This is a genomic window from Mesorhizobium sp. LjNodule214, assembly GCF_964252735.1.
In the GTDB taxonomy this organism is placed as follows: Bacteria; Pseudomonadota; Alphaproteobacteria; order Rhizobiales; family Rhizobiaceae; genus Mesorhizobium.
Genome location: NZ_CAXUPE020000004.1, coordinates 1 through 57,149 on the forward strand (window position 1 = coordinate 1; position 57,149 = coordinate 57,149).

50 protein-coding genes and 9 pseudogenes are annotated in these 57,149 nt (G+C 59.1%); 41 read left to right on the forward strand and 18 right to left on the reverse strand.

All coding sequences use genetic code 11. From position 1 onward, the window contains the following. The first annotated feature begins 130 nt into the window (after nt 1-130). Nucleotides 131-2,776 carry a Ulp1 family isopeptidase gene (locus tag ACSQ3Z_RS31735; RefSeq protein WP_436175198.1) on the forward strand — a complete coding sequence of 882 codons (2,646 nt, stop codon included), beginning with the start codon at nt 131-133 and terminating at the stop codon, nt 2,774-2,776. Between the two features lie 121 nt (nt 2,777-2,897). Beyond that, nucleotides 2,898-3,354, forward strand: a pseudogene (locus ACSQ3Z_RS31740) (IS66 family transposase); the annotation flags it as partial. Between the two features lie 89 nt (nt 3,355-3,443). Here the strand turns inward: ACSQ3Z_RS31740 and ACSQ3Z_RS31745 are convergent. Continuing rightward, complete coding sequence (locus tag ACSQ3Z_RS31745) at nt 3,444-4,169, reverse strand: response regulator (protein ID WP_436175199.1); 726 nt, start codon at nt 4,167-4,169, stop codon at nt 3,444-3,446. Nucleotides 4,170-5,473: 1,304 nt separating this feature from the next. On the opposite strand from ACSQ3Z_RS31745, the gene ACSQ3Z_RS31750 reads away from it, so the two are divergent. Genes ACSQ3Z_RS31750 through virB11 form a run of 11 tightly spaced genes read left to right on the forward strand, consistent with a single transcriptional unit; the run spans nt 5,474 to nt 14,898 of the window. After that, nucleotides 5,474-6,256: a type IV secretion system lytic transglycosylase VirB1 gene (locus tag ACSQ3Z_RS31750; RefSeq protein ID WP_436175200.1), complete on the forward strand. Its 783-nt coding sequence runs from the start codon at nt 5,474-5,476 to the stop codon at nt 6,254-6,256. Between the two features lie 14 nt (nt 6,257-6,270). Beyond that, a complete protein-coding gene (gene virB2 / locus ACSQ3Z_RS31755) occupies nt 6,271-6,636 on the forward strand; it encodes a pilin major subunit VirB2 (RefSeq protein WP_032925931.1) in 366 nt (121 codons plus the stop codon). After that, nucleotides 6,636-6,962, forward strand: coding sequence for a type IV secretion system protein VirB3 (locus tag ACSQ3Z_RS31760; protein WP_006329140.1), 327 nt, complete (start codon nt 6,636-6,638; stop codon nt 6,960-6,962). Before virB2 ends, ACSQ3Z_RS31760 begins: the two co-directional genes overlap by 1 nt. Continuing rightward, nucleotides 6,962-9,331, forward strand: coding sequence for a VirB4 family type IV secretion/conjugal transfer ATPase (locus ACSQ3Z_RS31765; protein WP_027033430.1), 2,370 nt, complete (start codon nt 6,962-6,964; stop codon nt 9,329-9,331). The genes ACSQ3Z_RS31760 and ACSQ3Z_RS31765 overlap by 1 nt, the downstream gene beginning before the upstream one ends. A gap of 13 nt (nt 9,332-9,344) precedes the next feature. Beyond that, entirely contained in the window at nt 9,345-10,019 is a 675-nt protein-coding gene (locus ACSQ3Z_RS31770) for a type IV secretion system protein VirB5 (protein WP_436175201.1), read from the forward strand. A 58-nt stretch (nt 10,020-10,077) separates the two neighbouring features. Further along, nucleotides 10,078-10,965 (forward strand): type IV secretion system protein, encoded by an 888-nt coding sequence (locus ACSQ3Z_RS31775; protein WP_436175202.1) that lies wholly within the window; start codon nt 10,078-10,080, stop codon nt 10,963-10,965. A gap of 26 nt (nt 10,966-10,991) precedes the next feature. Continuing rightward, entirely contained in the window at nt 10,992-11,150 is a 159-nt protein-coding gene (locus ACSQ3Z_RS31780) for a type IV secretion system lipoprotein VirB7 (RefSeq protein WP_080680416.1), read from the forward strand. Next, nucleotides 11,147-11,860, forward strand: coding sequence for a type IV secretion system protein VirB8 (locus ACSQ3Z_RS31785; RefSeq protein WP_027033433.1), 714 nt, complete (start codon nt 11,147-11,149; stop codon nt 11,858-11,860). The genes ACSQ3Z_RS31780 and ACSQ3Z_RS31785 overlap by 4 nt, the downstream gene beginning before the upstream one ends. Then, a complete protein-coding gene (locus ACSQ3Z_RS31790) occupies nt 11,857-12,738 on the forward strand; it encodes a TrbG/VirB9 family P-type conjugative transfer protein (protein WP_436175203.1) in 882 nt (293 codons plus the stop codon). Before ACSQ3Z_RS31785 ends, ACSQ3Z_RS31790 begins: the two co-directional genes overlap by 4 nt. Further along, a complete protein-coding gene (gene virB10, locus ACSQ3Z_RS31795) occupies nt 12,735-13,874 on the forward strand; it encodes a type IV secretion system protein VirB10 (RefSeq protein WP_136621949.1) in 1,140 nt (379 codons plus the stop codon). Before ACSQ3Z_RS31790 ends, virB10 begins: the two co-directional genes overlap by 4 nt. Further along, nucleotides 13,858-14,898 carry a P-type DNA transfer ATPase VirB11 gene (virB11, locus tag ACSQ3Z_RS31800; RefSeq protein WP_069091240.1) on the forward strand — a complete coding sequence of 347 codons (1,041 nt, stop codon included), beginning with the start codon at nt 13,858-13,860 and terminating at the stop codon, nt 14,896-14,898. Before virB10 ends, virB11 begins: the two co-directional genes overlap by 17 nt. 122 nt (nt 14,899-15,020) lie before the next feature. Here virB11 and ACSQ3Z_RS31805 read toward each other — a convergent pair whose 3' ends face one another. The 7 genes and pseudogenes from ACSQ3Z_RS31805 to ACSQ3Z_RS31835 form a co-directional block, all read right to left on the reverse strand. Beyond that, nucleotides 15,021-17,537, reverse strand: coding sequence for an ATP-binding protein (locus ACSQ3Z_RS31805; RefSeq protein ID WP_436175204.1), 2,517 nt, complete (start codon nt 17,535-17,537; stop codon nt 15,021-15,023). Between the two features lie 984 nt (nt 17,538-18,521). Beyond that, nucleotides 18,522-19,123 (reverse strand): annotated as a pseudogene (locus ACSQ3Z_RS31810) (ISKra4 family transposase); the annotation flags it as partial. A gap of 14 nt (nt 19,124-19,137) precedes the next feature. Then, nucleotides 19,138-19,265 (reverse strand): annotated as a pseudogene (locus ACSQ3Z_RS31815) (IS630 family transposase); the annotation flags it as partial. 111 nt (nt 19,266-19,376) lie between these two features. Further along, entirely contained in the window at nt 19,377-20,264 is an 888-nt protein-coding gene (locus ACSQ3Z_RS31820) for a dihydrodipicolinate synthase family protein (protein WP_436175433.1), read from the reverse strand. 18 nt (nt 20,265-20,282) lie between these two features. Further along, a complete protein-coding gene (locus tag ACSQ3Z_RS31825) occupies nt 20,283-20,921 on the reverse strand; it encodes a LysE family translocator (RefSeq protein ID WP_436175205.1) in 639 nt (212 codons plus the stop codon). Nucleotides 20,922-21,005: 84 nt separating this feature from the next. Continuing rightward, entirely contained in the window at nt 21,006-21,695 is a 690-nt protein-coding gene (locus tag ACSQ3Z_RS31830) for a B3/B4 domain-containing protein (protein ID WP_436175206.1), read from the reverse strand. 399 nt (nt 21,696-22,094) lie between these two features. Then, on the reverse strand, nt 22,095-22,847 hold the full coding sequence (locus tag ACSQ3Z_RS31835; protein ID WP_436175207.1) for a carbonic anhydrase: 753 nt from the start codon (nt 22,845-22,847) through the stop codon (nt 22,095-22,097). 542 nt (nt 22,848-23,389) lie between these two features. Between ACSQ3Z_RS31835 and ACSQ3Z_RS31840 the strand changes: the two genes are divergently transcribed. Further along, nucleotides 23,390-24,037 (forward strand): acyl-homoserine-lactone synthase, encoded by a 648-nt coding sequence (locus ACSQ3Z_RS31840; protein WP_436175434.1) that lies wholly within the window; start codon nt 23,390-23,392, stop codon nt 24,035-24,037. A gap of 454 nt (nt 24,038-24,491) precedes the next feature. Continuing rightward, nucleotides 24,492-26,315 carry a glutamine--fructose-6-phosphate transaminase (isomerizing) gene (glmS, locus tag ACSQ3Z_RS31845; protein ID WP_436175208.1) on the forward strand — a complete coding sequence of 608 codons (1,824 nt, stop codon included), beginning with the start codon at nt 24,492-24,494 and terminating at the stop codon, nt 26,313-26,315. A gap of 395 nt (nt 26,316-26,710) precedes the next feature. Here the strand turns inward: glmS and ACSQ3Z_RS31850 are convergent, their stop codons facing one another. Both ACSQ3Z_RS31850 and ACSQ3Z_RS31855 read right to left on the reverse strand, forming a co-directional pair. Then, nucleotides 26,711-26,974: a hypothetical protein gene (locus tag ACSQ3Z_RS31850; RefSeq protein ID WP_436175209.1), complete on the reverse strand. Its 264-nt coding sequence runs from the start codon at nt 26,972-26,974 to the stop codon at nt 26,711-26,713. Between the two features lie 323 nt (nt 26,975-27,297). Next, nucleotides 27,298-28,461: a porin gene (locus ACSQ3Z_RS31855; protein ID WP_436175210.1), complete on the reverse strand. Its 1,164-nt coding sequence runs from the start codon at nt 28,459-28,461 to the stop codon at nt 27,298-27,300. Between the two features lie 1,346 nt (nt 28,462-29,807). Here ACSQ3Z_RS31855 and hemN (ACSQ3Z_RS31860) point away from each other — a divergent pair. Next, nucleotides 29,808-31,133 (forward strand): oxygen-independent coproporphyrinogen III oxidase, encoded by a 1,326-nt coding sequence (gene hemN / locus ACSQ3Z_RS31860; protein WP_436175211.1) that lies wholly within the window; start codon nt 29,808-29,810, stop codon nt 31,131-31,133. A gap of 1 nt (nt 31,134) precedes the next feature. On the opposite strand, the gene ACSQ3Z_RS31865 is transcribed toward hemN (ACSQ3Z_RS31860), so the two are convergent. Continuing rightward, nucleotides 31,135-31,425 (reverse strand): ZinT/AdcA family metal-binding protein, encoded by a 291-nt coding sequence (locus tag ACSQ3Z_RS31865; RefSeq protein WP_436175212.1) that lies wholly within the window; start codon nt 31,423-31,425, stop codon nt 31,135-31,137. Nucleotides 31,426-31,727: 302 nt separating this feature from the next. Between ACSQ3Z_RS31865 and ACSQ3Z_RS31870 the strand changes: the two genes are divergently transcribed. The 8 genes and pseudogenes from ACSQ3Z_RS31870 (at nt 31,728) to ACSQ3Z_RS31905 (ending at nt 36,143) form a co-directional block, all read left to right on the forward strand. Beyond that, nucleotides 31,728-32,126 (forward strand): hypothetical protein, encoded by a 399-nt coding sequence (locus tag ACSQ3Z_RS31870; protein WP_436175213.1) that lies wholly within the window; start codon nt 31,728-31,730, stop codon nt 32,124-32,126. After that, complete coding sequence (locus tag ACSQ3Z_RS31875) at nt 32,117-32,506, forward strand: hypothetical protein (RefSeq protein ID WP_436175214.1); 390 nt, start codon at nt 32,117-32,119, stop codon at nt 32,504-32,506. The genes ACSQ3Z_RS31870 and ACSQ3Z_RS31875 overlap by 10 nt, the downstream gene beginning before the upstream one ends. 486 nt (nt 32,507-32,992) lie before the next feature. Then, nucleotides 32,993-33,163, forward strand: a complete 171-nt coding sequence (locus ACSQ3Z_RS31880) for a hypothetical protein (protein WP_436175215.1) — start codon at nt 32,993-32,995, stop codon at nt 33,161-33,163. Further along, nucleotides 33,164-33,662, forward strand: a pseudogene (locus tag ACSQ3Z_RS31885) (VirB8/TrbF family protein). An 8-nt stretch (nt 33,663-33,670) separates the two neighbouring features. Beyond that, nucleotides 33,671-34,680, forward strand: a pseudogene (trbG, locus tag ACSQ3Z_RS31890) (P-type conjugative transfer protein TrbG). An 11-nt stretch (nt 34,681-34,691) separates the two neighbouring features. After that, entirely contained in the window at nt 34,692-35,483 is a 792-nt protein-coding gene (locus ACSQ3Z_RS31895; protein ID WP_436175457.1) for a hypothetical protein, read from the forward strand. Then, nucleotides 35,368-35,861 (forward strand): annotated as a pseudogene (locus tag ACSQ3Z_RS31900) (TrbI/VirB10 family protein). The gene ACSQ3Z_RS31895 and the pseudogene ACSQ3Z_RS31900 overlap by 116 nt, the downstream one beginning before the upstream one ends. A 12-nt stretch (nt 35,862-35,873) precedes the next feature. After that, a complete protein-coding gene (locus ACSQ3Z_RS31905; RefSeq protein WP_436175216.1) occupies nt 35,874-36,143 on the forward strand; it encodes a DUF2274 domain-containing protein in 270 nt (89 codons plus the stop codon). 537 nt (nt 36,144-36,680) lie between these two features. Here the strand turns inward: ACSQ3Z_RS31905 and hemN (ACSQ3Z_RS31910) are convergent. Then, complete coding sequence (gene hemN / locus ACSQ3Z_RS31910) at nt 36,681-38,030, reverse strand: oxygen-independent coproporphyrinogen III oxidase (protein WP_436175217.1); 1,350 nt, start codon at nt 38,028-38,030, stop codon at nt 36,681-36,683. A gap of 157 nt (nt 38,031-38,187) precedes the next feature. Here hemN (ACSQ3Z_RS31910) and ACSQ3Z_RS31915 point away from each other — a divergent pair, with 157 nt between their 5' ends. Then, on the forward strand, nt 38,188-38,943 hold the full coding sequence (locus ACSQ3Z_RS31915; protein WP_136622685.1) for a Crp/Fnr family transcriptional regulator: 756 nt from the start codon (nt 38,188-38,190) through the stop codon (nt 38,941-38,943). A 3-nt stretch (nt 38,944-38,946) separates the two neighbouring features. Here ACSQ3Z_RS31915 and ACSQ3Z_RS31920 read toward each other — a convergent pair whose 3' ends face one another. After that, nucleotides 38,947-39,465, reverse strand: coding sequence for a hemerythrin domain-containing protein (locus tag ACSQ3Z_RS31920; RefSeq protein ID WP_006329234.1), 519 nt, complete (start codon nt 39,463-39,465; stop codon nt 38,947-38,949). 150 nt (nt 39,466-39,615) lie between these two features. Here ACSQ3Z_RS31920 and ccoN point away from each other — a divergent pair, with 150 nt between their 5' ends. The 13 genes and pseudogenes from ccoN (at nt 39,616) to ACSQ3Z_RS31985 (ending at nt 49,556) form a co-directional block, all read left to right on the forward strand. Further along, a complete protein-coding gene (gene ccoN, locus ACSQ3Z_RS31925; RefSeq protein ID WP_199201320.1) occupies nt 39,616-41,226 on the forward strand; it encodes a cytochrome-c oxidase, cbb3-type subunit I in 1,611 nt (536 codons plus the stop codon). A gap of 11 nt (nt 41,227-41,237) precedes the next feature. Further along, nucleotides 41,238-41,969: a cytochrome-c oxidase, cbb3-type subunit II gene (gene ccoO, locus ACSQ3Z_RS31930; protein WP_027033461.1), complete on the forward strand. Its 732-nt coding sequence runs from the start codon at nt 41,238-41,240 to the stop codon at nt 41,967-41,969. 10 nt (nt 41,970-41,979) lie between these two features. Then, complete coding sequence (locus tag ACSQ3Z_RS31935; RefSeq protein WP_027033462.1) at nt 41,980-42,129, forward strand: CcoQ/FixQ family Cbb3-type cytochrome c oxidase assembly chaperone; 150 nt, start codon at nt 41,980-41,982, stop codon at nt 42,127-42,129. A 2-nt stretch (nt 42,130-42,131) separates the two neighbouring features. After that, nucleotides 42,132-42,995 carry a cytochrome-c oxidase, cbb3-type subunit III gene (gene ccoP, locus ACSQ3Z_RS31940; protein ID WP_019856557.1) on the forward strand — a complete coding sequence of 288 codons (864 nt, stop codon included), beginning with the start codon at nt 42,132-42,134 and terminating at the stop codon, nt 42,993-42,995. A gap of 203 nt (nt 42,996-43,198) precedes the next feature. Further along, nucleotides 43,199-44,764, forward strand: coding sequence for a cytochrome c oxidase accessory protein CcoG (gene ccoG / locus ACSQ3Z_RS31945; RefSeq protein WP_436175218.1), 1,566 nt, complete (start codon nt 43,199-43,201; stop codon nt 44,762-44,764). After that, nucleotides 44,761-45,258: a FixH family protein gene (locus ACSQ3Z_RS31950; RefSeq protein ID WP_069091264.1), complete on the forward strand. Its 498-nt coding sequence runs from the start codon at nt 44,761-44,763 to the stop codon at nt 45,256-45,258. The genes ccoG and ACSQ3Z_RS31950 overlap by 4 nt, the downstream gene beginning before the upstream one ends. Further along, complete coding sequence (locus ACSQ3Z_RS31955; protein ID WP_436175219.1) at nt 45,255-47,555, forward strand: cation-translocating P-type ATPase; 2,301 nt, start codon at nt 45,255-45,257, stop codon at nt 47,553-47,555. The genes ACSQ3Z_RS31950 and ACSQ3Z_RS31955 overlap by 4 nt, the downstream gene beginning before the upstream one ends. Beyond that, nucleotides 47,552-47,707: a cbb3-type cytochrome oxidase assembly protein CcoS gene (ccoS, locus tag ACSQ3Z_RS31960; protein ID WP_136622694.1), complete on the forward strand. Its 156-nt coding sequence runs from the start codon at nt 47,552-47,554 to the stop codon at nt 47,705-47,707. Before ACSQ3Z_RS31955 ends, ccoS begins: the two co-directional genes overlap by 4 nt. 20 nt (nt 47,708-47,727) lie before the next feature. After that, nucleotides 47,728-47,992: pseudogene (locus ACSQ3Z_RS31965) on the forward strand (alpha-hydroxy-acid oxidizing protein); the annotation flags it as partial. Between the two features lie 291 nt (nt 47,993-48,283). Continuing rightward, nucleotides 48,284-48,496 (forward strand): hypothetical protein, encoded by a 213-nt coding sequence (locus ACSQ3Z_RS31970; protein ID WP_199201601.1) that lies wholly within the window; start codon nt 48,284-48,286, stop codon nt 48,494-48,496. Continuing rightward, nucleotides 48,457-48,639, forward strand: a pseudogene (locus tag ACSQ3Z_RS31975) (fumarylacetoacetate hydrolase family protein); the annotation flags it as partial. The gene ACSQ3Z_RS31970 and the pseudogene ACSQ3Z_RS31975, both read left to right, overlap by 40 nt. Nucleotides 48,640-48,643: 4 nt before the next feature. Next, nucleotides 48,644-49,243, forward strand: a pseudogene (locus ACSQ3Z_RS31980) (MBL fold metallo-hydrolase); the annotation flags it as partial. Between the two features lie 43 nt (nt 49,244-49,286). After that, the gene (locus ACSQ3Z_RS31985; RefSeq protein WP_244748507.1) at nt 49,287-49,556 is read left to right on the forward strand and encodes a type IV toxin-antitoxin system AbiEi family antitoxin domain-containing protein; all 270 of its coding nucleotides are present in this window, start codon (nt 49,287-49,289) and stop codon (nt 49,554-49,556) included. A 297-nt stretch (nt 49,557-49,853) separates the two neighbouring features. Here the strand turns inward: ACSQ3Z_RS31985 and ACSQ3Z_RS31990 are convergent, their stop codons facing one another. Both ACSQ3Z_RS31990 and ACSQ3Z_RS31995 read right to left on the reverse strand, forming a co-directional pair. Next, nucleotides 49,854-51,041: a Fic family protein gene (locus ACSQ3Z_RS31990; protein ID WP_006329252.1), complete on the reverse strand. Its 1,188-nt coding sequence runs from the start codon at nt 51,039-51,041 to the stop codon at nt 49,854-49,856. 1,064 nt (nt 51,042-52,105) lie between these two features. Continuing rightward, the gene (locus ACSQ3Z_RS31995) at nt 52,106-52,324 is read right to left on the reverse strand and encodes a hypothetical protein (protein WP_244748511.1); all 219 of its coding nucleotides are present in this window, start codon (nt 52,322-52,324) and stop codon (nt 52,106-52,108) included. 451 nt (nt 52,325-52,775) lie between these two features. Between ACSQ3Z_RS31995 and ACSQ3Z_RS32000 the strand changes: the two genes are divergently transcribed. Beyond that, the gene (locus ACSQ3Z_RS32000) at nt 52,776-53,231 is read left to right on the forward strand and encodes an Lrp/AsnC family transcriptional regulator (protein ID WP_199201326.1); all 456 of its coding nucleotides are present in this window, start codon (nt 52,776-52,778) and stop codon (nt 53,229-53,231) included. 226 nt (nt 53,232-53,457) lie between these two features. After that, the gene (locus ACSQ3Z_RS32005; RefSeq protein WP_436175220.1) at nt 53,458-54,417 is read left to right on the forward strand and encodes an aminotransferase class IV; all 960 of its coding nucleotides are present in this window, start codon (nt 53,458-53,460) and stop codon (nt 54,415-54,417) included. Between the two features lie 599 nt (nt 54,418-55,016). Here ACSQ3Z_RS32005 and ACSQ3Z_RS32010 read toward each other — a convergent pair. Together ACSQ3Z_RS32010 and ACSQ3Z_RS32015 are read right to left on the reverse strand one after the other, a co-directional pair. Further along, the gene (locus ACSQ3Z_RS32010; RefSeq protein WP_111542650.1) at nt 55,017-55,475 is read right to left on the reverse strand and encodes a hypothetical protein; all 459 of its coding nucleotides are present in this window, start codon (nt 55,473-55,475) and stop codon (nt 55,017-55,019) included. A 56-nt stretch (nt 55,476-55,531) separates the two neighbouring features. Beyond that, nucleotides 55,532-56,134, reverse strand: coding sequence for a hypothetical protein (locus ACSQ3Z_RS32015; RefSeq protein WP_436175221.1), 603 nt, complete (start codon nt 56,132-56,134; stop codon nt 55,532-55,534). Between the two features lie 96 nt (nt 56,135-56,230). Here ACSQ3Z_RS32015 and ACSQ3Z_RS32020 point away from each other — a divergent pair, with 96 nt between their 5' ends. Beyond that, a complete protein-coding gene (locus tag ACSQ3Z_RS32020; protein ID WP_436175222.1) occupies nt 56,231-56,758 on the forward strand; it encodes a helix-turn-helix domain-containing protein in 528 nt (175 codons plus the stop codon). Between the two features lie 90 nt (nt 56,759-56,848). Here ACSQ3Z_RS32020 and ACSQ3Z_RS32025 read toward each other — a convergent pair whose 3' ends face one another. Beyond that, entirely contained in the window at nt 56,849-57,112 is a 264-nt protein-coding gene (locus tag ACSQ3Z_RS32025; protein ID WP_348628983.1) for an ATP-binding protein, read from the reverse strand. Between the last annotated feature and the right edge of the window lie 37 nt (nt 57,113-57,149).

The window sequence follows — 57,149 nt, forward strand, 5'->3', positions numbered from 1 at the left end:
CTCATTCGCCGTCCCCAAAGGCTTCTCCCATGGGACTCAACGCGTCCCAGACGCGATGCTCTCTTTCTTGGACCGCCCTGGCCCCTTGCCGGATGCTGGCCAAGCGCGGCAAGCGGGTTTTGAGCAGCACGTGGCCGAGCCGCGCCGAGCCGAACCTGTCGCGAGTGGCGCCCGTGCCACCGGCTATCGCCATTTGTCCGACGAACACCGCGACCTTATCGATAAGGCGATCGCCCACGCTGCGGCTCAGCAAAAATATAGCGAGAGCACGGTCCTAAAATACAGGTATGCACTTCGCCGATTGGCAAATGATCTCGGCGCTCGTGGCCAAGCGACTGATCTAAGAGATCACAAATCCCTGGTCGATCACCTCGATGCTTTCTTTCCGAAAAACGATGATATGAAGAGGGCGTTGAACGTCCTGCGTGCCTATCATGAGCCGGGCTATTCAGCGACTGTTGGTGCCCCGGCTAACCGCTATCCCCACTTGTCCGACGAACACCGGGACGTGATTGATAAGGCGATCGCCCATGCTGAGGCTCAGCAACACCATAGCGCGCCGACGCTGCGAATATACTCGAATGCGCTTCGCCGATTGGCGAATGATCTCGGTGCTCGTGGCCAAGCGACTGATCTAAAAAATCACCAATCCCTGGTCGATCACCTCAATACCTTCTTTCCGAAAGACACTGACATAAGGGATATAAGGCCGGCGTTGAACGTCCTGCGTGCGTATCATGAGCCGGGCTATTCAGCGACTGGCCGGTGGCCAGTGACGGTGCCTTCAAAGGCAGATGCGCATGTCTTGGAACAAGTGACCAGTGACAGCAGCTTGGCCCCAAGCACCCGTGTTGCCTATGGTCGTAGTCTTCGCAGATTTTCTGAGGCGCTTGAGAGGCGGGGCCAGACGATCTCTGGGCTGGATCATGATTCGCGGATCGAATTCGCCGAGGTGTTGTTTCCAGGCAACGATTTTCTCCGCTTGGCGCTTGAACGGGTTCGCGATGCGAAGCCTGCGTCAGACAGGATCGTGGCGGACGCTTTGGCAGCGGCCGGCTCTGGGCACGCCGGAGTTGAGGCCGCCGCCCCGCCAGCGTTAGCTGTCAGCCAACACCGGCCCTGGCCGGATGCGCTTGACCAGGGCAACCTCCTGCCACCCGAGCGGTTCATCATCAACAATGAACATTCGACGGCGCCGTTGCGGCCGGCGGAGAGGCAGGGGACTGATAATCCGCAAAGCATCGCCATTCAGCAGCCGCCGAGCGAAGGCGGCCGCGTGCCGATGCACCCCCCCATCCGGCAGTTGGGTGAATTGCCATTGGAAGGGGTACCGGTTCAAGGGACAGGGGCCGAACACATCGGAAGGCTGCATGCGGAGGCGCCCTCCGCAAGGTCTGAGGCACCCCCCGCTGCGATCGAGGACTTTATAAACGTCTCATCCGCCGCCCCCAAAGGCTTCTCCCATGGGACTCAACGCGTCCCAGACGCGATGCTCCCTTTCTTGAACCGCCATGGCCTCTTGCCGGATGCGGAAAAGCCGGAATGGCACTTCGATATTAATGGTCACGGCTACACCGCCCGGAGGCCGGAGGGGGGCAACGACGTTTGGCTCCTCCATCGCGGTGCGATGAGGGAAGCTGGAGCGGCAGCAGTATCGGTAAGGGCTCCGGGACCCGCCTTGCCAGCGACCGCCAGGCTCTCAGACACCCATCTCGGCGTTCCGTTGGTCGATCTGACCACCTCCTCCGATGCACACATCGGAGCCCTTCCGTCAGGCTCGTCCAACCTCCCCCGGGGGGCGGTGCTCGAGGCCACCCAACTGCTGGGCGACGAACATATCCAGAGGGATTACGAATTCCTCGAGCAGCAGCTGCAGCAGGCTGATCCAGCGCTCGCCGCCCGGACGCGGCTGGTCGATCCGTCGGTCTCCCATCTGCTGCGCCACATGGAGCAGCAAGACGCGCGAGGCACATTGCAGTCGATTTATGATCGAAACGCCGGCCCATCCGACTTCCTGTTCGTGCCAGTGAACGATGGGGTGGGTATTGACCGCGGCACCCATTGGTCGCTGCTCCTCGTAGATCGCCGCGATCCGGAAAGAGCGGTCGCCTATCACTACGACTCCATCCAGCAAAATGAACAGCGATACAACGACGCGCCTGCACGAAAGCTCGCTACAAGACTGGACGCGACCCTGGTAACACCCGACATGGCGCAGCAGAAAAACGCTGTTGACTGCGGCGTCTTCGTGGTGGACGGCACGCGCGAGCTGGTTCGTCGATTGGCGAACGAAGAGCGGCCAGACCAGCAGCTGCCGCTGCACCTCAACTACCTCGTCGCCGATCGGCAGGCGCTGCAAAACCGACTGAGAGAGGGGCGCTTGCCGCACGAGCTTGCCGCAAGCCCCGCCGAAGCTTTGGCAGCAGCCGGGTCGCAGGTGCAACACGCCGCCTTGCAAGAGCAGCAAGCCAGACAGGTCCCGCCAGCGCCGTTGGAACGGCACTTGGGCCAGACGCGCGAGGCCGAGGACAAGCTGACGAGTACACTGCACAGGAGCAACCGCGTGAACAGCGGGGGCGTCATCATCAACACTGAACGTTACACAGCGCCGTTGAGACCGGCGAAAAGGCAGAGGACTGACAATTCGCAAAGCCTCGCCATCGGGCGGCAGCCGAGCGACGCAAACACAACGTCTATCGGCCAAGCCTCCGATCAAGCCCGAGCGGACCTCATGGCTTCCTTCAGGAGCAGAGAGCGCTCCGACGCTGGGCGTTGAGCTCGACGGCTAAGCAGAACAGCTCTTTTGGCGACGGAGAGGCTGATGCGATCTCCGGACCGGTAGCTCTCGCCGTAATTGATCAGACTGGCACTGTTGGAAGGCGATGTAGGCCTGGAACTCGCCGATCGCCAGCGAGGCGCTGAGACGATCGCCCGCCTCAATAAGATCGAGGACGATATCCGCGGCCGATCGGCCGATGAACGCCGTGCGACGCGTCGGGAAAATAGCCGCGCTATTGTCGCCATCTTGAACCTTGGCTGCGTGAAAGCTCGGCCTGATCGGTCAGAAGACCAAGGTCGCCGAGGCAATCCGCTACACGCTCTCACGCTGCGAAGGCCTCTCGCGCTTCGTTGACGACAGTCGCACCGAGATCGACAACAACACCGTCGAGCGCTCAATCCGTCCGCAAGAACGCGCTCTTCGCCGGCTCGAACGGCGGTGACTGGGCAGTCATTGCGTCGCTGATCGAAAGCTGCAGGCTCAATGGTGTCGAGTCACTCGGTTATCTCGCCGACGTCCTCACCACCAGGATCGTCAACAGCCTATCCAGCCAGATCGACGAGATGCTGCCTTGGGTCCGACATCCAGGCGCCGAGCTAAGGGCCGCCAGAAAACACCGCCACGCTTCATCAGCCTCGTCAGCCAATCTCCAGAATAGCTCCTGTCACGCGGCCAAGGTTCCTCCGTAGCTAACGTCTACGTCAGCGTCGAAGAAATACCCTGCACCACGGCATGTCTTGACTAGCCTTGGATTGGCCGCATCAGCCTCCAGCTTTCGGCGCAAGCGCAAGATTAGGACATCGATACTTCGATCGTAGACCTCTTCTCCACGCACACGGCTCGCGAGCAAAAGCCGTTCTCTGGATAGGACATTGCGGGGGTTCTCCAGGAACGCGATCAGCAGGTTGAACTCACATGCGGTAAGCTTGACTTCGCCACGCTCCGCACAGATCAGTCGCCGCTGCTTGACGCTGAGCTTCCAGGCTCCGAACCGAAATGAGCGATGATCTTTCGTCCGCGGACTGGAAATGCGCTGGCGTAGCCCTACTCGAATGCGGGCCAAGAACTCGCGCAGCCCGAAAGGCTTGGGGATGAAATCGGTTGCGCCGAGCTCAAGCGCAACGACTTTTTCCGCCTCATCAAGCCGGTCGCCGCTGATCACTATGATGGGTAAATCCGATTTTGTCGCCAGGTTGCGGACGATGGCAAGCCCATCCTCCCGGCCTAGGTTGAGGTCAACAACCACGAGATCAACTGGCTCATGCGATAGAACGTAGTTAAACTGCTTGCTATCGTTGACTGCGGTCACCTTCAAGGCATGCATCATGAGATACTGGGAGATGAGGCGTCGCATTGCGGCATCATCGTCAATGACAAGAACATGTTTCAACGGCTCACCTTCAATCTTGAATCCCCTTGTCTAAAGCTGTTGCCGAGCAACCCTTGGGGCACCAACGCAGGACAGCTGCCCCTTGCTACCACTCGCCGGTGCGTGCGGCCAATGTGAGGCCGTTGCTCGGCCTGGTCTTTTCATCCACAGCGAATTGATCGCATCCAGGCAGCCGGTGGCCACCACACAGCTGCAAGCGCCGGTATGACCCTGCCGAGTGGTCCTTCGCTAATTGGCGAGCTCCGCCGTTGGTGTAGGCCTGCCAACACCACTTGATTACGACGGCACGGACGCCCGGTCGCTTGCCATGTCCTTGCATCTTCTTCCCGTTTCTGGCGCTTGCGGACCTGGATCACCTCGAAATCCTCCCGCTCGTGCGTGCGGCTCGGACGCGGGGAGCAGCGCGGCGGTTGACTGATCGCAGAGGCGGTTGGACGAAGAACGGCCGTGATTCGCTATAGTGGCCTTGTGCCAACGGTATGTCTCCTGCCCAAGGCAGGTCATTGGGAGGTGGCCGGCGGCGCCAATCCTGTTCCCGGCGATCGGCAGGTCCGGTTACGGTTACGGCTACCTTGCGAGCTAACATTTCTCGGTTGATGCAATACCTTCCTTTTGAGCCTGTCACTGTACTTGTCGAGAGCGCTGTCGGACTGCGTCAATCCGCCTGCGGTTTCTGCCGATGGGATTGTGCGTGACCACCAGTTCGCGGCGCGGCCGAACAACTGAACCAGGTCTCGCACCAGGCCGGCTGCGCCGCCACGTCTTCCCAGTTGACCCTCGTCCCGCGTATTTGCGCCTCCGACGAGCTTCGCGGACGAACTCGCGGTTTCAACCAATGCCTGAGTATGCAGGGCGCATGGCTGTCTCTTGCAACAACGGCAGCATGCCGCAACATTGGGCAGCTCGGCGCCCTAGTCGGTTCTCGCGTTCGATCGACCCAAGCTTCCGCAGCCTGAGATGAACCCGCCAAGCTCGCCATTTTGTCCTTCGGCCAGGCGCTGACACAAGGTTCCATCACCGCCCATGCCAAGTCGCGGTTGACGCTGCAGGAGCAACGGACGGCCGGGACGGGCAATCCCGCGCTGGAATGATCCACCACGATGGTCGAGATGTGCCGGCTGATCGCGCCCGCGCAACCCGCGCATGCGCAAGGTGCCCATGCACCCGGACACGAACAAGCTCTTTGCTTCAGTTGAAACCGAAAAAGCTGAACTTGAACATCACGCAGTAACAAACCTGCCCGATAAGCGCGTGCCGGACAGGGCCAGAACCGGTCCTGACGCTTCGAAAGGTAGGGGATAGGAATGTTTATTGCAGCTTGGCCGCTGGCCATCGCCCTGTTGACATCCATGTCATTCCCAGCCGAGCCCGCGCCACTTTCGCCCCGTGAATTCCACCGCCTGTCGCGCAAATGCGCTCCCTGGGTTGCGCCGTCCACGCTCGCCGCGATTGCCAAAATTGAAAGTGGCTTTGAAACGCTGGTGGCTCATGACAACACCACAGGTGAGCAGCTTCGCTGGATAGACCGCCTGGAAGCGACGCGGGGCATCAAGAACCGCCTCGAAGCACAACATTCTGTCGATGTCGGATTGATGCAGATAAACAGCAAGAACTTTTCCTTCCTCAATCTCACGCCGGAAAAGGCTTTCGAGCCCTGCGCCTCGCTATCGGCCGCCGCCCACTTGCTTGAAAGCCGGTATGCCGGCGGCACGACTGCTCCGGCGCAGCAACTGGCGCTTCGCCGTGCCATCTCGGCCTACAACACGGGCGACGTCACGCGTGGCTTCACCAACGGTTATGTACGCAAGGTCGAGTCGGCTGCAAAGGACATCGCGAGTCATCTCGAGCGAACGCTGGAGCCGACCGCTCCAGATGCGCCACACCTTGAGGCATCCGGTAGGAAAGCCGTGCCGCCTCTGCTCCAACAGAGCCAACAGGCCAATGGAAAGCAGCCCAACCAAAATTCTTGGGACATCTGGGGCTCGTATGAGTCAAACCGCTCCGGGGCCGATCCCTCCGGCCCGACAGGCAGCCAGGCTGCGGAAGAGCGGGAACCCTCGAACCCGAACAAACTCGTATTCGATTGAACCATGGAGATACAATGATGAAGCCATTCAAAATACTTCGTGCGCTTAAAACGCGTGTTCCTTCGCCTTTTTCCATGCTGCGCACGACGGCTGAATATGTACCGGCCGCTGCTGCAGGCGCCGCGTGGACGGTCTTCTCCATCGGGCCAGCCTCGGCTCAGGTGACCGGAGGGACGGATCCCGCCAAGATGGTCCAGAATATCTGCACCTTCATACTTGGCCCCTTCGGACAATCACTGGCGGTGCTCGGACTCGTGGCCATCGGCATCTCTTGGATGTTCGGTCGTGCTTCACTTGGCTTGGTTGCGGGTGTCGTTGGAGGGATCGTCATCATGTTCGGCGCAAGCTTCCTGGGCAAGGCGCTCATAGGCGGTGGCTGATGAGCGACCGGTTGGAAGTGAGCACCCTCTATGTGGCGGCGACACGTCCCGCACTGTTTCTGGGGGTGCCGCTGACGCTGGCCGGATTGCTGATGATGTTGGCTGGTCTCGTCATCATTGTCCTTCAAAACCCACTTTATGAAATCGTGCTCGTGCCACTCTGGTTCGGGGCACGGCTGGTGGTTGAGCGTGACTATAACGCCGCAAGCGTAGCGCTCCTCTATTTGCAGACGGCCGGCAGAAGCGTGGACGGGCCGGTCTGGGGTGGCGCGAGCGTCAGCGTCAATCCGATCAGAGTGCCGAAACGCGGAAGAGGAATGGTGTAATGTTTGGCGCCAGTGGCCGGACCGAGAGATCTGGCGAGATCTATCTTCCGTATGTCGGTCATCTCAGCGATCAGGTTGTCCTGCTGGAAGACGGATCGATCATGGCCATGGCACACGTGAACGGCCTGCCCTTTGATTTGGAAGACGCAGAGATGCGCAATTCGCGCTGCCGCGCGTTCAACACTCTCTTGCGCAACATCGCGGATGACAATGTCACGCTATACGCTCATCTTGTGCGCAACAACGATGTGCCGGAGCCGGCATCGCGCCAGTTTCAAAGTGCATTTGCTGGCAGTCTGAGCGAGGCCTATGAGCGCCATGTGCTGTCGGGCAAGCTCTTTCGCAACGATCACTTCCTCACTATCGTCGTGTCCCCCCGCACCGCAATCGGTAAGATCGGCTGGCGCATTGCCAAATCCCCCAGACGGAATGACAACGATCTGGCCACACAACTGCGAAGCCTGGAGGACCTCTGGCAGATCATTGCTGGCTCACTCGGCGGTTACGGTCTGCGCCGGTTGGGTATTCGCGAGAAAGGCAACGTGCTCTTCACGGAAATTGGTGAGGCGCTTCGGCTGATAATGACTTGCCGGTTTCTTCCGGTTCCGATGGTTACCGGCTCGCTTGGCGCCTCGATCTACACTGATCGGGTCATCTGCGGGAAGCGGGCGCTTGAGATTCGAAGACCCGGGGATAGCTCCGTGGGATCATTGTTTTCGTTCCGTGAATATCCGGCGACGACGCGGCCAGGCATGCTAAATCCCTTACTGTCCGCCAACTTCCCGCTTGTCCTGAGCCAGAGCTTTTCCTTCCTCACTCGGCCACAAGCTCATGCGAAGCTTAGCCTTAAATCCAGCCAGATGACGAGCGCCGGCGACAAGGCTCTCACCCAGATCAATGAACTTGCCGAGGCAGAGGACGCACTGGCAAGCAACGAGTTCGTCATGGGTTCGCATCATCTGAGCCTGTGCGTCTATGGCGACAGCCTCAATAGCCTTGCAGATCGCGCAGCAAATGCGCGCGCAAGGCTGGCCGACACAGGCGCCGTTATCGTCCAAGAGGGTATCGGCATGGAGGCCGCGTACTGGTCCCAACTCCCGGGGAACAACAGGTGGCGCACGCGCCCCGGGGCGATCACCTCGTACAATTTTGCCGGGCTTGTCTCATTTGAGAACTTCCCCAGCGGTTCCAGCTCCGGCCACTGGGGCAAAGCTGTTGCGCGCTTTCGCACAAACGGTGGAACGTCTTTCGACTACATCCCCCATGAGAATGACGTCGGCATGACGGCGATATTCGGACCCGTCGGCAAAGGCAAGACGACGCTGATGACCTTTATCCTCGCGATGCTTGAGCAAAGCGTGGTCGATCGCAATGGCGCCATCGTCTTTTTCGATAAAGACCGGGGTGGTGAACTGCTGGTGCGAGCCACGGGAGGGACATACCTTGCGTTGCGCAGAGGCGCTCCGAGCGGCTTGGCCCCTCTGCGCGGACTGGACAACACCTCCGCCTCGTTGGATTTTCTGCGCGAATGGCTGATGGCCCTCATCGAGAGTGATGGCCGTGGTCCGATCTCGCCGGAGGAAAGCCGTCGACTGGAACGTGGAATTCTTCGTCAACTTTCGTTCGAACCCGCCATGCGCTCACTTGCGGGCCTGCGCGAATTCCTGCTGCACAGCCCCTCGGAGGGCGCGGGAGCACGGCTGCAGCGGTGGTGTAGAGGGAATGCGCTTGGATGGGCCTTTGACGGCGATGAGGACGAAGTCAGGCTGGATGCCTCCATTACCGGCTTCGACATGACGCAGCTCCTGGAATTTGAGGAGGTCTGTGCGCCGGCCGCCGCATATCTTCTGCACCGCGTGGGCGCTGTTGTCGATGGCCGTCGGTTCGTCATGAGCTGCGACGAATTTCGCTTCTATCTGCTCAACCCGCAGTTCTCGGCTGTTATCGACAAGTTCCTGCTCACCGTCCGCAAGAACAACGGCATGTTGATACTCGCAACGCAGCAGCCTGAACACGTGCTTGAATCGCCCCTCGGGGCCAGTCTCGTTGCACAATGCATGACCAAGATCTTCTACCCATCACCGACGGCCGACCGGGCCGCGTATGTCGATGGCTTGAAGTGCACCACGCAGGAGTTCGAGGCAATCCGCCAGGGAATGGCAATTGGCAGCCGCAAGTTTTTGCTCAAGCGCGAGAGCGGGAGTGTTGTTTGCGAATTCGATCTTGGCCAGATGCGCGAGTATGTAGCCGTACTCTCGGGGCGGGCCAACACCGTGCGCTTTGTCGACCAGCTTCGTGACCAGCACGGAGATGCCCCAAGTGCGTGGCTCGACAAGTTCATGGCTCGTTACAACGAAATTCAAGACTGACGGAGGAATATTCATGAGATTTCCCACGCTTGCAGCAACGACGCTTGCCGCTTCCTTTCTGTTTAGCGGACAGGCCCGGTCGCAATTTGTCGTCATCGACCCGGCGGTAGTAACACAAGCGGGCTTAACAGCGGTTTCCACTGCGCAGATCCTGATAAAGTCAGCCCAGACGCTCGCTTCCACGATGGAAATGGTGGAGATACTAAAGTCGTCATTCGGTGTCACGGGGCTGCTAAGTTCACTGAACCAAGGAAATCACTACCCGTCGGGCAATCAGCTTGAGAGGCAGATGTTTGAGGGTCAGGCGCCAACTTCGATTAAAGCGCGTGCAATTGCGGACAACCCAAACCGGAAAGTCGACGGCACGGATTCAGAAGCGAAACTGTTACAGGGACAAATCGCTGGTGCCATCAATGCCGCAGCTCTTGCGGCCGACACTCTGGGCGTAATGGACAAGCGCCTTAAGGCCAACGACAACACGCTTGGTCAGCTTTCCCGCTCGGGAAATATTGTGCAGGCCACCGTCACCAACGGTCTGGTCCTCAAGCAGATTCATGATGCGATTATCCAAAATGTCCAGGCCACGAGTCTGCTGACGATGGCCACTGCACAAGCGAGCCTTCACGCCGCAGAGGAGGCCGCGATGCAGCGTCGCGAACGCCAGGACACCGCCAGAATGTTTGAGTAGCGACGCTTAGTTCATCCGGCTCATCTGCGCTGATCAGGGGCAAAATAAGGTTCACGCAATGGTTTTCAGAATTCCTGCGCCATTCACGGCCATACACGCGATCTTTCATGGGGCCTTTACGGTGGGGCTGCACAAAGTGATTGGAAACGTCCAAGAGGCGGTCAGTGCGCCTCTGGTTGCGTGCGTCACGCTCTGGATCATAATCCAAGGCTTTCTGGTCATGCGCGGTCAAGTCGACGCGCGCGGAGGTATCTCGCGCGTAGTCACGGTATCGATTGTCGTCGCCCTCATCTTAGGGCAGGCCAACTATCAGCTGTACATTGAATCGGTCTTCGACGACACGATTCCAAAGCTTGCCCACCAGATCAGCGGAAGCGCCTTGCCCTTCATCGGTATCCCCCAGAAGCTCGACGTAATGTTCGCTGCAAGTCAGAGTGCCTTTCAGCGGATTGCTTCCGAAATTGGGCCAATGAATCAGCAGGACATACTTGCCTTCCAGGGAGCGCAATGGATTTTGTACGGCTCGCTCTGGACAGCGTTCGAGATCTATGATGCCGTTGGAATTCTGACGAAGGTGCTCCTGGCGATCGGCCCCCTCGTTCTTGTAGGCTATCTTTTTGATCACACTCGAGACATGGCTACCAGATGGATCGGCCAACTGCTCTCATACGGGCTGCTGCTTGTCCTCCTCAACATCGTTGCAACGATAGTTATCGCGGCCGAATCAGTCGCGCTGGGAGTCATGCTTGCGGTGATCAAATACAAGGGTACGACAGCAGCCAAGATCATCGGGCTTTACGAGCTCGATATGCTTTTCCTAGCTGGTGACGCTTTGATCGTCGCGCTTCCGACGATCGCCAGCAGCATAGCCGGCGGTTCTTGGGCAGGTGCGAACCAATCTCTTAGCAGCCTCAATCGCCGCATTGCCAAAACGGCAGGTGGTTAATCAATCGACAAGGGCGGTACCTCAACATGAAATACTATCTACTTTTGTCAATACTGGCTTTGGCGGCCTGCAAGACAACCGATAAGCTTGCGACTTGCACGGGTTCGCCATTCCAACTGAACGTGGGACAATGGGAAACCTCCCCTGAAGATCTTCAAGTCGAATGTGCGAAAGAGCCCAAGTGAAATTTCCTGAACATGCCCTTCTGGTGGAGAGAGAAACGCTAGCCGCCCACTATAAGAAGGTGGAAGCGTTTCAAACTTCACGAGCGAAGTCTGCGCGGCGCCTGTCAAAGGCCCTCATAGCCTTTGCGGCAGCGGCGGTCCTAGGAAATGTTGCGCAGGCATTTACCATCGCTGCCATGGTCCCGTTGGCCAAGCTCGTACCTGTGTTCCTCTGGGTACGCCCGGATGGAACAGTTGACAGCGAAGTGTCAGTCTCTCGACTGCCGGCAACCCAAGAGCGAGCCGTCATAAATGCTTCGCTGTGGGAATATGTACGCCTGCGCGAGAGCTACACAGCCGATTCCGCCCAATACGGCTATGACCTCGTATCCAGTTTCAGCGCACCGGCTGTGCGGCAGCAATATCAAGATTTCTTCAATTATCCGAATCCCACCTCGCCGCAAGTCACAGTCGGCAAGCTCGGCAAGCTCGAAGTCGGGCATATTTCCTCAAACGACATCAGTCCGGACGTTCAACAGATCCGATACAAACGCACCCTTTCCATCGATGGGCAGATGCCGTTGGTGACCACCTGGACAGCAACCATCCGCTACGAGCGCCTGACAGATCTGCCTGCCCAATCAAGGCTCACCAATCCGGGAGGTCTACTCGTCACTTCCTATCAAACCTCGGAAGATAGCGTGTCGAACCTGGGTGACGTGCAGCCATGACAAAAAGAGCGTTTCTGGCACTGGCCTGTTCACTACTCTTAACGCTGGAGGCTTCCGCGGAAGACACCCCGCTTGCCGGCAAGCATGATGCGCGGATGCGCTACTTGGCTTACCGTCCCGACGAAGTGGTGCGCCTGTCGACCGCGGTGGGGGCAACGCTGGTCGTCACATTCGCGGCCAACGAGACCGTCGCAGCCGTGGCCGTTTCCAATAGCAAAGACTTGGCTGCGCTCCCACGCGCCAACTACCTGTTCTTTAAGGCCAGCCGGATCCTGCCGCCGCAGCCGGTCGTCGTTCTGGCCGACAGTGAGTCCGGTACCCGCAGATATGTCTTCAGCATTTCAACGAGAGCGATGCCAAAACTAGATGAGCAGCAACCTGACTTATACTACAGTGTGCAGTTCACCTATCCCGGTGATGAGGCCGCTGCTTTGAGACAGGCAGCAGAAAAGCGCTCGATTCTTGGTCAGGCCCGGGCAAAGGTGCTGCAGGAACAGAGGGTTCAGGATTTGTTGAATCGGCCCGGTACAACTGCCAGTTCCGACGAAAGCAATTTTCACTACGTCGCAAAGGGCGATCGATCGCTAGCGCCGCTGCAGGTTTTCGACAATGGCTTTACCACCGTATTTGGCTTCGCAAGCAATTCCCGTATACCCTCCCTCTACATTATCAATCCCGACGGCAAGGAAGCCGCTGCCAACTTCACAGTCAAAGGCGACTTTGTTGAAGTAGCCGCAGTCGCCCGGGAATGGCGTCTGAGAGATGGCAATACGGTATTGTCGATTTTCAACAGGGCATATGATCCTGTTGGACGAGCGCCGGGCACCGGTACAGTGAGACCCGACGTGTGGCGCGTTTTGAAAGGCTCGGGCCGATGAATGAAACCGGCCCACAGTCGGGACACGATGTAAATGCATCCGCATCGTTGGTCTCGGAGCCGGCCCGCCGGCATGTTTCGGGACCACAGAAATTGGCCGTCGCCGGTCTTGTTCTCATCTCATCTCTGTCGCTCATCTGGCTCGGAAGTCGTCCCAGCACACAAGACGAACCCTCTCAGCCAAACCCGCCAATTTCCCCCAACGCCGAGCCGTTCCGCCCCGTGCCTATTGAGCTTGCTCCCGAACCTCCAGCACCTGCAAAGGCGGCGCAGGCGGCAGATCCTGCGCCATCCACACCGCAACCCGCGGCAGCTGAACCGCCGCCCGAGGAATCACCAATTTTCGCCTACAGCAGCGGCAGTCAAAAGCCCGACGTGGCTCAGCGGAGCGAAGACGACCACAAGGATGCTCCCGCGACCGCGGATGAGATCTCGATCGGTGGCGATCTGTCAGGCCGATTGAAGCCAGATATACAGGAGCCGAGCCGGGCCACACTTTTGCCGCACCCTGATCTCGTGATTACTCAGGGAACGATCATTCCTTGCCTTTTGCAAACGGCGGTCGACACAAATTTACCCGGCTATGTGAAGTGCGTCTTACCTAAAGACGTCCGCGGCGCCACCAACAATGTCGTGCTCTTGGATCGTGGGACGACCGTGATTGGCGAGATCCAGCACGGTCTCGAACAGGGGGATGCGCGTGTCTTCGTGCTGTGGACGCGCATCGAAACACCTGACCATGCCCTCGTTTCGATAGCATCGCCGGGTGCTGACGAGCTCGGCCGCTCCGGAGTGCCTGGCACGGTGGATAATCACTTCCGGGAACGCTTTGGCGGAGCAATGCTGATGAGCGTCCTTCAAGGCGCGTTCCAGGCGGCCGGTCAATACGCGGCGAGCTCTGGCGGAGGAAGCGGCATCAACAGCTTCCAGAGCAATGGCGGACAAGCCGTCGAGACGACACTGAGAGCGACGGTCAACATTCCGCCAACCCTGAAGAAAAACCAGGGAGATGCTGTATCCATCTTTGTGGCTCGCGACCTCGATTTCTCGGATGTATACGGTCTCACGGCAACTGTCGTGGCGCCAGCCCCCCAACATCGCCAACGCCGGAGAGACAACAATGCGATCGGAGGCTGACCCTCAATTGCGTTTGCTTCTCGACCCCGTTCTGAAATGGCTTGAGGAGCCGAGGACCGAAGAGGTCGCTATCAACCGGCCTGGGGAAGCGTTTGTGCGACAAGCCGGCGTCTTCACGAAACATCCGCTACCGCTAGGTTATAACGATCTGGAGGACATCGCGATTCTCGCTGGAGCGCTGCGCAAGCAAGATGTCGGACCGCAAAGCCCCCTCTGTGCGACTGAGCTGCCGAACGGAGAGCGGCTGCAGATCTGTTTGCCGCCCGCTGTTCCCTCAGGAACAGTAAGCCTGACGATACGGCGTCCTTCAAGTCGTGTGACCGAACTGAAGGAAGTTTCTTCTCGCTACGAATACTCACGTTGGAATCAATGGCGGTCACGAAAACAGCGCCAAGAGCGGCAGGACGAAACTATTCTTCAGCAATACGACGATGGTGACTTGGAGAAGTTTTTGCAAGCGTGTGTTTCGGGACGGCTCACGATGCTGCTTTGCGGACCTACTGGAAGCGGCAAAACGACAATGAGCAAGACTTTGATCAACGCTATACCCCCGCAAGAGAGACTGATAAGTATCGAGGACACGCTGGAGCTTGTAATCCCGCACGAGAACCATGTCCGGTTACTCTATCCAAAGGACCGAGCCGGCGTAGGTGCGGTGACAGCCGAGCAACTGCTGCAAGCGAGCTTGCGCATGCGCCCTGATCGAATATTGCTCGGCGAGATGCGCGATGATGCTGCATGGGCCTACCTTAGCGAAGTCGTCTCCGGCCATGCGGGATCAATATCAACGATCCATGGGGCTGATCCGGTCCAGGGCTTCAAAAAGCTCTTTTCCCTCGTCAAGAGCAGCCCGCAAGGAGCCGCTGTGGAAGATCGAACGCTTCTTGACATGCTGTCGGCTGCCGTTGACGTCATTGTGCCGTTCCACACCCAAGGTGACCTGTACGAGGTGGGAGAGGTATGGCTTGCCGCCGATGCCCGGCGACGGGGAGAGACAGTAACCGACCTCCTTAACAAGCACTAAGGCTAGAACAACGTCTCTGCATCGATAAGTCCATTGTGATGCGACGCGTCGTTTTGTTCTGCTTCGATGTCTTTTGCCAGGCCTTCTCACATTACTTGCATAGAATGAGCGCGTCGGCGGCATCACGCCATCATCATTATACGAATCGCATGCTCTATTGTCCTGGACGAGACCGGTCTCGCTAGCCGAAGGACGAAGGCCTGATTGTCAGATGTGACCGGCATGGGGTCGATGTCACCGATGACTATGAAAGGCACCGCCATGATGGTGGGGCATACGGGCTCGGCCCGTCCTCGCTCGAGGAAAGGCGTCTTCGCCAAAATCAGCAGGTCAGCTGCCTTCCCGCTCTCGATCCAGCCGCAAAGACTTTCGAAGGTCGCGAAGCCGATCGGCTCATAACCCAGCGCGGCGATATTGTCCTTGTGAATCTCCAACTCTGCTGGATCGGGCTCCACGACTGCAATGATTCCGCCGTTGGCCGGTGATCCGTTGTATGGGCCGAAAGTGACGTCAGCGCTGACTGGCTCCTCCTCGGAGGCTGGCAAGTAAATATCAAAGCGCGTACCTCGGCCAACAACCGAGTTGACGTCTAGGCATCCTGCGAGCGCGCACACCTGCCTGTCCACTGCAGCAAGACCCAGCCCGGTCCCGCCGACGCGAGAGCGTGTGGTAAAAAAAGGCTCAAAGACATGCGGAAGTACCGAACCTGCGATTCCTGGGCCATCGTCGCTGATGGAGAGCAGAACGTAATCTCCAGGTCTCAAGGTGCCCTGAGCCAACCGCTTTGTTTCGCAGATGCGGGTCCGAGAAACGCCAACCTCGACACGGCCGTCGTTCAAGACAGCCTCCGATGCGTTCTTGCACAGATTCATAAGGATCTGCTGTATCTCAGTTGGGCTGCCCTCGACAACCGTTTGCCCGTTGATCTTGAAATGCAACTGAACATCTGCACGAACTGTAATGCGCAGCAGTGGCGCAAGGTCCATTACAATTTCGGAGATATTGAAAGGCACTGCCACGCGCTTGCGTTTTTGGCTGAGTGCCAAAATCTGGTCAACGATCAGCTTGGCTCGGTGTCCAGCTAAGATGATTTGGTTGATGGAGTTTTGAATTCTCGAGGGCCGACGCACAAGACCTAGTGCGATCTCTGAAAATCCAATTATTGATCCTAAAATATTATTGAATTCATGTGTAGCGCCGCTTGCGATTGTGCCGACAGTCCTCAGCCTTTCCACATGCTCCCATCGATTCACCAGAAGGTCGCGTTCCGCATTTATACGCTGCATTTCAAGATGGTTGCTTAGACGCGCAATAGAACTGGCAAGAACCCGGAGGTCGTCGGCTGAAGGGAGTGAGCGATCTCCTTCAAAGACGAGGATGCAAACGGCAACCTGCTGACCGGAGGCGCTGCAACCAACAATTTGACAAACACCGGAAGAGCCTCTGGCGGTCCGAACCATTTCCGCCGCCGGGATGACGCGAAACACTGGCCGTCCGGCGCGGACAAGTGAAACGAGTTCATCAATAAGCGCGACGTTCCAGACGCGCATGCACGTGTTCGCCACAAAGTACTCGGTATGCCTGATGAGACTCGGATCCACCAGAGTAAGCGCGCATTGGTCCGCATCGAAAACGCGTTGAATGAGTCTAAGGGCTGCTTCGGTGGAACAGCGCGCCGAGGCATTCTTTGCTATACTATCGTTGAAGCGAGCTTCGATCGCGCTCAATTCCTCTTCAAGCTCCAACCTTTTTTCTAACCGGTTGGTCCGCAGATGCTGCCTGAACGCCCTAATGATCGCTGCCAAGCAAAGGCATATGGACACAGAGCCAAAGAAAAGCCACGTACGCTGCGCCTGCGCGCCGGCCAAACTGTAGCCTTTCAGATGCTCTCGCTCCAGTTCGGCAGCCTTGGAGAACGTGTCGAGGGATGCGATCTGATCGGCAGCTTGCTCCAACCTCCATAAAGAAGACAGGACAGGGCGGAACCTGGCCACGACATCCGCGACAGCTCGGGCCTGGCCCGGAGTAAATCTTTCGAGAAGCTCCATCTGTGAGGCGAGGGTAAGCCCCGGTTCGACTGAAAACACGATCAGTTCGGAGAGTTCAAGCTTGCCGCCCTCAAGGCGGTCAATTGAACGAGCAAGATCTGCGAGAGAGCTTTGCATACGCTGATTATGCTTGACCAAGGCTGAGATGGCAGCCTGCGTGTTTTCGATCGAGTTTACGAGCTGCGCGAGCAATCTGGATTGCCCGGAGGCCTCATCGGGCGAAATCTCGAAATCGCGCTGCAAGTCTTCAAGATTCCTTTGCAATGCCTGTCCGGTAGAAGCAACCGAGTGGTCCACTTCCATGTCGGTCCGAGCACGGGCGACGTCGCGCTGGAGCAATGCATCGTTGATCTGAATCGTTCGCAGCTCGCTTATGACCGCGTCGTTGATCTTGGGGGCCTGCCTCTGCGTCCCGACCAAGAGCGCAATCGAGGCGGCTAAGGCGAGGACAAATGCTTTGTCGCCACTGAGCCATGTTTCCCAAGGAAACGGCGTTCGACCCGCAGCGCATGGGTTGCGAAAGTCTGACCTGAATTCTAGCTCCGCATCGGTTCGGTATGCGGCCGGATGCTGCTGGAACAGGAAAGCCATGTGTACCTCTCCCCTCATAAAGACGGCTTAGACACCGTCGCACTTTGCCCCCTTGGCCCCGCTGACCCTCCGTTGAATTTCGCGGCGATTAGACTTCGACCGTTCTGTTCCGAACTCTGGCCACTCGCGAGCTCGACGCGAACGTGGAAACTGAAGGCACGGCGTTACGGCACGTGAGAACGATAACTGGGCTATCGTGAATGCTGATTTGATAGTTGTTGAGAAGGGAAGGCACCAATGCCAGGCTGACACCGCGTGACGGATTCAATCGAGATTTGCCTGTTTTCGCGCGGCGAGTCGAACCACGCCGATGTTGAAGGTACCGTTGGGTCTCGTCATAATGACCGCAGGAACCGAATACTCGTGAGCCTTCGTTGCGTCAGTCCGCTCAAGCCATCACGCACGCGGCAAAGCTAACTTCCGGCAAGAGTTTCATAGCTGGGCCAACAAATTGCGCCCTATGCCTGACCAGAGTAAGCAGGACGTACGTACGATCGGCATGATCCCCGAGAGCGTTCGCACTTCATCTCTTATCCGGCGAAGGATAGCCCATTGAGCAGCTCACCATCGGTTATGAGATCGAGGCGACACACAAGGCGGGCAACCGGTCGCAGTATTCGGAACTGTCTTCCGAGAGATCATGGAGGGACAGACAAGCCGCACGCTGCAGCAGCCTGGGGATGACACCGGTCGGCCAGCCATTATGCCGCTAACCCGCTTGCGATCTCTGTGCATTGTATCTCCTGCGTGCAGCCCCTGCATTAAGCCAGCGTCGACGACCAGAGCCCATGTTCCACCAAACAAGGGTTAGCTTTCAAGAAGCTGATTGAACAAATTGATTGTTTGGATCGCACGCATCCGAACAATGGATGCAGCTAAATGCAGCGGCGGTTTTCGTTAGATGCGAGCGAGCGTCTCTTGGCAAGAACCACCGCGGGGCGCGGGCGAGGTGAGGGGCTGCACGCCAAGCGCGTCGGGACGGTCATCGAGGATCTGCGTGCGGGTTTGCAGCAGAAGATGTGCGCCGATCCTGCTCCACTGCATCTGCCATTTGTTGGCGACCCGCTTGGAACGGCGTTGACGGTGGCCTTGACGAGGGCCGAAGAGATGCGATCTCCGGACCGCTAACGTCGCCGTAATTAATCAGGCTGGCACTGTTGGAGGCGATGTAGGCCTGGTGAACTCGCCGATGGCGGTCAGGAACTTGCGCATGTTCGGCTAGCCTGTTTCGAGACCTTCCGCGTCGAATTGCAGGTCGGCGATTTCGTGACGGGCCCGATAGACGTCAACATGCCAGAGATGCCATTTGATCCTGCGCAGAGTTTCGAGCAGGTCCTGTCCGGTCTGCTCGTCCTGGTTTTCGAGCCCTTGCACGAACTGCCTGATGCGCACGGTGATATGGAACCAGTCGGCGATTCTTCCCCACCGTCGGTGATGAAGGTGAGATCCTGATTGGCTTGGACGGGCTGCTTCTTGAGATGGTCGAGAATGCGCCGTTGCGGCTCGCGATCATAGCCATAGACGAAACCGATGTAGCGCGGAGCACCCTCTTCAGGCAGCGAGCGGCCTACGATCAGCTCGAAATTCTACTTCCGGTCGTTTGGTCGCGGATGAAAGTTCGATGCGGCTGCAGAACGCGTTTGCGATGGCCGCCCATCTTCCCGGCGCTACCGGAGCACGATAACGTTGCGACCATTTCACCACCGAAGAGACCGCAAAGCCAAAGCGCGACCAACCCGATCCAATTCTGCGCCGCCCAACTTCCATCTCGAACGGTGCGCGGAACGCCTGCGCGCCGGGTGCCTAACTAACAGTTGCACTGGGCATGCCATTGCTCGGCTATTCGAGCTTCTCCAATGCCTGCCTAATGTCATCTCCGGCGTCCTCCGGCAACGGCAAAATAGGGCGCGGTGGCTGGACGTGCGCCAGACCGAGGTAGTCGGCGATGACGAACATAACGCGGAAGCTGCCGTAGTGTTTGAACAAGGTCCAGAGCGGCCCGAAAGCGCGGTTCAACCGAGTGGACTCCGCCGCGTCGCCGGACTGCGCTGCACGCGTCAGCGCAAGCGCCGGGACCGCCAGCAGACCTGCCGCAACGCTGTACCAGGTGTCACATCCGGCAAGCAGGGCATCCGCCGCGCCCCAATCGCCGCTGTATCCGATTGTGAACGTGTCAGGCGTCATCGACCGCAAACGTGCCAGTTCCCCCGCGTAATCGTCATTCGCTGCCAGAGGCATTTTCACCGCGACGATGTTGGACACCTCTGACAGCCGGGCGATCAATGCGTCGCTGAATGTGAAGCGCGTGGTGCTTGGATTGTTATATATGCACAAAGGCAATTCCCCCGCCTCGGCCACCGCGACGAAGTGCTGGAAGACTTCGTCCTCGTTCAGGGGAACGTAGGACATCGGTGCCAGGAGCAGGCCGTCAGCGCCAGCGGATTTGGCATCGCGCGCCAGAGCCTGAGCTTCATCGGTACGCAATGCACCCACACCCACGACAAGAGGCGTTTTGCCGCCGATGCATTCCACGGCAGCCTGAACGGCACGCTTGCGTTCTTCCCTGGTGAGGTAAGCATAACCGCCCGTGCTCCCCAGAAGGCCGATGGAGTCCGCTCCGGCGCGTTGAATACGCTCGAGAAAACGAGCCAGACCCTCGGTGTCGACATGCCCTTCCGCATCGGTTGGCGTAAGGGGGAACGCCGACAGGCCGCGAAACAAAGTCATCATCCATTCCTTTCGAAACTATATACGGGAAAGCAGCATACGCAGCCCGGCGAACGCGAAGAACATCGCCAACAGACTTTCGATCCAGCGGCGGCAGCGGCGATACAGAGCCACCATAGGCGGTGTGGAGAAGACAATGGCGTAGCCGCAGAATATCGTGACACTTAGGATGGCGCAGCCACCCAATATCGCCGCGATGCTCTGCCACGATGAATTCGGGCCGATCCCCAGCGTGACGAGCGCGATCCATGCTAGCACGGATTTTGGGTTCGCCAAATGCATCAAGAGGCCCTTCCTATAGAGCTCACCCCGCGAAAGAGCGACTTGGTCGGTCGATGCGCGCACCGCCAGCTTCTCGTTCGACGTAAGCGCCGACCGTCCCGCCCTGAAGGCGAGGAATAGCAGGTAAAGCCCCCCGAAAACCTGCAGAACGAGCAGTGCCTGGGCGTACCTGGCCAACAGGGCGGAGATGCCGGTGGAGGCCATAAAACCCCAAAAGATCGAGCCGCTGACGACGCCGGAGGCGAGCATGAGCGCAGCACCTCTGCCGCGCGCCATCGCAACCCCCATAATGCGCATGTTGCTCGGGCCGGGGCTCCCCGCGGCAATGACATATGCAGCAAAGACGATGAGCAACTGATGGAGATCGACATTCATTCTCTCAGCCCTTGATAATCTCGATCGGATCGATCGCGCCGGATGCCCCGGGCGGCCATGGATCCGCTCGCTCGACCGGAAACCTCATCCGGCGATGGCAATTTCTTGGCTCGCGATTTTGCAGCCAGGCATCAAGGCATTCAGCCCTCCGACCATGGCATCCGTCGCCTCTGCCAATGCATCGTCCGGCATGGTCTCCAACGCCTCCAATACGAACCACATCCGGCCTGTTAGGGTCTTCAGGCGGGTTCGAGTGCCCTGTCGCCAGTTCCAGCGTCGGCAGGTGACGCCAATGTCGTCGCGCCAGATGACCTCACCGGGCAAGGGAGCATCGTTGACCGCCTCTCCATTCACCATGGTGTCGAACGTCTCACTCCCGTCAGCGATCGTCAGGTGGGGTCTTCCGACATAGGCGTCAAAATTCTCTCCACCCACCGGGACTGCGTATTTCAGGCTGATGGCGTTGTAGAGATCGACGATCGGGTTGATCGTCGAAAGAGTGCCGTCTTTCAGAACCCGCTTTCTGAGGGCCTGGGCTGAGCACGGCGTACGGTTAGGCTTCGCGCCAAAGACGACGTCGGCGTCGGACCAACTCGCCAGATGAGCTTCTGCCCAAGCCGGGCCATCCGCCAACGCGCAATCGCAGGCTTCACCAAGCAATCGGGGATCGAAACGTCCTTCTCCAGCTGAAGTGGCATCGACGTAGACGCTCACGGCTCTAAATCCCGATGCAATATTCTTAATTCGACCGTCGATGATGGGACCCTCAAACATCCAGGCAACTCCATCAGTTCGCGCGCAAGCAATCCATGACCGGCGCGACCAGTCACGATCGCTTCCCTGACTGCAAGCCAATATTGCAGTTTACTGGTCCAAACTAAACTGCCACTTTTGGAGATTTTAATTGGTCCAGTATAAGGAAGGTTCTCGCAGCACGGGAGCGACCCGTCGAATTTATCAATCCCTGATCAAGCAGATCCAGGCCGGAGTGTACGGGTGTCGGTGACGCCACCCAGTTCTCCGCAAGCAAGCGGCCCACAAGTTCCCCATGATCCGGTCATGCTGTTGTGAACCCTAGGGCATTATGGTCGATGCCAGCGCCACCAGGGTGGCGTCGTACTGTTCGAAACCCCCCGATTGTTACCGCGGTTTTGCTTGACGCGCGCGATGACCTTAGCTGAGGCCTAGGATGAAGCGCCGATTGGAGGGACGGATCGACCGCGCGTTAGATGCGTAAAGCGTCGTAAACCGCTTGATGTCTGCGGTGTCGACCTCGACCGGTTCCATTGCAACCATCCACTCCACGTTTTCGGTGCAGGGCGGAGTCGTTAATGATCCCTCATAGGTCCAGTAGCCGAGCGAGGCCGGCAAAAGCCCGTTGGGATCGAACTCGTCAACTGCCATCTCCTCGCCGGGCCGGGCCGGAAAGACCTTGGCGAGACCGGCAAAGCTGATATTTGTCGCGCCAGGCGTAAGAAGGGCGCTCAGCACACCCAGAGTATCGCTCTTTTTGTCTTTATGGACAAAATGCGCTTCCATCGGGAAGCTCATGCCCGCCACGTGATGCTCGCTCGGCGCATGGAAATGCAACTGTGCCAGTTGGTAGACGCGATCCCCGCGAGTCAAGGTGCTGCCTTCCGGCATGTTGATTTGAATGGTGTGGCCGTTGTTCACCATCCTGCCGCCGCCCTTGAGCCAACTGATGTCGATGCGCGGTATATCCGCCTTTACCGTGCCGGCGATGTCGATGGGTGACTGCTGCCTGCCCGCCGAACAGGCGAAATTTCTCGTGTCCAGATCGGCCCAATGCTCCGGCCCGACCGAGCCGCCATATCCCCAATGGGCGCTGGCCGCACGCGCGGTCTGGGCGCAGATCGGGCACACGCCCAGCGCGATGAATCCTCTAATCAGGTTACGACGATGCATATTGCCTCGCTCCTTGATGCGACCTTATGTCCTTGCTTCCAATTGGTGCAGTCAAGGCACAGCCGCAAGGGCGGGCGTAGGTTGAGCCGCGCCACCAGCGTACACGCCAGCCAGTCCTCGTCGAACTGGTAAACTGGAAGAAGCGTCGCCGCCGGCGATCGTTGGAGGCTACGCTCGCCGGTCCGTGGAAATGGCTGGCGACGTGGCTCAGATTCACCGTGCTGCCGCTGATCAGGCCAACAACCAGCACAGCCGGCGTCGCCGGTCCGGCTGTTACTCGGCGGTATGTGGCGCGTAACGTTGAAGCGGCAGTGTCGGGCAGGCAGTGCATTGCAAAGGATCCCCTCTTTGGCGAGACGAATTCCTCCATTCCAACTGATTCCCGACCTCTCGGCCACCCACTGTGTAGCCTGCCCGCCACGCTCTCCAAGACCATAAAGGCATGGATAAAACTCGCGAATACGCCTTGGAAAGCAGGTCTCAAAGGCCAAGGGGACCTTCCATCTGGAAAATGCCAAGCAAAGCTCGCGTTCGGACGATCCATGCGGTTGCCAGGCTGGCTGCCTCCGGTCAGGCGAGATCCGGATCCGTCCGCGAGGATAGCTGTAAACGTCTCCAGGCTGCATCGCTGTGCGCTTTGCGATTGGGAAGTTCAGACCGGAAGCGAAATGGAAACAGACACCTTTGACGACTTGAAGCCTGTCTATCTGCTGCTCAAGGGATCCGATTGGCGAATTCGTGGCTGCGTGCGCCTCTTGCCAACCACTGGGCCGACCATGTTGCGCGACACATTCCCGGCGCTGCTGGGTGAGGCTGTGGCGCCCGCGAGTCCTGACATATGGGAAAGCAGCCGTTTCGCGCTCGATTTGCCCCCATCAACGCCCAAGGCGGCAGGCGGCCTTGCCCAAGCAACCTACGAGCTCTTCGCCGGCATGATCGAATTCGGCTTGGCCAACAATCTCACCCGGATCGTGACGGTGACCGATACGCGTATGGAACGGATCCTTCGCCTCGCAACGTGGCCATTGTCGCGCATCGGAAAGCCGCAGCCCGTCGGCAAAACGGAGGCGGTGGCCGGGTTTCTCGAGATCTCTCACGCCAGCCTGTTGCGCATCCGCTGGAGGGGACGTCTGAATGGGCCGGTACCGTGGCAACCGATTCTCGGCCTGCCGCACGGCCCATGCGGATAGCCAAGACGTGGTGCGTGGCCCCAGGGATCGGAAGAGGGTTTGCTTCTCGTCGCCGAAAGGAGTCATTGCGTCCGGCCTGGAGAAGCAAACCGAGGAATGATGCATGAAGCAGCGTCCGCACAATTGAACGGCGAGATCAAAGAGTGCGGGGCTACCCATTCGCACTCGGCCCAAGTATTCCCCGTCTCCTCCGGCCGGCTTGCATGCTATTAACGCAGGTGAGGGCGCCGGCCATGATATGCGCAGCCCGTTGAAGGCGGAAGCGTACGCCCCCGGTTCACATCACCCGCATTGGACTGAGGTTTAGTTCATCCATGGCGTGGATGATGGCTATCCCAACAATCAATTTTACCGAACTTACCGGATTCCATTAGAAGACTCTAACTGAGCGCATGCCGGGCGGCGTCCCTCGTCTGCGTCGGCTAAGGCTGCCGGGAAGAATTCGGAGAAGAACATGTGCGGAATTGTTGGCATCGTTGGGCAACAGCCGGTGTCGGAACGCCTGGTCGACGCATTGAAGCGTCTGGAATACCGCGGCTATGATTCGGCCGGCATTGCGACGATCACCGAGGGCACCTTGCACCGCCGGCGCGCGGAGGGCAAGCTCGTCAATCTCGAGAGGAGACTCAAGGAAGAGCCGCTGGGTGGTACCATCGGCATCGCCCACACCCGCTGGGCAACCCATGGGCCACCGACGGAACGCAATGCACACCCGCACTTCACGGATGGTGTGGCCGTCGTCCATAACGGCATCATCGAGAATTTCGCCGAACTGAAAGACGAATTGGCGGCGACGGGAGCCGAGTTCCAGACCGACACCGACACTGAGGTCCTTGCGCATCTCTTGGCAAGGCACCGCCGGGAGGGCATGAGGCGTGGTGAGGCGGTGCATGCCATGCTGAAAAGCGTCAGGGGTGCCTACGCGCTTGCCATCCTCTTTGAGGATGATCCGTCGACCATCATTGCGGCGCGCAATGGACCACCGCTGGCGATCGGTCACGGCGACGGCGAAATGTTCCTGGGCTCCGACGCGATCGCGCTTGCTCCATTCACGAATGAAATCACCTATCTCATCGACGGTGACTGGGCCGTTGTCGGCAGGACGGGCGCTGATATCTTTGATTACGACGGCCACCCCGTCGCGCGTCCGCGCCAGACCTCCGTGGCCGTGGCCACTCTGGCCAACAAGGGCAACCATCGCCACTTCATGGAGAAGGAAATCCTCGAGCAGCCCGAGGTCATCGCCGATGCGCTCGGTCATTATATCAATTTCATCGAAAATGGTGCCGATGCGGTTTTTGGCATCGACTTCGCCAAGATCCCGAGCTTGGCGATCTCTGCCTGCGGCACCGCATATCTCGCCGGGCTGATCGGAAAATACTGGTTCGAGCGCTATGCGCGCCTGCCGGTCGAAATAGATGTTGCATCCGAATTCCGCTATCGCGAGATTCCGTTGTCGCCGCAGTCTGCGGCTCTGTTCATTTCACAGTCGGGCGAAACCGCCGATACGCTGGCATCGCTGAGGTACTGCAAGCAGCTTGGGCTGAAAATTGGCGCTGTCGTCAATGCGCGCGAATCGACCATCGCTCGGGAGGCCGATGTGGTCTTCCCGATCCTTGCCGGCCCAGAGATCGGCGTCGCCTCCACCAAGGCCTTCACCTGCCAGCTAGCCGCTCTTGCCGCACTCGCCATCCACGCAGCCAAGGCCCGCGGAACCGTGACCGAAGATGAGGTGCAGGCGCTCGTCGAGAGCCTCACCGAATTGCCGCGCCTCATGAGGCAGGTACTGGACAGCATCCAGCCGGAGATTGAGCTTCTGTCGCGCGAACTGTCAAAGTGTCATCATGTCCTTTATCTCGGCCGTGGCACAAATTTCCCGCTGGCGATGGAGGGTGCGCTGAAGCTCAAGGAGATTTCCTACATCCACGCTGAAGGCTATGCGGCGGGTGAATTGAAGCACGGTCCTATCGCATTGATAGACGAGAACATGCCAGTGATCGTCATCGCGCCACATGATCGCTTTTTCGACAAGACCCTCTCCAACATGCAGGAAGTGGCCGCCCGCGGAGGGCGCATTATCCTCATCACCGATGGAAAAGGGGCAGCCGCATCGAAACTCGATACGATGCACACGATCGTGCTGCCGGCCACCGACGAGATTATCGCGCCGATGATCTTCTCGCTGCCGATACAGCTTCTTGCGTACCACACGGCGCTCTTCATGGGCACAGATCTCGACCAGCCACGCAACCTGGCAAAATCAGTCACCGTCGAATGATGTGACGCCTTCATTAGTCGCAACGCTCGCCCATTCGGAAAAACTCCAAGCACTTCAACCGGCGCTCAAGCGCGCCGCTACCGCCTTGCCGTTATTTGCTGGAGCATGCCGTTTAGCGACGATTGGTTATCCCTTTGGCCTCCCCTCACGCTGCTTGGCTGTGCCTACGGGCAAACCCGGTCGAGAAAAGCATCGAATACGCAGCAATAGCGCTAACCACAAAGCGATCCTCCTGCCGCATGCGGATAAAACCCTTCGCTGTCCACTATTTCGTCCTCGCTCGATGATTGCGGCTCGCCGCGGTCTTCGTCGGTGAGACGGTTGCCCCGTGACTTTGCCAGGCGGCCAGCTGCGATGTGCGGGCTGTAGGAATCCCGTGTAACCTCGTTCTGGATCTAACGCTCACCGATAGGCCCGGCCAGTCGCAAGAGGACCGGGCGATGATCGGACACTTCCAGGAACCGCTCGATGGTTCGGTCGAGCGCGAGGATCATGAAATCGTGGCCGCACGGCACGAGATTGGGCGAGACAAAGACATGGTCGATCAGCGACTTGAAGGGCGCCTTGACGCAGGTGATTTGCTTGTCCGAAGCATCCTGCGCGGCGAGCGCGGTCAGGCCGGCGGCGGTCAGCGCGGTCTCCGGAAGCCAAGGTTGCATTGGGTCGCCGCCGATTCAGTCGTTATCGAAGCTGGGATCCTGGGCGAGTTCGGCGATTGCTTCGGCGATCACGCGCCCACCCATCTGCCGGCGGCCTCCACCGTGTCGCCGGACTGCGCCGCACGCGTCAGCGCAAGCGCCGGGACCGCCAGCAAACCTGCCGCAACGCTTTACCAGCTGTCACATCCCGGCAAGCGGGGCATCGGCCGCGCCCTAATCGCAGCTGTATCCGATTGCAAACGTGTCAGGGCTTATCTGCCGCAGGCGTGGCAGGTCCCCCGCATAATCGTCATTCGCCGCTCGAGATGAAGCTCTTCCTCCCGTTAGAATGAACGTTCGAAACGGAGGATGCCGCCGACACTGCTCTTTTTGTTGGCATTAGCCCAGCTAATGGAAGGGTCGACCTTGCCGACGGCGAAGTCGCCGTAGCGGTCATAGTCGAGTTCGGCTGTAATTGTGAAATCTGCAAGAAACGCATAGGCAACGTTTGCAGCGACACCATAGTTCCTGAGCTGATCACCCGAGAGCTGAAGATTCAACGAAGTTGTCTCATTGAGCTTGTAAGTGGCGCCGGCCCAGAAAGCCCAGTTACCGCCCCAACTTTTGTAGAACCCGCGACCATGAGCGTCGATTGCGTTAGTGACGTCATCGTTGAGCTTGCCGCTGGAGCCGTAGCCGAACATTCCGAATAGCGAGAGTTGGTCGGTAACATCGACGTCGATGCGGACCTTGCCGGCGACCGATTCGTAGTTGCTATCATAAGCGACAACGCCGGTGATCGCGCCCCAGTGTTGTGTGTATTTCACTCCACCGACTAGGTGCGGAACGTAGCTGTCGATGGTGCCGACCAGGCCCGAGCCTTCTTCGAGTGAAACCACAGCCGAAAAGCCGTTACCGGCGTCAAAGTAGTACTGAACCACATTAGTATCGAAGGCGCCGTACGGGATAAGCATCTGATTGAGCACGTGGCCCGCGTAGCCAATAAACATGTCGAAGGCGGACCAGTCCTTGCCAACTCGGAGGCCACCAAGCTGAACCCAGGCGAAAGTCAACGTGATGCCTTGGCTGAAGGCATAGTATCGAGGACTGTCCGAACCGGAATAGGTGGTGTGCTTGCCGTAGTTCATGCGGGTCTGGATGTAGGTCTGCAATGTACCGAGTTCGGTCTCTTGCCCGGTCCAAGTTTTGAATGTGAAGCGCGTGTGGTTTTGCCATATGGCCTGGGCCTCGCCAGTCTTCACATCCGTGGTTCTAGCTTGGTCATACGATACGACATCGCCGAGGCCGATGTCGTAACGGACATAGCCGCCGATGCGCAGGCAGGTCTCGGTGCCGGGGATGTAGTAGTAACCAGCGCCGTAAACGTCGCAGATCTTGACATATTCAACGGGCTCAGGCTCGGCCAGGACGATGGCGTCGGCGGCTCGGGCAGAGGAAACGGCGATCAGGGCCGCAGCTGAGCCGAGCAGGAGGCTCCTGATGTTCATTCTTGATCTCCGTTCAAATATTGAAGAAGGGGACGTCAACGAACGAGCCAGCCCTTCCTGTCCCCACAATCGAAAACGATGCACATCGCGCTGCGCCTATCGCAGTGTGACACGCGGATCATAATAATTATTCAACAACAGGGGCGATGAAGCTGAATCATACTTTCACACGATAAGTTGTTGTTTTCATATCACCTGCTTGAAATGCCCGGAGAGGAATCAAACACTTCCGAGTTGATCGCCATGATTATCTCCGATAGCTGCGGGCGTACCGTCACAACGGCTTCGAAAATCACCCCGCAAGTGACGTGCCAACCTCACGACCAAGCTACGATTGACACTCAAGTTTGCCGTCGGACCTTGGAATGCGTTTCCTTTTTTGCTCTGAGGGTCAAGCTGAGCACGAAAAGCAAATGTTTCGGACATGGTTCGTCTGTTCGCTTCGCGACAGTATCGTTCAATGGCGATAGCTTTTGTTTGTTTTGAGCCTCGACATTGTTGACATCATGCGAGTGCACCGCTCGGTACGTCAGCCGAGATGCCCCACTGATGCCGACATGCCTAGGCGTAAGCGTCCTCGTTAGGGCGAAGGGCCACACCTCGGCGGTGGCGAGGTGCACCAGCTTTCCAGCTAGTCCGGACAAAGTGGTTCCAAAAGGCGGGAAGGTCGAGACGAGCCGTTGTAAGCCCCTCTCTGAATCGGAAGCCGTGCATGGGCCATTTTTGTTTTTACGGAAGCACATGCGAATTCGCTCGATTGTCAGCTGCGAGCGATGCTTGAGTTGCGCTTCACTCCGGCGCTTTGCCGGGCCACAGGAGCGCGATTTGTCGGTGATCATGCGCCTGGCGTAGCGCTACTTTCTAAATTGGTTCATCCGGCTTGCAGCCTTGGCAGGGGCGGACCTGGACGGCCTCCTCGAGCACAATTCCCGCTCTGACAGACGGTGCGCCACAGCCAAAGCCTCGTGCCGGCAATTAATACGACGAACTCATCGAGATGCCAGGTATCGCTACGTGAGGCCGTCTTACGCACCAGCCGGCGAGCAAAAGTCTGGTCCCAACGCCGAATCGACTGGTCGGATGGGGCATGCTGCGATCCATCGGACGCTGAAGGGAGGGGATAGGATAGGATAGTAGCACCAAACGGTGTGCGGGAAAGTCTCGACGGGAAACCCAGGGCGCTTGTCGCTGACCAGCGCGTGCTCATACCATCGCTGTCCAGCCAAGGCTGAATGGGGCTATCGCTGCGAAATAATCGGGCCCAAAGCGGACCGGACTGATATAGCGCAAAGACACAGGAGAGCGCAGTGGTAAGGATGGAAGGCAACAACATGGGACGGTAACTGTTGCAGACCACAAAACATCGCGAAGCCCGCCTGCCTTGGTACACCATCTATCCGACTGTCGCGGAGTTCTCTGGGGCGGTCGGCGCCGACGCTTATGAGGAATGGCTCAGGAACCTACCGGCTAACGATCCGGCGTCACTCTACTTGCACGTTCCGTTCTGCCGATCAAAGTGCTGGTATTGCGGCTTCCCCACCACCATCACCCGCCATGATGCGCCGATCGTTAATTATCTGGCGGCGCTGCGTGACGAGATACGTTTGGTCTCGGAGCACGCGCCGCAGGCGCTGCCCGTGAGCGATGTGCATTTCGGCGGCGGAACGCCAACTCTCATGGGGCCAGTTGAGTTCCTCGCCCTGACGGAATTCCTGCGCCGCCACTTTGCGCTTGCGGAAACAGCTACGATCGCCGTCGAGATCGATCCACGCAGGTTCACGGCCGATATGGCCGAAGCCTTGCAAGCAGCCGGCGTGAACCGCGCGAGCCTCGGCGTGCAGAGCTTCGATCCCATTGTTCAAAATGCGATCAACCGGGTCCAGAGTGAGGCGCAGACGGCGGCTGCCGTCGAAATGCTGCGTCGGCATGGAGTGACAAGCATCAACTTCGACCTCATCTTTGGTCTCCCGCATCAAACGGTGCAGTCTTGCGTCGAGACCACGAGGGCGGCGGTCGCCATGCGCCCCAACCGGCTTGCGGTGTTCGGCTACTCGCACATTCCGTCCTTTATTAAGAATCAGCGCCTCATCGAGGAGGCATCGCTTCCGGGCAGCGCTGCCCGCGCCGAACAGGATGCGGCCATTGCCGTGACGCTGATTGCCGCCGGCTACCGAGAGATCGGGCTCGACCATTTCGCCTTGCCGGACGACGATCTCGCGCTGGCACAGAAAACCGGTCGCCTGCGGCGCAACTCGCTGGGCTACTCGGCCGACACCTGCAAAACCCTGATCGGTTTCGGCGCGTCGGCTATCGGGCGTGTCGGCGAGGGCTACGTCCAGAACGAGGTTACACGGGATTCCTACTGCCGGCACATCGCAGCTGGCCGTCTGGCGACGTCAAAGGGCTACCGTCTCACCGACGAAGACCGCGCGCGAGCCGCAATCATCGAGCGACTAATGTGCGATCTCGAGGCCGATGTGCCGGCAATCTGTGCCGCCCACGGATCTGATCCGATCCATTTTCTCGATTCAGCTGAACGCTTGGCGATGCTTGCCAAGGACGGGATTGTGGACATCGAAAAGGGTTTTGTCCGCGTACGGCGGCAGCATCGCTTTGCGATGCGCGTTGTCGCTGCCGCATTCGACGCTTTTCTCGACCGGGTTGCCCGCTGAGTCAGCCAACCAAGTGTGAGGAGGCCAAGGCGACGCCGAAGCGAAATTTGACGCCCATGCGGTTTCCTTTCTTCGAGGTCAGGATTTCACAGCCGTCGCCGGCGTAGCAGGCCTCAAGCGGCTTCCCGCCCTCGAAGAAAGCCACGGTGTCGCCATCGATCGTGATCCGCTCGAATTGGTGCGATAGCCGATCTCGTAGTAGGCGCGTACTCATCTGCGCTCTGGTCGCCGCTCTCCGCCTTATAAGCCATGACTGGATCGAGCGTTCCATCGTCAGGAAGGGATAGACCAACTGCCAATCCCGGACCCAAATTCGACAGGGCGCGCTGCTTGATCTGGTCGTCCTCAAATGTAGATCGGCTGGACCGCGGGATCGTGGCTATATGCGTGATCTTTCTCAGCTGCTTGATCGTGGATCTTGCCGCTCCCGCCGACGGCCACGATGTGGAAGGGCTTGCCCTCCACGGCGATCTCGCCGTTCCTGGTGAACGATCCCGCCGACACGATATAGGGCTTGAGGGTCGGTCACGACGATGTTGTCCCCTGCCGCGGCGATGCACGGCCGTGCCCGTCCATCGAATAGAGGTCGTGAGCTTGAGCAAGTTGGCGATCTTGCCAGCCACGAAGCTTGGCGTTCTGGTGACGCTCAACAAGGCGACCGCAGCAATGGAACGTGCTGCCAGAGAAGCCGAATCCGTTGAGGCGGGCGGCAAGCTGCGGCCGCGCGTGCAAATCTGTAGGGTCAGGGAACTATTGAAGGGCAGAAAGCCCACGCTTCCACCTGTCTATGACATTATCTCTGCCGCTGCCGCCCGGCAGGTGGCCGCCGCGGTTGCCAAGGCGACAGGAAATACGGGACCCGCCGTCCTTCAAATATTTCATCGCCGGCAGCGGACAGAAAGCCACGAACGATCAGTCGCCGACACCTGTGAACAAGCCGTGTGCGACATTGCAATCATCCATTTATTGGCTCAACTGCCCACATGGCCGTGAATGAACTGGATTTGTTGGTTTTCCAGATGGCAGTGGAAAGCGTCCGCTCACTCTGCTTGAGCTTCAATGACAAAGCGGCGGAGATAGCCGCGAGGAGCCGCGGAAACCTGCTTTTCGATGTGCGGATCGATGATGACGCCGAGGTCCAACGGCTCGCAGCCATCCGATATCGAGGCGGGCAGATTGGTGTGCTGGCGTTGGACAGACAAGGCCTTATTAGCCGCTACTGCGTCGTCGACGGTACCTTCTCCCGCTTCGTTGCACCGTTGGAGAATTGGACCAGCATGCCGGTGTCAATGCAGGCTAAAATCGATGTCACTCACCATGCCGGCCTCTTCCTAGGCGCGTTGCGAACTGCCGGTCATATGCTTGGCAACTAGCGCTGGCGGAACGCATCTATGGATCTTTGCATCCGCCTGGGCGTTTGAGCCGGCGGCTCATCGAAGTTCTGCAGCGCGCGGATGTGCCACGGCCGGGGTGATAGCCGCCTCTGCCCAACAGATCGCCGGCGAGAGCTTGTCGGACAATGAATGTCGTCAATTCACCGTCCGAGAAATGGTGTCTGGCTCACAAGAAGCACAGCGAATTGAGACTGAAACGCAGTCCAGCTGGGAAACCCAGCGCGAAGGCCGGAAGCTAACTTATCTGCGATAGAGGCAACGGGAAGGCGCCTTCCACTTATAAGGCAGCGCCCAATATGTCGGTACTCGCCTGAGGAATTCCCATGGCGGGCAGGGCTACCTCGCGATCCGATCTCGATAGGCTTGTTGTACCTCAGACCGTCTGCCGCAGGAGGCTTCGGGCGCAGCGTTGATGCCGGGCGCGAAGCTGCCTGGACCGCGACCGGTGGTGCGCCGACCGCATCCATGACCGGAAGCCATACTGGTCCGGTCGCTGATGCCGCGCCCGGCTGGGCCAGGCGCCTGCGTTCCGAACAGACAGCCCGTGCCCACAGTCACGCCGCCATGCAGGCCGTCCGTGAAGGCGACAGGCCGGGAGGCAGCGCCAATCCCTCTCTCAACGACAAGGACGACTAAATGCTATTCAAGCGACCCATTCAAGGTTATGGCAAGACGCCCGAGCCGGTCACGCCGTATGAGAAGGCCGCGCAGCTCTGGGACGAGCGCATAGGCTCATCTCGAGTGCAGGCCCGCAACTGGCGGTTCATGGCTCTTGGCTGTCTGACCTTGGCGGCCGGGTTCGCCACCGACCGCGCGGCGCTCTTTCTCAACGAGTACGCCAAGGCGAACGATCCTTTCGGTCAGATCGGCACACGCAGCGTGTCGGTGCAAGTGACCAGCGTGGTCAGGGCTTCCGACAGCTCGTTCCAGGTCAAATGGGCAGGTTTTTGAGCGCTGCAGCCTTGCCAGCACGACGCGCTGGACCGCGATCCTCACCATCGTGATCCGCCCGCCAAGCAATACTGACCAACTGCGCAACAACCCGCTCGGCGTCTTCATCAACGCCATCGATTGGTCGCGCGAGCTCGACAGTGCTGCGCCGACGTCCGTTTCCCCAAAAGGAGTCCACCAATGAAGAATAGAATGTCGTCGGTCCGTGCCGTGCTGATCCTGTCGGCCTCTACAACTCTCCGCCTGCGCGTCGAAGCCGGTACCGCCGCCTGAGATTTCCTATGATGCTGCCGATTTCAAACCAGCCGCAATCGAGAAGCCGCCGGAGAAGCCGGTCAAGATAGTCGAGGTGCCAAAGCCGCTGCCGCTACCCGGTCAGTTACAGCCCAATCCGGGCAGGGTGGCCGAAGACAAGCGCTCTCCTGAAGAACGGGTCTCCGATGCCAATAAAGCAGCGACGCAGCAACCTACCAGGTATGGGTACATGAATGCGGTTCAGGTTTATCCATTCGCCGATGGCGCGCTCTATCAGCTCTACGCCGCACCGGAGCGCGTCACCGATATCGCACTCCAGCCGGGCGAGAAGCTAACAGCCTGTCGGCCGGCGACACGGTGCGTTGGGTGATCGGCGATACCGTCAGCGGCACCGGTGACAATCAGCGCACCATGTGCTGGTAAAACCCTTCGCGCCGGGGCTTACCACCAATCTGGTGATCACCACAGATCGACGCACCTACCATTTGCAGCTTCAAAGCACCGAGAAAACCTCAATGGCGGCGATCTCTTGGACCTATAGCGAGGACCAGATCATCGCGCTACGCCAGCGCAACGCTCAAGCCGAGGGTGCCATGCCGGTAGCTTCGAATGTGGCGCTCGAGAATATCCGCTTCCGGTATTCAATCACCGGCGACACACCACCCTGGAGGCCGATGCGCGCTTTCGACGATGGCAGCAAGGTCTATATCGAATTCCCCCGTCGCATTGATCAGGGTGAAGCGCCTCCTCTCTTCATCGTCGGCGCTGATGACAATGACCAGCTCGTCAACTTCCGTATGCGCGGCAACTATTACATCGTCGATCGCCTCTTTGCTGCCGCCGAACTGCGCCTCGGCGCTAAACAGCAGCAAGTGGTGCGCATCACCAGGACTGACGGCCGGCAACCGCCGCGGCGGATTCCGCTCTTTGCGCGGACCAGCAGGTGAGGGGAGCGCTCATGACCGATACTTCCCGATCCGATGCGCCGCCGAAACTCGATCCCGAGCAGCTGCAATTGCGAGCCTCGCCCCGCCGCGCTGTCCGATTCAGGCGCGGTGTGATCGTCGCCATCGCTGCAGTCGGATCGGGTGCCATTCTGGGCGTCACGATGATGGCGCTTCAAGGACCGGCATGGCGTATCAAGCACCAGGCAGAGGACCGCTATAACACCGAGCGCAAGCCACCCGCCGAGGGACTAGAAGCGCTTCCCAAGGACTATACCGGGATCATGCCGAAGGTCCCTGTGCTCGGACCGCCACTGCCCGGCGACCTCGGTCGCCCCATCCTTGAACGCCAACGTCAGCTCGGCATCGCGCCAGGGCAGGATATCTCCGCCGAGGAGCAGCGCCTTGCCCAGCAAGCAATTGAGGCGCGCGAGTCGCAAGTCTTATTCCGGATCGACAATCGACCCAGACAGACAGATGTCGCCGGCGGCGGGCCGAGTGCGCAGCAGCCGTCTGAGGCGCTTCCGCAATCCGGAGCGACGCGCGCGTCAGCTTCCGTTGCCCCAGCCGAGGGTGACCAGAACAACCAACAGCGCAAGCTCGATTTTATCAGTCAGCGGAACACAAGCGGGACCTACAATCAGCACGCGCTGCCGACGCCGGCCTCACCCTACCAACATGGCCGGCAGCATGATTGCGGCCAGTCTCGTCACCGGCATAAATTCCGACTTGCCTGGCCTTGTCGTCGCACAGGTCACCGAGAATGTGCACGTTCCGCAAGGCTCACGCCTCATCGGCACTTATGACAGCGTCGTGGCTTTTGGGCAGAGGCGCGCATTGCTGGTCTGGCAGCGAATAATCCTGCCCGACGGTTCCTCGATCGAAATCGACAATCTGCCAGCGCTGCCGGGCTTGAGGACAAGGTCGATTTTCACACTTGGCAGCTGATCAAGGGAGTTGCTCTAGCGACGCTACTGGGCGGTGGTACCGAGTTGAGCTTTGGGGAAAACGAAAGCGACCTAGTTAAGGCGAGCTGGGAATCCACTCAGCAAAACATCAGTCAAGCCGGCCAGCGCATCACCGAAAAGAACCTGAATATTCAACCCACCATTATCGTCCGCCCCGGTTGGCCCCTACGCGTGATTGTACACAAGGATCTTGTGCTGCGCCCATACCCGACTTGAACAGGAGTAATCATGGCAGATCTGAAACTTGGAATTCCAGACCGGACACCTTCGAAGATGACCATCACCGTTAGCGCGGACCTGAACCAAACACTCAAGGACTATGCGGCGCTTTACCGCCAGACCTATGGCGAGTCTGAAACGGTAGCGGAACTCATACCTTTCATGCTGGCAGGGTTTCTGGAAGGTGACAGAGCGTTTGCCAAGGCCAGAAAGGAAAGCTTGCCTGCCGCCGGCATGTCAGAGAAATCGCGACGCGTGTCAGGTTCAGAGTCCGAGTAATCGAAGCATAAAGTTGGTCAATTGGCGCAGCCGCCCGGGTGCCTAATTTCCCGGCGGTCGCGGCCTACCGATCCGTCATGTAAGGCCTATGCGCGAACTTCGAGCAGCTGGAGGTCAAGTAAGTGCCTGGGCGGCCCGGAAACCGCGAACAGGCGCAGGGCGTGCTAGCCGCACTGATGCATGGTTTCAGACACGTGGGAACGCCGTGCGGTTGTTACTCAGAATGAGCTCATCTCAAAGGGGCATTCAAGAGCCGCAGCGCTGAGTAGCGGAAGCCGCAATGGGGTGCGTCGCTGACATTCAGTGAAAGACTGGGCCGAACAATCCAACCTGCTTGGGCGGATACGAAGTGGAGCCCTGCCTGCAGGGTTCCAGCGGGTCCCAGCCCTCTGCCATGCGACCCCCTTTGGGAAATACCCGCGTCGTCACAGCATCGTAAAGTGGCGCCATATGCACTATCGAATTGTTAGCTGCTGGTTTCGGCGATTTTGAGGAGGTTCGCGATCGACTGAAGACGGTGACGTTCGTCTGTGGCACTCAGACTGCCACTGAGTGCCTGGCCGTTCCACTTTCGAAATATTTGTCGAACTTCGCTGCAATGCTCCTTACAAAGGGACGACTTTCCGCCGATACGACGTAACTGTCACCTTGGAGTTCAAGCGGTCGAGCAGGGTCGCCAATGGCGATGGAGCTTGCTTGGAAAAGAAGCTTTTGTCCGGCTTCCCCGAAGCGTTCCACCAGTTCGGCTGCTGAAAAGCCGAAATCGCACATCAAGCGCTCGATGATCCAGCCGCGAACACGGTCATCTTCGGAAAACGCGATGCCGCGGACCGTGGCCAGATGTCCCCCCTCGACCATGCGTCCATATTCGGCTGTCGACGGCATGTTCTGCGAATAGCCCTGTCGAAACCGGCTGATCGATGACGGCCCGAGCCCGATCAGTGTTTCGCAGCGATCCTCGGTGTAGCCCTGGAAATTGCGGCGGATTGTTCCCGCGCGAGCCGAGACTGCAAGCGCATCATCCGGCTTGGCGAAATGGTCTATTCCAATCGCCTCGTATCCGGCGCCCATGATCAGACGGGCGGCAATTTGCCACTGAGCGAACCGTTCGGCCGGACCCGGCAACCATGCCTCGTCGATCATAGTCTGATGCTTCTTGAACCAGGGCACATGCGCGTAGCCGAACAGCGCCATCCGGTCCGGCTCCAGAGTCAGCGCCTGCGCCACGGTGGAACAGACGCTCTCCCTGGTCTGATGCGGCAGGCCGTAAAGCAAATCGAGGTTCACGGACCCTACGCCGCGAGAGCGAATGCCGTCGACAACCGCCTTGGTCTGCAAAAAGCTCTGCTCGCGGTTGATCGCCTTCTGCACCTTCGGATCGAAATCCTGAACGCCGAGGCTTGCCCGCGCCATGCCGATCTCGGCAAGTGTATCAAGGCGGGCTTCGTCCATGTCGTTGGGTTCGATTTCGACGCTGATCTTCGCATCGGCAAGAAAATCGAAGCTATCCCGCAGGACAGTTCCCAAGGCTATCATATCCTCGGGCTTCAGCATGGTCGGCGAGCCGCCGCCGAAATGCACGGCGCGGACATGGGCCTTGCCGCCGACAAGACCGGCGACAGTCGCGATCTCCGCGTGAAGCGAGCGGAGATACGAAGCCACCGGCTCGTAGCGGCGGGTCTGCTTTGTATGGCACGCACAGAACCAGCACAGCCGGTCGCAATAAGGGATGTGCAGGTAGAGCGAGACCTCGTCACCGCTTTCGAGCGCCTTCAACCAGCTTCGATAGACATCAGCGTCGACGCCAGGATGGAAATGCGGCGCGGTCGGGTAACTGGTATAACGCGGGACGTTCTCGCCAAGCCTGGCAGCTAATTCCGGTCTCATTTGGTGGTCCGCCGTTTTTGCCTCGCCGGAAGTCTGGACGCGTCGAAGAGCCAAAGCCCTGATTTCGGTCAGCCTCCAGCACGGACAAACTGCCGCAAGGATTTCTCTGCCATCGCTTGCTATCCTGCCGAAACTTGGGATCGGTAGCGCGAGCGTAATGACAGTACGGCAAGACATTCACAGTTCCGGCATTCCCGTTCTTTGCCTGTCTTGCGCAGCACGACATCGCGGCGTCTGCGGTGCGCTCGATCCAAACCATTTGGTTGGGCTCGCCAAAACTTCGTCGCGGCACAAGCTCGAGCCGGGGGTCGAACTGATCGCCGACGCCGAGGCCGTCGACAGCTATTCAAACTTGCTTTCAGGCGTTGTGAAGCTGACGAAGTGCCTTTCGGACGGCCGCCAGCAGATTGTCGGTCTTCGGTTCGCACCGGATTTTCTGGGACGGCCCTTCAAGGTGAAAAGCACGATCAATGTGGAAGCGGCAACCTCCGTCTCGCTGTGCTCGTTTCCGAAGGCGGCCGTTGAACGGATAATGAAGGAATCACCGGGACTCGAGCATCGCCTGCTCAAGCAGACGCTGGACGAACTCGACGAGGCACTTGAATGGATGGTGACTCTCGGGCGCAAGACCGCACCGGAGAAGGTGGCGAGCTTTCTCCTCATGATCGCCCGGAATATGGATTCCAGTATCGACCCGGCGGCTGGGTCGGCATGCTTCGATCTGCCGCTGACACGTGCCGACATCTCTGATTTCCTTGGACTGACGAACGAGACCGTGAGCCGCCAGCTTACGCGATTGCGGGCTGACGGCGTGATCCGGATCGAGAACAAACGCCATGTAACGGTCGACAGCATGAGCCGGCTGGAGCAGCGCTGCGGCGGCCGAGGCGCGCGGCAACCGGCCTTTGAATGAGACCTAAGCGTCGGGGCCTTCGTCGCTTATTACGATCCGCGGCAGGACATGCTCGCGTTCGAAAGCGATGTGTCGCCGCAAGCCTTCGAAGAAGCCGCGTAGCATGAATCCGACAGCTTCCGCGCTCTCTATCGGATCACCATGACCGATCGCTAGGAGCGTTTCGGCCACCTCGCCAGCGAAGCATTGATCCTCAAGGTGCTCGATGCGCAACCGGCTGGTAGAGGCAAGTTTGGCCTCGGCCGGAGTCAAGTGCGCCTCATACGCAGGGAAAATCACCCTCTCCTCAAACCCATGAATGTCACGGAGCAGCGGAACGATCTTCTTGGCCGTTCCAAGACATTTGAGGCGGTCGACGTTCGGCAGTGCATCGGCAATGCTTTCCAGCGAGAAGCAGAGCTCCAGCTTTTCCCGATGGGCAAGCTTCATGACCTCGCCCGGAATCGCCTCTGTGCCGGCCTGGCGCGAGAAAGCCGCACTTGTCCATGAGCGGGTTGGCCCGTGCTGCGTTTCCTTGTTCAAATCGCCACCTTCTGATTGCCCCGAACTCGATGCTGCCCGAAGCAAAATCGTGCGGCTCTGACATGGATCAGGGCGAGCAGGCGGCAACTACGGAATTAATGCACCGCGGATTTGGCGTCCGCGCATTGGAATCCTGGTCGGGGACATGTCATGAAATTCGGCACGGAGATCGTCGTTCTAAGCCTGTTTGCTTTTGCGGCCCTGGTGGCTGCCGGCTTCGGCGTAGAAGGACCTTTTCGCCAGCATATGGGGGTTTTGTTCTTCGCCGTGGCTGGCTTTACCGCGATCCTGCTGCGCAACACAGATTTCAAGCCGGCGGCTCCGATCGACACCTCCGCCTACATGGATGGCCCGATCCGCTACGGAGCCATTGCAACGGTATTCTGGGGCGTCGTCGGCATGCTCGTCGGTGTGATCATTGCCCTGCAGCTGGCATACCCTCACCTCAATATCCAACCCTGGTTCAATTTCGGCCGTTTGCGGCCGCTGCACACATCCGGCGTCGTCTTCGCCTTCGGCGGCAACGCTTTGCTTTGCACGTCTCTCTATGTCGTGCAGCGCACGTGCCGCGCCCGGCTGTTTGGCGGCAAACTGGCCTGGTTTGTGTTCTGGGGTTACCAGCTGTTCATCGTCATGGCCGCGACCGGCTACCTGCTCGGCATCACCGAAGCCCGCGAATACGCCGAACCCGAATGGTATGTGGATCTCTGGCTGACCATCGTCTGGGTCGCCTATCTCATCCTGTTCCTCGGCACGATCCTGAAGCGCAAGGAACCGCATATCTACGTCGCCAACTGGTTCTACCTGTCCTTCATCGTGACAATCGCGATGCTGCATGTGGTCAACAATCTGTCGATGCCGGCCTCCTTCCTCGGCTCGAAGAGCTACTCCGCCTTCTCCGGCGTCCAGGACGCCTTGACGCAATGGTGGTATGGCCACAACGCCGTCGGTTTCTTCCTCACCGCCGGGTTCCTCGGCATGATGTATTATTTCGTGCCAAAGCAGGCGAACCGGCCGGTCTATTCCTACCGCCTGTCGATCGTCCACTTCTGGGCGATCATCTTTCTCTACATCTGGGCCGGCCCGCATCACCTGCATTACACCGCCTTACCCGACTGGGCGCAGACGCTCGGCATGGCGTTCTCGATCATGCTGTGGATGCCGTCATGGGGCGGTATGATCAATGGCCTGATGACGCTGTCTGGCGCCTGGGACAAGCTGCGCACCGATCCGATCATCCGCATGATGGTGATGGCAGTCGCCTTCTACGGCATGTCGACCTTCGAAGGTCCGATTATGTCGATCAGAACGGTCAATTCGCTGTCGCACTACACGGACTGGACCATCGGCCATGTCCATTCCGGCGCGCTCGGCTGGGTTGGCATGATCTCGTTCGGCGCAATCTACTACATGGTGCCGAAACTGTGGAACCGTGAACGTCTCTATTCGCTGCGGCTCGTCACCTGGCACTTCTGGCTGGCGACGCTCGGAATCGTCGTCTACGCCGCGGTGATGTGGGTTTCCGGCATCATGCAGGGCCTGATGTGGCGCGAGTACGACGAGCAGGGTTTCCTCGTCTACTCCTTCGCCGAAACCGTCGCCGCCATGCATCCCTTCTACGTCATGCGTGCCATCGGCGGTGCGATGTACCTCACCGGCGCCCTGCTCATGGCCTGGAACGTGACCATGACCATTCTTGGCCACCAGCGCGAAGAGCAACCAATGCCAGGTTCCGAGCCCGCCCTCCGGCCTGCCGAATAGGGAGCCAGACAATGGGCTTGATGGACAAACACGCGATCATCGAGAAGAACGCCACGCTTCTTCTCGTTGGCTCTCTTCTTGTCGTGACCGTCGGCGGCATCGTCGAGATTGCGCCGCTTTTCTATCTCGACAACACGATCGAGAAAGTCGAAGGCATGCGGCCCTACTCGCCACTGGAACTCGCCGGACGCAACATCTATGTGCGCGAGGGCTGCTACCTCTGCCACAGCCAGATGATCAGGCCTTTCCGGGACGAGGTCGAGCGCTACGGCCACTACAGCCTGGCCGCCGAGTCCATGTACGACCACCCCTTCCAGTGGGGCTCGAAGCGCACCGGCCCTGACCTTGCTCGAGTCGGCAACCGCTATTCCAACGAATGGCACGTTCAGCACCTTATGGATCCACGTTCGGTGGTGCCGGAATCTATCATGCCTCGCTATGCCTTCCTGAAGGACGCGCCGATCGAGGTGAAGGACTTCTCGACGCATCTGGTTGCGAACGCGCGTGTTGGCGTCCCGTACTCCGATGAGATGATCGCGCACGCCAATGCCGATCTGATGGTCCAGGCCGACCCGAATGCCGATGCCTCCGGCGTCGAGAAACGCTATCCGAAAGCCAAAGTCGGTGATCTGGACGGCAATCCGCAGCAGGTGACCGAGATGGATGCCCTCGTCGCCTATCTGCAAATGCTGGGAACACTGGTCGATTTCAAGACCTATGACGATGCAGCCGGCTACCGCTGAGGGGGACGCAATGAGCTATAATTTGATGCGGGAATTCGCGGACAGCTGGGGTCTGCTTGCCATGGCGCTCTTCTTCGTCGGCTGCATTGCCTTTGCCTTGCGTCCCGGCGGCAAAACACAGGCCGATCAAGCCGCCCAGATTCCACTCAAGGACGACTGATCATGAGCAGCGAGCATATCGACGAAGTCTCGGGCATCTCAACGACCGGTCATGAATGGGACGGGATAAGGGAGCTCAACAACCCATTGCCCCGATGGTGGGTGATAACCTTCTACATCACCGTCGCTTGGGCGGTGGCTTATACAATTGCGTATCCGGCTTGGCCGATGCTGTCTTCCGCGACCAAGGGTGTGCTTGGCTATTCCAGCCGCAACGCTGTCAAGATTGAGCTGGCGGCTGCCGAAGCCGCCAAGGGCAAATATGTCGCGGCCATCCAGCAGAAGACCGTATCCGAGATTGCAGCCGACGACGCGCTGCGTGAATTCGCGGTAGCGGCCGGCGGAGCTACCTTCAAGGTCAATTGCGTGCAATGCCACGGCTCGGGCGCCCAAGGGTCGAAGGGCTTTCCAAACCTGAACGACGATGACTGGCTGTGGGGCGGCACGACCGAGCAGATCCAGCAAACGATCGCGCACGGCATCCGTTTCGCATCCGACCCGGATACTCGGCAGTCGGAAATGCCCCCCTTCGGTGACATCATCACGCCCGAACAGATCGCACAGGTCGGCGCCTATGTCGCCAGCCTCTCGGGCAAGGTCCAGGATGCAAGTCTTATCGAGCCCGGCGCCAAGGTATTCGCGGAAAACTGCGTCGCCTGTCATGGCGATAATGCGAAAGGCAACAAAGAGCTCGGCGCGCCCAATCTGACCGATGCGATCTGGCTCTACGCACCCGGCGAGACAGCCATCGCCGTCCAAGTCCGCGCGCCGAAGCACGGTGTCATGCCGGCCTGGATCGGGCGTCTCGGCGAGACCAAGGTTAAGGAACTTGCGGTTTATGTCCATTCGCTTGGCGGCGGAGAATAGGAACGGAAGCCTATTCTCGGCCCTCCCCGCCAAGCGACGGGGCCCGGCACGAGTCGGGCCCCGACACCATTCCGGCATGCGGCGATTGACCTGCAGCAAGGCGGCGCGGCCCACACGGCGAAGCGGGCTCACTGCAGACCGGACGTCTGTCGAAGCAGACAAGTCCGTCGCACAACGATGTCATAGGCCGCGCGCGAGTGGAGATGCACGTGCTGGATAAAACGCAGATGGAGCGGCTCGAGGCAAAAGCGGTCAACTCCGCCAAGACACGACAGCCGCTCTATGCTCCGCGCAAGAAAATCTTCCCTAAACGCGCCTCGGGCAGCTTTCGCCGCTTCAAATGGCTGGTGATGGCGATCACGCTGGGCATCTATTATCTGATGCCCTGGTTGCGCTGGGATCGAGGTCCGTTTGCTCCTGATCAGGCCGTGCTGATCGATCTTGCCAACCGCCGTTTCTACGTCTTCTTCATCGAGATATGGCCGCAGGAATTCTACTATGTCGCCGGCCTTCTGATGATGGCCGGCATCGGCCTCTTCCTGATCACGTCCACCGTCGGCCGCGCCTGGTGCGGCTATACCTGCCCGCAGACGGTATGGGTCGATCTTTTCCTAGTTGTCGAGCGGGCGATCGAAGGCGATCGCAACGCTCGCATGAAGCTCGACGCCGGCCGATGGACCGCGCGCAAACTGGTGCTGCGTGTGTCGAAACACGCCATCTGGCTGGTCATAGCGGCAGCTACCGGCGGCGCCTGGATCCTCTATTTCGCCGATGCGCCGACGCTGATCGGCGACGTATTCAACGGCACCGCCGCTTCGGTCGCCTACGTCACCATCGCGGTGCTGACGGCGACCACCTACACGTTCGGCGGGCTGATGCGCGAGCAAGTCTGCACCTACATGTGCCCGTGGCCGCGCATCCAGGCTGCCATGCTCGACGAGAATTCGCTCACTGTGACCTACAATGACTGGCGTGGCGAACCTCGTTCGCGGCACGCCAAGAAGGTCCAGGCTGCGGGGCAGCCGGTCGGTGACTGCGTCGACTGCAATGCCTGTGTCGCAGTCTGCCCGATGGGGATCGACATTCGCGACGGCCAGCAACTCGAATGCATCACTTGCGCGCTGTGCCTTGATGCCTGCGACGGCGTCATGAACAAGCTCGGCAAGGAGCGCGGGCTGATCTCCTATGCGACGCTGTCCGACTACAACGCCAACATGGCGGTGGCGACCGCAGGCGGCTCCGGTCCCGTGAAACCTTCACTCGTCAGAACGGCCGACAGCACATTCTCCGCCAGGTTGGCGCATTTCCATATTCGCAAGATCTTCCGGCCGAGGACCTTCTTCTACATGGGCGCGTGGACGGCGGTCGGGCTTGCCTTGATCTATTCGCTGCTGACGCGCGACCGACTCGAGATCAACGTCCTGCACGACCGCAATCCGCAATTCGTGACCCTGTCCGACGGCTCGATCCGCAACGGTTACACCGTCAAGCTGCTTAACATGATCCCCGAGCCAAGGACGATCGTCGTCACGATGCAGGGCTTGCAGGGAGCCGAAATGAGCGTCGTCGGCAGTGATCTGCCGGCAGCTCGCTTCTTCGCCATCGCGGTCGAACCCGACCGGCTGAACATGCTGAAGGTCTTCGTGCGCCAGCCAGCGGGTGAGGTTCGGCACGCTGCACAAACCTTCAAGTTCCGCGTCGAGGACAGAGCGAGCTTCGAATCGGACGAATACACCGCCACCTTCAACGCCCCGGAGATCGCCAGATGAGCACCAATACGCAAAAGACGCGTGAGTTCACCGGCAGGCACATGCTGCTCACCATTCTCGGCTTTTTCGGCGTGATCATCGCGGTCAATCTCACGATGGCGACACTCGCCAGCACGAGCTGGACCGGCCTTGTCGTCGAGAACACCTATGTGGCCAGCCAGCAATTCAACAAAAAGGCCGAGGAAGGGCGCGCGCAGGCGGCACTCGGCTGGACCGGCAAACTGACGATCGCTCGGGGTGAGGTCCGCTACAGCTTGAGCGATACCACCGGCAAGCCGGTCCCCTTGCATGGCGTCAAGGTGCTGTTTCGCCATCCCGCATACGAGAAAGAGGACAAGTCCGTTACGCTCGCCCTCGCCTCCGGCGAGGAATTCGCGGCGCGGCACATGCCGAAGGACGGCGTCTGGATCGTCGAAGTCGACGCCGATGCCGGCCTGGCGCAACCCTATCGCGACGTCCGCAGGATCATGATTTCGCAAGGAGCGCTGCAATGAGCTGCTGTGCACCCGGCGCGGAACAGGCAATGGATCTGACCGGTACCACATCGGTCCTGCCATCTGGCCAGGAGATCAGGTTGGCGAGCCGCTTGGTTGGCGATGGTCTTCGCCAGACCGACCTTTCAGTACCGACGGTTCATTGCGCAGCCTGCATCCAGGCGATCGAGACGGCGCTGGCAAAGCTCGACAATGTCGAAGACGCGCGTGTCAACTTGTCGACGAAACGGGTGTCGGTCCGGTGGCGCGGCGAGGAGGTTCCATCATTCGTCGCCGCGCTTGGACGGCTGGGCTATGACGCGCACCTGTTCGATCCAGAGGCTGCCGGCAAGGACAAGACGCTCTCGGAACTGATCCGCGCCGTCGCCGTTGCCGGCTTTGCCGCGGGCAACATCATGCTGCTTTCGGTCTCGGTCTGGTCCGGCGCCGAAGGTGCTACCCGCGGCCTGTTTCACTGGGTCTCTGCATTGATCGCCATCCCGGCGCTCACCTTTGCCGGCGGCATCTTCTTCCGCTCGGCCTGGAATGCACTGCGCCACGGCCGCATGAACATGGACGTGCCGATCGCGGTTGGGGTGTCGCTCGCTTATGCCATGAGCCTCTACGAGACGATCAATCATGGCGATCACGCCTATTTCGACGCCTCGGTTTCGTTGCTGTTTTTCCTGTTGATCGGCCGCACCCTGGATCACGTCATGCGCGAACGGGCACGGACCGCCGTGAAAGGCCTGTCCCAGTTGGCCGCACGTGGCGCCATGGTGCTGCGCGGCGATGGCGCGCGCGACTACCTGCCGGTTGGCGAGATCGAACCGGGCATGCACCTTCTGGTCGCCGCAGGCGAAAGGGTCCCTGTCGACGGCCGGATCATTCGGGGCGCGTCGGATCTCGACTGCTCGCTGGTTTCTGGCGAGAGCACACCAAAAACCGTGACGTCCGGGCAACAGGTTCAGGCCGGCACGCTCAACCTTACCGGCCCCCTGACCATCGAAGCGACCGCTGCGGCAAAGGACTCCTTCCTGGCGGAAATGGTCCGGCTGATGGAAGCCGCCGAAGGTGGTCGTGCGCACTATCGGCGGATCGCCGACCGTGTCTCGGCGCTCTATGCGCCGGTGGTCCATCTCACCGCCTTCGTGACGTTCCTTGGCTGGATGGCGGTAACCGGCGACTGGCACCGGGCAGTGACGATCGCGATCGCCGTTCTCATCATCACATGCCCGTGCGCGCTCGGCCTCGCCGTGCCGATCGTGCAGGTGGTGGCGGCGCGGCGCCTGTTCGAAAACGGCATCATGGTCAAGGACGGTTCGGCCATGGAACGCCTGGCCGCGATTGATACGGCGGTGTTCGACAAGACCGGCACACTGACGCTCGGACAGCCCAGGCTGGTCAACGCGTCGACCATCGATCCGGCGATGCTGGCGATGCTGGCGATCGCAGCCGACATGGCGGCGCACTCCCGTCACCCGTTCTCGAAGGCCATCGCCGCATTCGCGGGTTTTGCCGGCCAGCCGAAGCTGGAAGCCGTCAGCGAGCACCCGGGTCTCGGCATCGAAGCCACGACCGCGGACAGCACCTGGCGTCTTGGCCGGCGCGGCTGGGCCGGATGGAAAGCCCGGACCGGTGGCGAAGGCAAGTATGGCGGCTATGGCGGGACGGTGCTTTCGAAGAATGGGAGGATCGTCGCCTCCTTCACGTTCGAGGACGCTACGCGCGCCGACGCCAAGGCGGCGGTCGGACAATTGAAGGATGCCGGCGTGTCGGTCGAAATGCTGTCGGGCGATACCCCGGACGCTTGTGGCGATGTCGCAAGAATATTGGGCATCGGCCGTTTTGTTTCGGCGCTGCTGCCGTCCGAGAAGGCTGAGCGGATCGAAGTGCTGACCAAGGCCGGCCACAAGGTCCTGATGGTGGGCGACGGGCTCAACGACACGCCAGCGCTGGGCGCGGCGCACGTCTCGATCGCTCCAGCCACCGCCGCCGATATCGGCCGCAACGCCGCCGATTTCGTGTTCCTGCGTGAAAGCCTTTCGGCAGTACCCCTTGCGCTGGACGTCTCGCGGAAGGCAGGGCGGCTGATCCGCCAGAACATAGCCATCGCGATCATCTACAACGCTGTTGCCGTGCCGATCGCCATTCTGGGGCATGTCACGCCGTTGATCGCCGCGATCGCGATGTCGGCCTCATCACTGCTTGTCATTGGCAATGCATCGAGGCTGCAAAGTTTTGTGCCAGACGAGCCAAGGAGAACTGCTCCGCCAGACAGGCGCCCCCACACTGGCACATTGGCGCAACCCTCATGACAATCCTGGTTTATCTCATACCTGTTGCTCTGTTGGCGGGCGGGCTTGGACTGTCTGGCTTCCTGTGGGCCTTGAGGTCTGGTCAATACGAGGATCTCGACGGAGCGGCCGAGCGTATCCTCATTGACCGGAACGAGCGGCCGGAACGCTGATTCAAGCCGCGTGCAGACGGTTACGTCGGGCACTGCCAACTGTGAAGCTGATCGCGTCGGGCGGGATCCGCGACGGCGTCGATGTGGCCAAGGCCATCCGCCTGGGCGCGGACATCGCCGGGCAGGCGGCCGGCGTGCCGCGCGCGGCGACGGTGTCCACCGAGGCGGTTGTCGCGCATTTCGAGATCGTCATCCGCCAGTTGGCCGTCGCCTGCTTCTGCACCGGCTCGGCTGATCTGGCTTCAGGCGCGCTTGTTGCCCTCGGCGCATCTGCCCGCCGGTTGATGCCGGCATCGCCCGCACGTGGCGGCGGGCGCCTCGGCTAACAGGGTAATTAGACGGCCTCATGTACTCAGGCGTGATCTGTAGAGCAGACGGTTCGTCTATTCTCACCTATTCGACGACTGTCTTACAGTTCAGCCGTGTGCGGCTAAGACACGTTTGTTCGAAAACCGACGTGGGCGGGGCCGTGCCCATGTTTTCCCGTCTTTCAAGGAAGGTCCGCAAAACCTCTGTTGGCATGCCGGTTGCAAGGACCGTAAAGGACCCGCACGACCACGGCGGTCTAGCAGTAGCATGGCCGGCGAAGTTGGAAATCGCGTTGGCCGAAACGGCAAGTGCGCTGGTGCCGATGGCGATATGGAGGATGGAAACGCCGACGACGTAAAGCAGGAGCGGCGCGGCAAGGATCGAGCCGCCGCCGCCCAGAAGAACAAGCTCGGCGATGGGCGGGCAAACCTGTCTGTTAAGGCGGCGTCCGCTATTCCTGCATTGCCGAGATCCGCATGATCGAGACTATCGAGCAGGGTGCGGCAAAGGCACCTTTCATGCGATTCGGCGACACGGTCCGCATCGAGATGAGAGACAAGGCCGGCGACTCGATCTTCGGCGCGATTGAGCAGACGGTGACGCAACACAACAAGGAAGCCTGAGACCATGGCCAAGCAATTCGCATCTGTCGGAGATGTGGCAGAGAAAAAGATCTCCTTCACCGAGATCGGCCGCGACCTGTGGGCCTTCACCGCCGAGGGCGACCCGAACACTGGTGTCATCATCGGCGACAAATCGGTGATGGTGATCGACGCCCAGGCCACGCCGCGGCTGGCCGGCAAGGTGATCGAGAAGGTCAGGACCCTCACCGACAAGCCGATCAACTATGTCGTGCTGACGCACTATCACGCTGTGCGGGTTCTCGGCGCTTCGGCCTATGGCGCGCAGCAGACGATCATGTCGGAGAAGGCGCGCGCCATGGTCGCCGAGCGCGGGCCTGAGGACTGGAACTCCGAGTTCGGCCGGTTTCCGCGCCTCTTCCAGGGCCACGAGTCGATCCCCGGCCTGACCTGGCCAACGCTGACCTTCAACGACCGGTTAACGCTCTATATGGGCAAACGGCGGGTGGACCTTGAATTCCTTGGTCGCGCGCATACGGCAGGCGACATCGTCGCCTTCGTGCCCGACGCCAACGTCATGTTCACCGGCGACATCGTCGAGTACCATTCGGCCTGCTATTGCGGCGACGGCCATTTCGCCGACTGGTGGCGCCATCTCCTTCGAGCATGCCGACCAGCTTCTACAGGGTATGACGACGCTCTCGCCAAGGCGCATGGAGCAACTCTTGCGCAAATGCACGAGCGTCAAATTATGCAGACTGTTCTATTGGATGGCCGAGCGCCATTCCTACGCATGGCTGAAGAAGCTCCCCAAACCCGAAGCGCTCGACGAGCTTGGCCTTGGCAGGGGCAACAGAGTGCTGGTCGGAGGCGGCAGACTCGATACAAAATACCGCATAACGGTCCCGGAGGAGATGTGGGCGCGGCCAGCCCTTACTACAATCAAGTCCGGCTCCTAACGCGTGTCTTGCCGCTCGTTGCGGCGGAGACGTGTTTCGCCCTCAGAGGCGGAATCCGATCCGAGAAGATTTCGCTTTGTTTCCAAATAGTTGTGATTTGCGCAGCGGCAGCGCTAACCAACATAGGTACCAAAATATTTCTGCGGATTGTTTCGGTTCCCAATATCTATCCATCCTGCGCCCAATCGAACGGAGGTTTAAGCTTGCGGACCACGAACTCACCGAGCGCCCGAGCCGCGGCTGGACTCGCTGGAGTGACAAGGGCATCGGCAACACTATAGGCGCAGTTATGCAACGCTAAGTTTCCGGAAATAGCTTAGGAAACAGTTCGTCCAACGTGTCGACCGGGAAGCGTAGCGATACCGGTCCTTTCGGGGTATCGGACGCAAGCAGGCCAAGCTCGAGCACCTCGGTAAACACGCGGCGGGCCGTACGTTCCGGCAAGCCAGCGATACGTGAGGCCTCACCGCGATCGAACTCGCCGCGCAGAAGCGCCTCCTCGAGCAGCCGGAAAGCTTCTGGCTTCAGGTCGTAGCGTTGAACGAACCGCTGCAGACGCCGGGCAAGTTGGTTCAAATCGAACAGGCTGGACATGAAACTGACCTGATCGATGCATACGCGTAGAAACCATAAGGTAAAATCCGCCAGCGCCCGCATAGAAAGATTACCGCGGCCGTCGCGATCGCCTTGGCGTGGCATGTCGGCGTGATCCATCATGCGTTTATAGTCGCCGCGGCTTTCCAGACCCCGCGCCAGGCCTCGGGAAATCGACCACAGCCCGTGCGCGGCAATTCCTGCCTCATGGGCCATGGCGTGACTCATCAAGCGGCTGACGCGTCCATTGCCGTCAGGGAAGGGATGAATGTAATTGAACCGATGATGCGCGGCCGGAATCGCCAATATCCTAGCCGCTTTGCCCGTACGTTGGAAGCGGTACCGGCTAGCGAAATGCTCCATGAACGCTTCGACGCGATCGCTTGACGGCGGCTGGTGGCGGCCGACAGTGACATCATGTTCGGGCTGTGATCGCCACCGACCCGGAACCATCAAGAATTCTCTGTCTGCGCCGCGAATGCGCAACATCGCCTCATCGGCGTCACGGTAGAATTCCGCATGCAGCCAGCGCAAAAAATCAAGCGAAGCCGGTTCTGGGAGCTGACCCTCTGCGGCCAGGCGATCGATTTCCCCCTGCAGTCGAACATGGGCCGCGGCTTCCACCTGCAGGTTGCGTCGTTCCTGGTCTTTGTCGAATTCGCCGGCGAGGGCGCGTTCGATGTCGCGGGGGCGCGTGTTGTGGCCCTCGATCAGGTTGCTGTAATAGGTGTTCATGATGCGCACGAGATCCGCCAGGTTCGCGGCCGTGCGCGGATGCAGCTTGGCGCCGAGAACCGCCGAGCTTGCTGACAGCTCAGCCAGCGCGTCGGAGATAGGCTCCGCAACGTCTTCCAGGCGCGCCGGCTCGATGCGCTGTACGGTCTCTTCCATAATTGGCCGATGTTAGATCGCGCTAAGTACGTATATGTCAACAGAAATTTTAGCTGAGCGCCCATAACTGGCCGATCATTTGGCCGATGTTTAGCGCTACCTCAGCTTCACCGAGACGGTTGATCGACGACGCCAATGCCGATGCCGATGATGGCCGATATTCGCTATGCTTAGCGCATTGATAGCATGTACAAATTTGCGATCGGTAGGTCGATTTGGCCGATCGCTTGGCCGAACTTCGCCGGTCGCGCTGACTAGGATATACGACCAGGAAAATATAGGCGACTCCAAATGATTCTCCAGAGATTGGGAGGCACGCGACGCTGCGACCAGGCTGCGCGAGGACTCGAACGAGGCAGCCCAATATCTGCTGAGCTCTGCGAGCGCGTGTGGAAACCCGATGCGGGCCGCCAGGTTCTCACGTTTGCGTTTGAGCGCGATCCATTCGCTCTCAAATCGCAACTGGCGTCTTTGACGCTGGATTTGAACCCACAATAAGTACGCGCCGACAAGAGCAAATACGCCTGTAAGCAACGTCTGCCAGTCATAGGCGCGCCGATGAACGGATTATGGAATTTCGGTAGCGGCTCCGCGCAGCGCTCGAACAGGCTCTGGGCAAGCGCGTTTTCGCAAGTTCGGCAGATTCACGCTATACAACCTCTGTCTTCTGCTCACGCGATACAGCTAGGCAGCGTGGGCAGTTCAGTCACCAATTCTGCGAAGCGTCAGACATGCGACGGCTCGCCGGCAATATATTCACCGGCGTTGGATGCCGGCTGGCGTAGCTCCGTTGCGTCGGACCACCAGGCTTGATCTCCGGTCTCTGCCTCCAGCAACCTGAGCAAAGCGCGATTGGCGGGATCGCGCAGAAACACCCGATAGCCTTCGGCAATCTCCGTAGGCAATCGGGTCGCGTTAGCGAGGCTGAGCAAAAGGGCCGAGCTGACGCGGATCGTAGCTGCAGACCGGATTGTCCGATGTGAGGAAAGGCGTGCTTGTCCTGTTGTGGAGCACCTCGAAGCCGAGGCGGAAACAGAGGTCGCCGAAATCCTTGAACTCACCTTTCATTGCCAGCAGGGTTGACGCCTATCGGCACGGCGCTCGAGCGGCGGAGGAAGGACGCCGAGTTCTTCGCCGATCTTGTGCTCGCAGCGAATTTTGGCCTCGATCATCAGCGCGTGCCGATCGCGCGTCGCCGGAACACGCGCGCGCAAGATCGTTTGCATGCCGAGCACGTTGAAGGAGATGGCGGCCGACAGGCGGCGTGCCGCGAGCGCCCGCACCGTTTTCCGGCCATCCGGTCTCGATGGTGTTCCACAGATCCTCGAAACAATGGTTTTCCTGACATTCCAAAGGACGCTAGTTTGTCCACAACGAACCGAGCCGTTTCATGCACAGCGAAATCCAGCTCTGGGTTTTGATGAAGATGCCTGCGCCAGACTGTGACTTCGTCGGCCAGGTGATAAAACTCTTCGACTGAGTGCTACTGAATCCATTCATCGACGTCTTACGTCCGTCGCAGGGCCAAGTGGTTGGCATCATGTGCAGAAATTTGCCGCAAGCGTTTGGAATAGTTTGGGCAAAATTTGCAGTGAAAAGAAATGGCCGCGTTTCCGCGAGGATTGCAATGATAGCACCCTAGGATTGAGCTAGCATTTCATTGAGCGTCCGATCTTGCAACGGCCGTTTCGAATCGATAACGCCACATCGGGGTTTCGCATCTAGGGTTTTGGTATGATAGATGATCTTGACCGGCGGATACTCGGCGCCCTTCAAAGGAACAACAGGCTGTCGTTCTCCGAGCTTGCGGACCTCGTGGGTTCGTCTGCCGCTTCATGCATGCGCCGTGTCAATAAGCTCCGCGCAGACGGAATCATCACCGCTGATATCTCCTTAGTCGACGCCAAGGCGCTCGGGAAGTCGCTGACCGTGGTCGTGACAGTGGAACTCGATCGTGAGCGTTTAGACCTTGTTGACGACTTCAAGCGGGCTATGAGGGCGGCAAAAGAAGTCACTCAATGCTATATGGTCACAGGCGATGCCGACTTCGTTCTTATTGTAGCGGTGGAGGACGTCGAGGCCTTCGACGTTTTTGTAAAGACCAAACTCTACACAAATCCCAATGTCCGCAAATTCAAGAGCATGATTGCCCTAGATCGGGTGAAGTTTGAGCCACGGGTGCTAGTGTAGCCCTTTAACGTTTCCCTCACTTCGATCCCGTTTTTGAAGCGTTCATTGCGGCGGAGGCGCCACTTTGATCGCAATCAATCCATCGAAGTCTGCGATTTAATTGTATCGGCGGCCGTACCCAAAGGCGGGCACGCGCGGTGTGCTGCCGTTTCGGAGCCGCTGGGGCAGTTTCGCGGCGGCGATTCGTGACCGCTTGTGCGGGATTGCAAGATTGGAGAACTAGGGAATGACAATTGCTGCAGCCGAACCTGCAACGGCTCTCCCAGCCATAGAGCAACGGCACCGGGATCTACGACATTATCCTCATGGCATAGCCTTCATGGATGGTCAGTACCTGCCGATGTCCGAAGCCAAAGTGTCCGTCCTGGACTGGGGTTTTTTGCATTCCGATGCCACCTACGATACCGTTCATCTATGGGACGGAAGGTTCTTCAGGCTGGACCTGCACCTGGACCGGTTCTTCCGCGGGATGGAAAAGCTCCGCATGAAGGTTCCCTACGACCGTAGTGAGATCGAGAAAATCCTGTCTACCTGCGTGGCGCTATCCGGGCACAAGTCGGCGTATGTGGAAATGGTCTGCACGCGAGGTGGCTCGCCCACCTTTAGCCGTGACCCACGCCAGTCGGAGAACAGGTTCATCGCATTCGCGGTGCCTTTCGGGTCGGTTGCCAGCAAGGAGCAGCTGGAGCGCGGCCTGCATGTCGCAATCAGCAACACCGTTCGGATCCCGCCCAAGTCGATCGATCCGACCATCAAGAACTATCACTGGCTCGATCTGGTGAAAGGACTGTTCGACGCGTACGACTACGGTGCCGAAACGGCATTGATCGTCGACATCAATGACAACATTGCCGAAGGGCCTGGCTTCAACGTTTTCACCGTCAAGGACGGCCGCTTGAAGACCCCGGCTTATGGCGTTCTTGCCGGCATTACCCGGCAGACCGTATTCGACCTATGCGATGAATTGGGCCTCTCCGTCAGCGCCGGCGACATTGATCGCGACGAATTGAAGGGCGCCGATGAGGTTTTCATCACGTCTACAGCGGGCGGGATCATGCCGGTGTCCAAGATTGACGAGACGGTTCTAGGCAACGGCAAGGTTGGCGCTCTAACACGCCAGCTGACCGACCTGTATTGGGAGAAGCATGCCGATCCGGCATGGTCGACCGCGGTAAATTACGCATAGTACGGCGATATATTGTCGAGCGTTCCTCCCCAGTGCGGGAGGGCTGTGCTGCCTTGAGTCTGCCGATGACCGACGCTTTCATTTCCCATCTCTCGAACGAACTGGCCGGCCTGAAGGCGGGGGGCCTGTACAAATCCGAGCGGGTGACGGGCCGCTACGCTCCTCTATTGAGGAGCTCCGCTTCGCGGCCCACAAACACCTAATTCAACGCTATCAATGGCATTGTGGAAGCAGTTTCCTTCCGGAAAAAAGGCAGCGAATGCGTCGACCAGACAGACGCCAAACTGCAACAGATTTGGAACTGCCTCTAAGTTCCATAAGATAGATTATGCGACTTTTGCAAATAACGGCAAATATCTTTTTCCAATTAAAAAGCAACTAATCGCCTCGAACAAGCTTTATTGACGCTCATCAACGACAAAAACCAGTTTTTAGAAGTCGCGCCTACTAGACGTGTTGATTGATTGACAGGCGCTGTTTAAGGCTGCCATCATCCTTTTGATTAAATTTGACTGGAGACCCTGAACTGTTCTGAGCAGCTGGGCAGGTGTTCCAGGTCAAACCATATCGTCCTTCGCTCGACTCCCCTCTCAGCGCACTCACTTGTGTGGCATACAATAGACGCCCTCGGATTCCATCAGTACCGCGCCACCCTTCAACTCGCTCAATGCGCCGACCCACGCTTGCGAATAAGTGCGGCTGGCATCCACGGCCGTCAGCCAAAGAACGCGATTGTCGGCCAGTTCAACTTTAACTTCCTGCTGCAAAGGGCTCCCCTGCACGGTCTGTTGATAGTGGCGTTTGATCCTGACATTGCTGGCCGGAAACTCAGCTTCGTTGCTGCCGTAGTTCAGCACAAATCCGGTGTGGTCCTCAGCCACCGAGCAACTGCCATCACGCTCACACACGATTTTGGCAGCGGTCTTGCAGTCCCATTTCAGTGAAGCGGGCCACATAGGATTGTCCACGCTTGAGCGCGGCCTGTCGCTCTGACCTGCCGCCGTCAACACTGCGCCTGTGTTCATAATCACAGTTGACAGAAGAAGCGCCTTGAACACTACAACCCTCCAGAATTGTCACCCTCATAGTACCTCGTCCTGCGTGATCGCCTGGTTCATGGCATGTTGAGATTGAACCAGCTTTTCTGGCGCACGCCGTTCGCGTCATCATACTCGATGAACCAGGGCTTTCCGCGCATCGGTCGAGCGATGGTGTAGTAGGTGGGGCCATTACCAAGGGAATGCCCTCGATCGTTTCCCGCGGTTTGGATTGTTGCCACAACCACCTTACCGTCGATTTCGATTTGGACCGGACGTGATCCGTCTCCATGATGCCCGCCGAGGGCGTTGTTTTTGAAAACAACGGGCGAGGAGAGCCTATCGGCCGCGATGCGGCAGATGTTCCGTTCTTGACCTAAGCCCGGCCGATCGGATTCGGAGCTGCCAACTGCTTGCCAGCCAGACGGACAATCCTCATACTTCTCAAATCTCGCCGCGCTGGAGTTGGCTTGCGGACAGGTCGGCCAATTAAAACCCGGGGCTTCCATCGCCGCAATCAACTTGTAAATTGGTGGGTGGCACGAGGGGGTCCCTTGCCAGTCGCCGGAAAGACATAGGAGGACCTGACAGCCCCATTCCGACGCTTTTGATTGGGATGGAAGAGCTGCGGCGCCTGCGATGGCGACGGCACCCCCTAGTAGGAATTTGAGTATGGTCATAGCCTTTTCCTCGCTGCAGATTTGACAGTTTACTATGGATGATCCGCGCGAAAAAGGACAGGTCGAAAAGGCAGGTTTGTGCGACTACATCGATTTATGAAACGAGACGACGGAGGCGTGGTCAACAACCCGTTGCGCGCCAACATTGCACTGACGCTTGAGCGGGAGAGAGCCAGACGCGGCCTATCCCATATGCACATGGCCGAACTGTTTCGGACCGCCGAGGGCGAAAAACTGGCCTATCGAACCTACATTCAGACTGTGCGTCAGAAAAATAATGTCACATTGACGACGCTGCAGATCATGGCAAACGGCTTGCAACTGTCTTTTGCATCACTGCTCGCCGGCGGCAAGAAAGTTCCGGAATGGGCGCATCGGTTGGACGACAATGCGATTCGCAAGCGGCTGGCGCACATCATCGATTTTGAGCGACAACGACGTACTTTGCACCGCTATGAGATGGCCGTACTAATCGGCGTGGCGGAGGCGACATTCACGAAACTGGAACGCGCGAGCGGCAATATCAGCGTGGACACGATTGCGGCGATCGCCAAGGCGTTGAAACTTGATCCAGCGACCTTCCTCTTTTCCGAAAAGATCCCACCTGGCGGAGCCGACATCTAGCCGCCTGACGAGTGTTCCTAAAGGGCCTGTAATACGCCCCCAGCCGGCGACCGCTCCCATGCCCCTGCCCGTCAGGCCCAGCGGCCGACTTTAGACTAGCACCCCCGCCGCGGCTGTCGAGCCGCTGCTGTCATCGTCGGCTGCTAGCCTGTTGCAGCGGCGGGGATGATAAGGGACTTTAACATGGACGACTGTGCCGGCGTCGGGAATTCTGCTGATGAAGAGCTTCCTCTTGAGGGTCGAAACCATATGAGAACAAGCCGTCAAACCTAGCCCGGTGTGATTGCCGGCGCGTGTAGAGTAGAAGGGTGTCGTGACTTTTGCCGGTGTCACGCCTGCGCCGTTGTCGGCCAATTCCAGGGGTCGGTTCCGGTAGGGGGGCGACCCAGAT

Coding starts and splice junctions, on each gene's coding strand:
- ACSQ3Z_RS31820 (WP_436175433.1), bottom strand. CDS start 20,264: ATGACTTTGTTTCGCGGCCTGTCGGCGTTCCCCCTTACGCCAACCGAT.
- ACSQ3Z_RS31805 (WP_436175204.1), bottom strand. CDS start 17,537: ATGGCTTTCCTGTTCCAGCAGCATCCGGCCGCATACCGAACCGATGCG.
- ccoP (WP_019856557.1), top strand. CDS start 42,132: ATGAGCAGCGAGCATATCGACGAAGTCTCGGGCATCTCAACGACCGGT.
- ACSQ3Z_RS31990 (WP_006329252.1), bottom strand. CDS start 51,041: ATGGAAGAGACCGTACAGCGCATCGAGCCGGCGCGCCTGGAAGACGTT.
- ACSQ3Z_RS31840 (WP_436175434.1), top strand. CDS start 23,390: ATGCGGTTGCCAGGCTGGCTGCCTCCGGTCAGGCGAGATCCGGATCCG.
- virB11 (WP_069091240.1), top strand. CDS start 13,858: ATGCGATCGGAGGCTGACCCTCAATTGCGTTTGCTTCTCGACCCCGTT.
- ACSQ3Z_RS31750 (WP_436175200.1), top strand. CDS start 5,474: ATGTTTATTGCAGCTTGGCCGCTGGCCATCGCCCTGTTGACATCCATG.
- ACSQ3Z_RS31935 (WP_027033462.1), top strand. CDS start 41,980: ATGAGCTATAATTTGATGCGGGAATTCGCGGACAGCTGGGGTCTGCTT.
- ACSQ3Z_RS31985 (WP_244748507.1), top strand. CDS start 49,287: ATGACGACGCTCTCGCCAAGGCGCATGGAGCAACTCTTGCGCAAATGC.
- ACSQ3Z_RS31875 (WP_436175214.1), top strand. CDS start 32,117: ATGGCCGTGAATGAACTGGATTTGTTGGTTTTCCAGATGGCAGTGGAA.
- ccoS (WP_136622694.1), top strand. CDS start 47,552: ATGACAATCCTGGTTTATCTCATACCTGTTGCTCTGTTGGCGGGCGGG.
- virB2 (WP_032925931.1), top strand. CDS start 6,271: ATGATGAAGCCATTCAAAATACTTCGTGCGCTTAAAACGCGTGTTCCT.
- ACSQ3Z_RS32005 (WP_436175220.1), top strand. CDS start 53,458: ATGACAATTGCTGCAGCCGAACCTGCAACGGCTCTCCCAGCCATAGAG.
- ACSQ3Z_RS31955 (WP_436175219.1), top strand. CDS start 45,255: ATGAGCTGCTGTGCACCCGGCGCGGAACAGGCAATGGATCTGACCGGT.
- ACSQ3Z_RS31825 (WP_436175205.1), bottom strand. CDS start 20,921: ATGAATGTCGATCTCCATCAGTTGCTCATCGTCTTTGCTGCATATGTC.
- ACSQ3Z_RS31830 (WP_436175206.1), bottom strand. CDS start 21,695: ATGTTTGAGGGTCCCATCATCGACGGTCGAATTAAGAATATTGCATCG.
- ACSQ3Z_RS32020 (WP_436175222.1), top strand. CDS start 56,231: ATGAAACGAGACGACGGAGGCGTGGTCAACAACCCGTTGCGCGCCAAC.
- ACSQ3Z_RS31895 (WP_436175457.1), top strand. CDS start 34,692: ATGACCGATACTTCCCGATCCGATGCGCCGCCGAAACTCGATCCCGAG.
- ACSQ3Z_RS32000 (WP_199201326.1), top strand. CDS start 52,776: ATGATAGATGATCTTGACCGGCGGATACTCGGCGCCCTTCAAAGGAAC.
- ACSQ3Z_RS31855 (WP_436175210.1), bottom strand. CDS start 28,461: ATGAACATCAGGAGCCTCCTGCTCGGCTCAGCTGCGGCCCTGATCGCC.
- ACSQ3Z_RS31775 (WP_436175202.1), top strand. CDS start 10,078: ATGGTTTTCAGAATTCCTGCGCCATTCACGGCCATACACGCGATCTTT.
- ACSQ3Z_RS32015 (WP_436175221.1), bottom strand. CDS start 56,134: ATGACCATACTCAAATTCCTACTAGGGGGTGCCGTCGCCATCGCAGGC.
- ACSQ3Z_RS31760 (WP_006329140.1), top strand. CDS start 6,636: ATGAGCGACCGGTTGGAAGTGAGCACCCTCTATGTGGCGGCGACACGT.
- ACSQ3Z_RS31850 (WP_436175209.1), bottom strand. CDS start 26,974: ATGCAACCTTGGCTTCCGGAGACCGCGCTGACCGCCGCCGGCCTGACC.
- ACSQ3Z_RS31765 (WP_027033430.1), top strand. CDS start 6,962: ATGTTTGGCGCCAGTGGCCGGACCGAGAGATCTGGCGAGATCTATCTT.
- ACSQ3Z_RS31915 (WP_136622685.1), top strand. CDS start 38,188: ATGACAGTACGGCAAGACATTCACAGTTCCGGCATTCCCGTTCTTTGC.
- ACSQ3Z_RS31780 (WP_080680416.1), top strand. CDS start 10,992: ATGAAATACTATCTACTTTTGTCAATACTGGCTTTGGCGGCCTGCAAG.
- hemN (WP_436175217.1), bottom strand. CDS start 38,030: ATGAGACCGGAATTAGCTGCCAGGCTTGGCGAGAACGTCCCGCGTTAT.
- ACSQ3Z_RS31790 (WP_436175203.1), top strand. CDS start 11,857: ATGACAAAAAGAGCGTTTCTGGCACTGGCCTGTTCACTACTCTTAACG.
- ACSQ3Z_RS31770 (WP_436175201.1), top strand. CDS start 9,345: ATGAGATTTCCCACGCTTGCAGCAACGACGCTTGCCGCTTCCTTTCTG.
- ACSQ3Z_RS31880 (WP_436175215.1), top strand. CDS start 32,993: ATGACCGGAAGCCATACTGGTCCGGTCGCTGATGCCGCGCCCGGCTGG.
- ACSQ3Z_RS31835 (WP_436175207.1), bottom strand. CDS start 22,847: ATGCATCGTCGTAACCTGATTAGAGGATTCATCGCGCTGGGCGTGTGC.
- ccoN (WP_199201320.1), top strand. CDS start 39,616: ATGAAATTCGGCACGGAGATCGTCGTTCTAAGCCTGTTTGCTTTTGCG.
- glmS (WP_436175208.1), top strand. CDS start 24,492: ATGTGCGGAATTGTTGGCATCGTTGGGCAACAGCCGGTGTCGGAACGC.
- ccoO (WP_027033461.1), top strand. CDS start 41,238: ATGGGCTTGATGGACAAACACGCGATCATCGAGAAGAACGCCACGCTT.
- ACSQ3Z_RS31950 (WP_069091264.1), top strand. CDS start 44,761: ATGAGCACCAATACGCAAAAGACGCGTGAGTTCACCGGCAGGCACATG.
- ACSQ3Z_RS31970 (WP_199201601.1), top strand. CDS start 48,284: ATGGCCGGCGAAGTTGGAAATCGCGTTGGCCGAAACGGCAAGTGCGCT.
- virB10 (WP_136621949.1), top strand. CDS start 12,735: ATGAATGAAACCGGCCCACAGTCGGGACACGATGTAAATGCATCCGCA.
- ccoG (WP_436175218.1), top strand. CDS start 43,199: ATGCACGTGCTGGATAAAACGCAGATGGAGCGGCTCGAGGCAAAAGCG.
- ACSQ3Z_RS31905 (WP_436175216.1), top strand. CDS start 35,874: ATGGCAGATCTGAAACTTGGAATTCCAGACCGGACACCTTCGAAGATG.